The following is a 55916-nucleotide window of genomic DNA, read 5'->3' as shown; positions in this document are numbered from 1 at the left end:
GGTATGAGCGGATTGCTTTACTTCTATTCCAATCCTTTAGCATAATAAAACATGGAGGCGATCAGAATGGATAATTTTACTTTTTATAACCCGACTAAGCTAATTTTCGGTAAAGACCAATTAGATAAATTGAAAGAGGAAATTCCTGCTTATGGCAAGAAAGTATTGCTTGTATATGGCGGCGGCAGCATAAAACGCAGCGGCTTGTATGAGAAAGTATTGCAAGAGCTGAAAGAAATCGATGCAGAAGTATTCGAGCTGTCCGGAGTGGAACCGAATCCGCGTGTTTCCACTGCCCGCAAAGGTGTGGAAATCTGTAAAACAGAAGCTATCGATGTTTTGCTTGCTGTAGGCGGCGGCAGTGTAATCGACTGTACAAAAGCCATCGCGGCAGGTGCCAAGTATGATGGGGATGTATGGGATATCGTAACGAAGAAAGCATTCGCAGAGGATGCACTTCCATTCGGTACTGTGCTTACGCTTGCAGCGACAGGTTCCGAGATGAACTCTGGTTCTGTTATCACGAACTGGGAAACAAATGAGAAATACGGCTGGGGAAGTCCGCATACATTCCCGAAATTCTCTATCCTGGATCCGCAGAACACATTCACCGTTCCACGTGATCAAACCATTTATGGCATCGTGGACATGATGTCCCACACATTGGAGCATTATTTCCATGCAACTACCAACACGGAATTGCAGGATCGTTTCTGTGAATCCCTGCTGCGTACCGTGATGGAAATTGGTCCGAAGCTGCTGGAAGACCTGGAAGACTACGATAATCGTGCTGCCATTCTATACAGCGGAACAATGGCATTGAACGGCGTCTTGAACATGGGTTACCGCGGCGACTGGGCGACACATAACTTGGAGCATGCTGTGTCTGCTGTCCATGACATTCCACATGGCGGCGGTCTAGCGATCATCTTCCCGAACTGGATGAAGCATGTGCTCGATGAAGAGACTGCACCACGATTCAAACAATTGGCTGTCCGTGTGTTCGGTATCGATCCGACAGGCAAAACGGATAAAGAAGCCGCGCTTGAAGGAATCGATGCATTGCGTGCATTCTGGAACAGCATCGATGCTCCAGCTACACTTCGTGATTACGATATCTCGGAAGACAGCTTGGAATTGATGGCTGAAAAAGCTTATGCAAATGGTGAATTCGGCGGTTATCGCAAATTGAATAAAGAAGATTCGCTCGAGATTTACAAAGCTTCTTTCTAATATCGTGAAAAGGCCCAGCGCAATGCATTTGCGCCGGGCCTTTTTGTTTAGGAACTGACCATCGTCCCACCGTTTACGTGAATGATCTGGCCGGTGACGTAAGAGGAGTCTTCACTGGCAAGATAGACATAGGCCGGAGCAAGCTCATAAGGCTGACCGGCACGTTTCATTGGTACATCCTGACCGAAAGTGGCAACATCCTCGGCTGCGAAGCTGGATGGAATGAGCGGTGTCCAAATCGGGCCAGGAGCCACTCCGTTCACCCGGATTCCTTGTGTTGCAAGATTTTGGGACAATGCTCTCGTAAAACCGACAATCGCACCTTTTGTGCATACATAGTCAATCAAATCAGGTCTTCCTTCGTAAGCCGTGACTGATGTTGTATTCACAATCGTGCTCCCTCTCTTCATGTGGGGAAGGGCTGCTTTGGTCAAATAAAAGAAAGCAAAGATATTTGTATGGAAGGTTGCATCCCATTGTGCGGTGGATATGTCCGTCAAGGAGTCCTGCGGGAATTGAACGCCGTGGTTATTAACCAGGATATCCAGTTTTCCATGCGTATCGATTGTATGTTCGACAACTGCACGGCAATGCGCTTCACTGCGTAAATCCCCTACAAGCAATGTGCAGCGCCGACCAAGCTGTTCTACCCTGTTTTTGGTCCGATTTGCATCTTTGTTTTCATAGTCATAATAGTAAGGAATCACAACATCAGCGCCTTCCTTGGCAAAAGCGATGGCTGCAGCTGCACCAATGCCGCTGTCTCCCCCAGTGATGATAGCTACTTTTCCTTCCAGTTTTCCCGAACCTTTGTAAGCATCAGACTCGATTAACGGTCTCGGTCGCATCGGACCTTCGATACCAGGCTGCTGATTTTGGTGCTGCGGCGGAAAATAAAAGTTTGTGCCGGGTTGGACCGGTCGGTGTTTATCCTCAAATTGCTGCGTCAATTCGTGTCCTCCTCCTCATTCATGGCTCCAGATGAAATATATGCGGAAAACAAGATCAATTTGACAAGAAAGAGGAATTTTATGTTAAGAAACAGAACCAAAAGGGAAAAGGATTTAGAATGTGATATTCAAAAGTTGGAGAGGGGTCTTATTCATGGAAAAAGTATTTATCAGTCCAAGTCGTTATGTACAAGGGAAGGATGTACTCCTGAAAGCTGGCGAGTATGTGAAAAAGATCGGAGATAACGCGCTAGTACTTGCGGATGACTTCGTATGGGATTTAGCAGGCAATACGGTGCTTGAGAATTTGGAGCAGAGCGGTGTCCAGACGAAGAAAATCGTCTTCGGCGGGGAGGCTTCAACAGAAGAAATCAAGCGTATTGCGGATGAAGGTAAAGAAAGCAATGTCGTCATCGGTATCGGAGGCGGAAAGACACTTGATACTGCCAAAGCAGTAGCGGATGAGCTGCAGGCAGGCGTCGTGATCATGCCGACAACAGCTTCGACTGATGCACCGACGAGCGCATTGAGTGTCATCTACTCAGCAGAAGGCACATTTGAGAGCTACAAGTTTTATGACAAAAACCCAGACCTTGTTTTAGTGGATACAAAAATCATCTCACAAGCGCCTCCGCGCTTCCTTGCCTCCGGAATTGCCGATGCAATGGCTACTTGGGTGGAAGCACGTGCTTCCATTGAAGGAAGAGGACAGAATATGGCAGGCGGCCTGGCGACGATTGCTGGTCAAGCGATTGCCGAGAAAGCGGAAGAAGTGCTGTTTGAATATGGTTTGCTTGCTTATGAAGCCAACAAGCGCCAGATTGTCACTCCGGCACTGGAAGCAGTTGTCGAAGCGAATACATTGCTGAGCGGACTTGGATTCGAAAGTGGCGGACTAGGAGCGGCACACGCCATCCACAATGGTTTCACAGCCCTGCATGGTGAGATTCACAGTCTGACCCACGGTGAAAAAGTAGCGTTCGGTACGCTGACGCAGCTTGCCCTCGAGGACCGCACACTGGATGAAATCAACACATACGTTGATTTCTATCTTGCGCTGGGTCTTCCGGTCACGCTGGAAGATATCAAATTGAAAGACGTATCGGATGAAGACTTGCTGAAAGTTGCCGAACTGGCAGTGCAAGAAGGAGAAACAATCCACAGTCTGCCTGGTACAATCACAGCAGACCAAGTCGTGGATGCCATCAAAGCAGCCGATCAATACGCAAAAGCTTACAAAGAATCAATCGGATACGAAGCTTAAAAAAGAAGCAAAAGCTGGAACAGGAAAAAATGTTCCAGCTTTTTTCTTTTGCCCATTGACGTGTACTTCTGTACTAGTGTACTATCTAATTAATACGGTAATACATCAGGAGGGTTTATTTCATGAAAGCTTGGCTAGCATTAGTGAAGAAGGAATTCCGTGTTGGTATGCCGATCTTCCTTCTTACGATGATTTTATTCATTATCGGAACGGCAGCTATGGCAGCACTTGGCTATAAGGTCAATCATATCGGGCAGCCAATCGGAATCTTCGGTTTGGTCTGGGGAGCTGGACTTTCTTTCTTTTTAGCAATCTATATGCTTTTTAGTTTAAGCATCGAAAGGAAGAGAATGCATTTATGGCTTCATAATCCGATGCATGCTTCAGGATTGTTATTGGCTAAGCTGCTGACTGGGACTGTTTATCTGCTCGTTTCTTTATTGGCGGCTAGTTTTGCTGCATATTTCGGTGGCTTGGAATTCATCGGATTTACTATATCTGAAGCATCTTGGCTGAAAATAGGAATCATCTTATTCATCCATGTAGTACTCTTTTCACTGGATTTTGTGGTATATGTCATTCTTGCTTATGTTTTGTTCCTATTGATGGAGAGATATATGCATGCGTTTCTTAGTGGAATAATTGTTTTCTTCGGATTTTGGATATTTAATGGACTGTACTTCGGGTTGTTTCAAATGTCGAAGTTTTACGAAACGATCAGTTATTGGGGAAAAATAGATTTGGAATCTGTGGCATCGGGCCTTAATTTCGAAGCAAGTATTACAGAAATGGCGATATACTTCCAGCAGGATGTACCAATTTACGCTGGCATGTACGTCCTAGAAACAGTCGTAGTCATTTTACTCTTTTTCATTGCATCTTGGTTATTAGACAAAAAAGTAGAGGTGTAGAGCATGGCCGATACATTTCAATCATCCCAGCCGATTTATCTGCAGCTGGCAGACCGGCTGAATAGACAAATTGTCAGCGGCGAACTGAAGCCTGGCGACAAACTGCCTTCCGTCCGGGAAACGGCAGTCTCATCGAAAGTAAATCCGAATACGGTACAGCGGACGTACCGCGAACTGGAGGCATCGGGAATCGTGGAATCACGCAGAGGGCAAGGAACATTCGTGACAGAGAATCAAGAAATCCTTCATTCCATCAGGGAAAAACTGAAGCAAGAACAAATAGAGCATTTCATCCAAGTCATGCACGACATGGGTTACCAAAATGAAGAGATAAAAAGTGGCCTGCAAACCTATTTGGAAGGAGAATCCCATCATGATTGAATTCAAAGGTGTAACCAAGCGTTATATGACGAAAACAGCATTGAGGGATGTGAACCTGAAGCTTGATAAAGGCAAGATCATCGGCCTGGTCGGATTGAATGGTGCAGGTAAATCAACGACGATGAAGCTGATCGCAGGGCTGATCAATCCAACCAAAGGGTCTGTGGAACTGGATGGAGAGAAAGTATCCCGGCGCATTGCGTCCAAAGTGAGCTATCTGTCTGAGCTGGATGAGTATTACTCCTTCTACACAGTCCAGCAGACCATCGATTTCTTTGCAACGCAATTTCCCGACTTCAATAAAGAAAAAGCGGAGGAAATACGGGTGTATATGAACCTTGATGCCAACACAAAAGTGAAGCATCTTTCCAAAGGGAATCGCGGCAGGTTGAAAATCATCCTCACGCTTTCGAGGGAAGTGCCTGTCCTGCTGATGGATGAGCCGCTTTCCGGTTTGGATCCGCTTGTGCGGGACTCCATTGTCAAAGGACTGATCACATTCGTGGACACGGAAAAGCAGCTTGTTCTTCTATCCACGCATCAAATCATGGAAGTGGAAATGATCCTCGATGAAGTGATTGCCATCAAGGATGGTGCATTGGTCGACCACCGGAATGTGGAAGAACTCCGCTATGACGAGCAGAAGGGCATATTGGAATGGATGAGCTCGATTTATGAGTAAAGAAGCATTGCAACTCTTATTACAGGCAAAGGAAAAGGAGCGGAAAAGCATGCAAAAGCAGCCAGCAGTTGAAATCAAGCAGGTCACCAAAGTGATACGCGGTCGAAAAATCATCGATCGCATCAATTTTTCCATCTACCCCGGTGAAGTATTCGGCTTTTTAGGGCCGAATGGTGCCGGGAAAACGACAACAATCCGGATGATTGTCGGGCTGATGGGCATGACAGACGGAGATATCTTGATCAAAGGCAATAGTATCAAAACCTCCCACGGGGCAGCGATGAAACATATCGGAGCAATCGTCGAGAACCCGGAGATGTATAAGTATCTCTCCGGATATCTGAATCTTGTGCATTTTTCGAGAATGAGTGATGGTGTCGATAAAAAACGAATTGATGAAGTCATCGAGCTGGTTGGCCTAAAAAAACGGATTCATGACAAGGTTAAAACATATTCGCTTGGAATGAGGCAGCGTCTTGGTATAGCACAAGCATTGCTTCACCGGCCTGACGTTCTGATCCTGGATGAGCCGACAAATGGGCTGGATCCAGCAGGTATCCGTGAGATGCGTGAATATATCCGTGATCTTGCTGAAAAAGAAGGGATGGCTGTCATCGTTTCCAGCCACTTACTGAGTGAAATGGAATTGATGTGTGATCGTATCGGCGTCCTGCAGCAAGGAAAGATGCTTGGCGTGCAGCAGGTCCATGAAATGTCAGATGAACAGACACAGCTGGTCAGTTTCCAAGTCGAACCGCTTGAACAGGCTGCAATCGTGCTCCGTGACATGGGTAGCAAGAAGCCGGAAATCAAAGGTAAACAAGTCATCATCGAGCTTACACGTGAGGAAATACCAGTCGCAGCTGCCAAGCTGACGAAAGAAGCTATCAGCATCTACGCTATCCAAGCAGAAACGAAAACATTGGAAGAAACATTCCTGGAATTGACTGGAGGGAAGGAAATTGTTTAAATTCATCGGTTTGGTACGTAATGAACATATGAAAACATTCCGCCGTCTGTCGACGTGGATCATGCTTGGGATTGCGGCAGTGATACTCATCACGATCGCTGCATTTACAGCCTATAATGCTGGGGACGATAGCAGTGACTGGCGTGCATCGAATGAGCAGCAAATACAGACTTATTTGGACGATGTGGAAGAAGGGTATTTTACAATGGATGAAGTCGCACAAGACATCGAGTTGCTTCAATACCAGCTGGATCATGATATCCAACCTGTCCAAACTGACTCTCTGCCAGGTTATATGAACACGATTGTGTATTATTGTGCACCTTTTCTCATCATGTTCCTGGCAATCATTGCAGGTGGAATAGTGTCCAATGAATTCGGGACAGGAACGATTAAGTTACTGCTCACAAAGACACCTTCCCGTTTCAGTGTTTTGACATCCAAGTATGTCAGTGTACTATGTACGATGGTCATCTTCTTCCTGTTCTTTATGGTATTCTCCTTCTTGGTAGGAGGAATCTTCTTTGGATTCAATGGATTTGGTGCTGAAAAAATAGTCCTTGAAAATGGTGATGCAACATCAAGCAGCATGCTTATTTCCATAGTAAGGGATTATGGACTGAACTTCATCCAAGTGCTATTTTACGCAACCATTGCATTTGCATTATCGACGATTTTCCGCAATACATCATTGGCGATAGGATTTTCCATCTTTATATCACTGTTCTTCCCATCAATCAGTCTGGTTCTGGCAAGATATGATTGGTCAAAATACATTTTATTCAACAATATCGATCTAACGATGTACACAGCTGGGAATACACCATTCGTGGAAGGCATGACTGTAGGATTCTCTGTAGTTGTCATGGCGATTTATTTCATCATCATAACTGCTCTCACATGGTTCAGCTTCATCAAACGAGACGTTACAGCTTAAGCAATTCATTTGCTTTATGTTTAAAATAACGGTAAAAAGGAATTAGTAATAAGGAATGCAGTTTTTTCAAACTAACAAACGAAATAGGAGTGAATTAACATGAGTGACGTATTATTCACATCTCACGCAAAAGCAACTGGCGGCCGTGAAGGTCATGTAAAATCCGATGATGGTTTGATCGATCTTGATCTTGTCCAACCGGGCAGCAAAAAAGATCGTGAAGGTTCCAACCCGGAACAATTATTCGCAGCAGGCTACTCTGCATGCTTCGATGGAGCATTCAACCATGTCGCAAGAGCTGAGCGCAAGCGCGTTGAGACAGAAACTTCTGTTGATGTCAGCCTATTGAAAGATGGCGATGGTTTCAAAATCGCTGCTGCAATCACAGTGGACGTAAAAGGCGTTTCCCAGGAAGAAGCGGAAGACCTAATGGAAAAAACACATCAGTTCTGCCCTTACTCCAAAGCGACTCGCGGAAACATCGATGTAGATTTGAAAGTGAATGTCGTAGAATAATAAACAAAAAACCACTTCCTGTTCGGGAAGTGGTTTTTCTCTGCTTATTTTTTGCGCTGGAATAAAAACTTGGCCAGCAATGTCTGGCAGATGACGAATAGTCCTCCGACTGCCCAGTATAGTGGCAATACAGCTGGTGAGCTGAAGGAAATAAAGCCGATCATGAGCGGTGAGATGATACCGATCATGCGGGCTTGCTGCCTTCTGGCAGGATCAACCCCGATTTGGGAAACGCGGTATTGCAGCCAATAAACCGCCATCGCTATCACCATCAAAGCAATATCTGGAGTTCCTAGATTGAACCAGAGAAAATCATGTGTTGCAATCTCTGGGGTATTACGGATGGCTGAATAGAAGCCGAATAAAAATGGCATCTGGATAAGCAATGGCAGACAGCCCATCGCGGAAAATGGATTCATATTGTGCTTCCGATATAGTTCCATCATTTCCTGCTGCTGCTTTTGTTTGGACTCGGCATCCGTTTTGTTTTTGTATTTCGCCTGCAGAGCATCTAATTCCGGTTTGAATAGCTTCATCTTTTCTTGTGTTTCGTACCCTTTTTTCTGCTGCATCAGCATGAAAGGCATCAAGATGAGACGTACTGCCAAGGTGATCAGGATGACACTGATTCCGTAGTCATCATTGAAACTGCCGGCAATCCATTTGATCAAATAAGAGAATGGACTGATGAAGTAATGGTTGAACCATCCTTCGCCAGATGCGCCCCCGCTGCTGCTTTGGCAGCCTGCAAGCAAGACGATCAGGGCTATGGAACTTAAGATGATACCGTACTTTTTAAAGAAAGTGGATACAGATGTGCGTTGCAAATTATATTTCCTCCTTGTTGTATCGAATGGTTCATAACTGGATACAAACAAGAAGCTGCTTCGCCATCATCATCCGGACCGTCTTTTCGCATGGTGGTGCGAGCGAGCCAATGGACGATCGGCTTGCTGTAGGAAATCGTAATGGGAGTCTGCGATTGCCAGCTATCCAATGAGCAGACATACTGCCATTGCATGCTGTGGCTTGCACGAAAACGGCTCGCAACTGTCGTTGTTGTCCGGTGAGCCAGGATGAAGGTCATCGTAAGACCGATATAGAAGGCCATCGACGAAAAATCATCAGCAAACATATTCCAAAAAGCATACAGCATCTGTATACACCTCCTTTCATTCCTTTTATTTTCCTATATATTTGGAAACTTGTCAAAGCAGCGCAGGATTTTCGTTTTGAATAGAGAAATGGCTTATAGGAGCGTTTTGTCTGTTGACAGTGGTTTATTACAACAGTTTTATGACGGAGGGGGACGAACATGATAAACTGGTTAACAAGACTACAAGCTGCAGAGGTGAAGCCGATGTTCAAATTACGCGAAGCCAAGGTCTCGGACTATGACCAGGTCGCTGTTCTGTACAAGGAATTATACAATACGCATTACGAAAATCAGCCGGAATATTTCGCCAAAAAAGCGGAACCGCTTGATCAGCATGTGTTTGAAAGTAATATATATCTGGATAACAAAAAAGTATTCTTGGTTGAAAAATCAAAGGAAGTCATGGCTTTTGCTACGATTCGGGTGACCAGTGAATCCATTTCGCATCATGCACATATTTTCATCGAAGAATTCTGCGTTCGCTCGGATATGCGCGGCAAAGGTATAGGCGGACATTTATTCGAAAAAGTAAAACGGTATGGCAAGAAAATCGGAGCCACCGAAATAGAGCTCAATGTCTGGAATTTCAATTCCAGAGCAGAAGATTTCTATGTCAAAATGGGTATGGAAACCCGGTCCAAACGAATGGGAATTGCATTGAAATAAGTCGAATGTTGCCGAAAAAACCCCTTGGACAAGGGGTTTTTATATGTCAAGATTAAAAGTTTTAATTTTGTAAAAAATTATGTAGCGTAGTCTAGCGGAGGCGTTTATAATATTCTGGAATTATATTAATTTATTTCCAGGAGGATACATAAGTGACAAAGAAGCTATTGGTTGGAATGATCATGGTTATGCTTTGCCTGCAAGCGATGGCACCACAAACTGCACTTGCTGCCATCAAACAGAAAGACCTTGACGCATACGCTGCTGAACTTGGGACGGATATAGAAGGATTGAATCGCTATCTAGTTGATTTTGAGTGGGGTACGATAGAGGAACAGGAAATAAGTTCATTAGACGAATTGCGTGAGTGGCTGGGTGAGCCTGTAACAGAAGAAAACCTGCAAGTTTACCTGGATGAAGCGAACGCCACGAGCGATGATATAAATGAAAAGTTGAAAGAAATGGGCTTGGCGGATAAAGGATATGAAGCCGAAGATATATTATTGTATACAGATCTTACTTGGCTGATGGGAGAGCCTGCTACTTCTGGGAATCTGCAAGGTTTGGCAGAAGAACTAGGTCTGACTGAAAAAGAGCTTGCTGACTTATTTGCTGCAAATGGATATGACCTTTACGGCTTTAAATATATGGATGATTTATACGAAGTGATTTACAACGATATCAATGGCGTGTCTTTATACTTCCTCTTACAGGAAGTGGAATTCACACAAGCTGAGTTTGAGCAGCTGCTTGCAGAAAACGGTGCGACTCTGGAAGACTTCTCAAGCTATGAAGAACTGTCTGAGTTCATCTATGAACAAACAGGCTATTATGAGTTTTCCCGTGATGATTATTGGGAAATGGTCGGCCCATTCTTCGACCTTATCGGAGTGAGTCAGGAAGAATTCTTCCGTGTATATGATTATTTGGAAAATGTCGTTGCAAATGATCCAGAAGCAATCTTGCTTGGCTTGGATGACTTTTTAATTCGAACGGAAGCACTCGGGGACTTTGAAACTTCCACCGAATTGACGGAGGCGCAAGGTAAGGAACTTATCTCGATTTGGAACGACCTTATGAATCTGCTCCAAATGAAAGCTGAATTCCATCTCGTGGATGGCAGTACGAAGACGCCTGTAACATTGCAAGAATTACTGAAAGTCACAGATCTTGAGGATCGCGTATTGCTGGTGGAGCTATTTGACTTGCAAGGTAATCATCTATTGAACTTCACGATTACTGGCGAAACATTCGGTTCCGATTTACTGACAAGTGTCCCTCCAGTGGAAGCGCCCGTACATGAAAAGCCTGCAGCAGAACATAAACATGAAGCACCAGTAAAAGAGAAGGGTGTCGTAGCACCAACGAAAACAGCAAGTGCAACAACTGAAACGACACAACAAGAAGGCAAGCGTCTGCCGGATACAGCGTCGCCGACTGGTAATATTCTCTTGATTGGGGCAGCAGTGCTGGCAGTTGGAGTAGTGTTATACACATGGAATCGTCGTAAGAAACATAGTAATTGATAAATGACCGCACCGTGAATCTTAAGATTCATGGTGTTTTTTTAGTTAAACTGAAACAATCTGACAACCTGCTTCGTACATATTATGGAAAGTGACAAAATTGTTACAAAGGAAGTGATGAACCAAATGACAGAACCGGCAATGCAGCTGATCGGGCTGAAGAAGCAGATTGGCTCAAAATTGATTGTGAAAGGTTTGGACTTTGACATCAAACCAGGTGAAGTATTCGGATTCCTCGGACCAAACGGAGCAGGTAAGACAACGACGATCCGGATGATGGTTGGCTTGATCCGGATTTCAGAAGGTGACGTACGGATAAAAGGAAAAAGCATCAAAACAAACTATAAAGATGCGATCCGTCATGTCGGGGCGATTGTCGAAAACCCGGAGTTGTACGGATTCATGTCCGGCTATAAAAATCTGCTTGTCTTTTCCAGGATGATCCCTGGTATAACAAAAGAGCGCATCGATGAAGTAGTGAAGCTAGTGGGATTGGAAAAACGCATCAATCAGAAAGTGAAACGATATTCCCTTGGCATGCGGCAGCGGCTCGGCATCGCGCAGGCACTATTACATAACCCTTCTATCTTGATATTGGATGAACCTACAAATGGATTGGATCCATCCGGTATCCGCGAAATCCGCCACTATATCCGCCGATTGGCAGAACAAGAAAACGTCGCAGTCATTGTTTCCAGTCATTTGCTTTCGGAGATGGAACTGATGTGCGATCGGATTGGAATTTTAAAGAATGGTGAACTTATCTCCATCCAGCAAATCCAAACTGCCGAAGAAGATACGCCGGCCGAAGTTGTGCATATCAATTGTCCATCCGCGGATCATGAGAAAGCGCAGCGCCTCCTGCATGAGCAGTTCAATATAACGGCAATGGGGAGCGGTGAAAAACTGGCATTCCAAGTGACCCGGGAACAGATTCCAGCAATCATTAAATCATTGGCAATGGCAGATGTTTCGATGTATGGCTTTACTGTGGAACGCAAGACATTAGAAGATAAATTCTTACATGTGATTGGAGAGAATATCATTGAGTAACTTTTTCCAGCTCGTCCGGAACGAGCAGACAAAGCTGTACAGCCAGCTTTCGACCTGGATATTGCTTGGTATTCTTGTTGTGATTGTACTTGGCTTCGCTGGGATCATGCGGACAACTGACAGTGTCATGTCGTATGATGATGACACTTGGCAGCAGGAATTACAAGCAGATAATCAAATGTATGCAGAGATAGATCCGACTGATCCGGAAATCGCAATCAACAATTATCGGATCGAGAATGATTTAAAACCAGAAGGGATGTCTGCATGGGAGTTCCTTTATGAGAGCCACTACCTGACGATGGTGCTCAGTCTGCTTACCATCATCGTTGCTGGAGGTATACTTGCCAATGAGTTTCGTTGGGGAACGATTAAATTACTGCTCACACGTCCTGTGACTAGAACCAAAATATTCTTTGCTAAGTATGCGAGTGTCATTTTGTTTGCTTTGACGTCACTTGTCGTACTATTCATCTCTTCTTGGCTGTTTGGCTTGATTTTCTTCGGACTTGGAGGAGACGGTTCTGTCTTGCAAGTGAGGGATGGGGAAGTCGTCGAAGTCTCGGTTTGGGCACGAATTGCGCAGGATTATGGGCTGCAGTTAATCAAACTCATCGTATGGTCGACGTTTGCCTTCATGATTTCGGCAGCATTCCGTAACAGTGCATTGGCGATCGGAACTGCAATTTTCCTGATGTTTGCCGGTACCTCGGTAGTTGGTTTCCTGGCAGATAAACCTTTTGCAAAATATATTTTATTTGCAAATATGGATTTAACGCAATTTACAACAGGGTATAAAATGATTGAAGATTTAACGCTTACATTCTCGATTGTGACCATCATTGTCTATTATCTCATCTTCCTGATCATTGGTTGGGTATTGTTCACAAAACGCGATGTAGCGGGTCATTAAAATAAGAGAGGGGAATTATGATGGTAAAAAGAACGGCAGAGAAGGTATTGGCGATTATAGGAGCGGCTTTATTTCTTATTTTTGCAGTTTTGTTTGCTTTTGGCCTTGGGGGGACGGATGAGGCGACAACAAATGAACTCGCAAATCAAGGCTTTACCCAACAAGATATTTCCACGTTCACTGATGCTGCGGCTGGAATGTCAATCTGGCTGGTTATATTGTACGTGATTTGTGCAATTCTTGGTTTTGTTTCCCTTGCTATGCTGAAGCCGAATAAAAAAGCGACAGGAGCAGGCATCCTGCTTATCGTGACAGCCGTGCTTGGTACGCTTCTATCCGTGTTTTTGGCGATTGTCGGAGGCATCCTTTATTTGATAGCTGGCATCATGGCGATTGTGCGCAAGCCTGTTGAGCAATATAATGATAGAGGAGAGGTTTATTAAGCAGTAACGCAGGAAGGAGGTTTGACATGTTGAAACGAACAGCGGAGAAGGTACTTGCCATCATTGGTGCAATCGTCTTCCTCATCACTGCGGTCTTGACGACAGTTCGATTAGTCTCATATGATCCAGAAGCAGCTCGTGAAAGGGTTCTGGAAAATGGGGCGGACCAAACGGTTGGCGCGAATACAATCGACAATTTGGCAAATACCCTTGGGATAGTCATCATTGTGATAAGTGTTATTTGTGCCATCTTGGGCATCGTGGCAGCTGTGAAGCTGAAAGCAGATCGTAAGCAGGTCGGCTTGGGGGCCATGTTGATCATTTTGGCTTTGGTCGGCTCGATTGGCACTTTCTTATCAGGGTTTATCGGCGGTATTCTTTACACGATTTCTGGTATTTTGGTACTGGCCAGAAGACCTTCAGATGTAAATGGGGATTGAGTGGTAAGAGAGGGGATACGGATTGATTAAACGCACTGCAGAATTGGTTTTAGGGATTATCGGAGTGGTTTTCAACATCTTGATGGCGATTGGAGTAGGAGGATTTTTCCATGCAATCAATGCTTTGATAATGGCGAATAGATACAATGATCCCGAATTCACAGCACAAGAAGCAGATTTTATCACGAATCTCTTTGGAGGGTTTGGTTGGTATTACATCATTATAAGTGCTATTGCGGGTATCATGGGAATAGTGGCGCTTATCTTATTACGACGCAACAGTCAATCCACTGCTTCAGGGATAATCTTTATCAGCACTGCTTTACTGTTGGCAATTTTGACTTTCTTCTTTTCCATCATTCCCGCGATATTGTATGCATCAGCTGGAATAATTGCCATCATGCGTAAACCAATCGATACAAAGCAAGATATAGTGGATAGTTATTGAGAATTCCACTCCATTTAAGTATCAAGGAAAACGGCCAACTAAGCTGTATGGATTAGTTGGCCGTTTTCCTTTTTTTATTGTACCTTGTTGTTCTTTCTATGCAATGCCCATTACATATGCAGTCCAGCGAAAGCCAGTGTGATACCAGCCAAATAGCTGATCAGCAAGTAACCGACGGCAATTGCGATCCTCTTTTTGCTGCTTAATTGGACAATCTCCAAATGAAATGTCGAAAAAGTCGTGAATGAGCCAAGGAACCCAATGGCGAGGAAGTTATACCAGCCTGTTCCCCAATTCGCCTGGAATACCAATCCAATCAGAAATGAACCGATTATATTGATAAGGAAAGTAGCGAGCGGGAAGCGGTACTGCCAGAATGTCTCTACTCTCTTGCTGATTTCATAACGAAATACTGCACCGAGCCACCCGCCTATCAAAACAAAAACAATGCTCATACAGCTTGTTCCTCCTGGATTGGATCTGGCGCAAGTCGCAGACCTAGCAGGAGAGCAGCGATTCCGCCGATGGTGCTGCAAGCAAGATAAAGCAATCCGATTTGTAATCGATCATCTTGGAATAGCAGAGCCGTTTCCAGGCTGACAGTCGAAAAAGTCGTGAAAGCTCCGACCATACCAGTCGTCAGTGCTTTCGCTTTAGCTGGTTTGTCCGTAAAGTAGCGTCTTTTCACAAAGTTAGTCAGATATCCCATTGCAAAGCAGCCAATTACATTGATGCAAAGCGTACCAGAGGGGAATGAACCTGTGAGCGGAATGAACATCCCGACAAGATAACGAAGCAGGGCTCCGGTACTGCCTCCGCACCCGATTGCGATATACATTTTCATACACTAACCTTCTTCTTATGCATATACTGCTGTATGCCTGTATTATACCCCATTATCTGTGTTAGGCTAAATAGATGGATTCAATAGGAAGGGTAGTATGTTCATGATGAAAAATGCGGCGATTCTGAGCGAGGAATATTTTATCTCTTATATTCGACTGCTGCTGAATACAAGAGGCTGTACGGTGGAGCAAGCTTATCAGCTGACGGTAGAGCAAATCTTTGAGGGAGACCTCAACCTCTTTGGGGAAGAAACGAAAAGGAATTTCAAACTTGCTTATCAGGCAATCAAAGGAAAGTGATGCTTCCTGGCTGCATCATTTGACATTGAGAATTGTTATCAATTAAAATGAGAGCAGATGAAGGGAAGTGAATGAAGTGGCAAGCGTACTGATAGCATTCACCAGTATGTCGGGCAACACAGAAGAAATGGCAGACATCATGGAAGAAACATTGGAAGAAAAAGGAGTCGAGGTAACAAAACTCCAGATTGACATAGATCAGATTGATGTTTTTACCATGCCCGATTATGATGGTATCTTAATGGGCACCTATACTTGGGGCGATGGTGACATACCCTATGAGATAGAGGAGTTCTATGATGAACTCGATGATATTGAATTGAACGGCAAGCCAGTGGCACTATTTGGATCTTGTGATTCCATTTATGCAAGCTATGGTGCAGCCATCGATACATTTGCAGATAAGTTCAAAGAACGCGGAGCGGAAATTGTGCTTGAAAACCTTAAAGTCGATTTGTCTCCTGAAGATGAGGATATCCGCAACTGTCAGGAATTCGCGGCTTCTTTTGTTTCGATTGTCAATAAACAGCATATTTAAGAAGCAGTCTGCTTAGCGGACTGCTTTTTTTCATGGTCGATATTTTTTATTGATATACTTTTCTTATTATGAAAGGATTATGTAGAAAAATGTCGAATATCGGGTATAGAGCAGGATAGGAGGTTGAATTATGAACTTATTCTCTTTGGATACAAATCGACATGATGACATGATCGAGATAACCGATACCATTAAGCAATACATACAATCGTCCAATGTTACGGAGGGGATAGCTGTTATTTCTTCCCTGCACACAACTGCAGGCATCACGGTGAATGAAAATGCCGATCCAGACGTAAAGCATGATTTTCTGCAGCGGCTTCAAGAAGTATTTCCGTGGGAGCATACCAAAGATCGGCATGCAGAAGGGAACACTGCTGCCCATTTGAAAACTAGTGCAGTCGGTCATGCACAAACGGTGATCATTTCCGGAGGCAGGCTTGTGCTTGGAACATGGCAGGGCATCTATTTTTGTGAATTCGATGGCCCGAGATCAAGAAAATACACAGTTCAAATCCTATCTTCCGAGAAGGGAGAATCATGATGAAACAGCTATCTGGATGTGCGATGTGCGGTACTGTCCTTCATATACCAGAGCAGGGCGAGCTGTTGCTGCGGCTGCCGGAATCCACTCAAAACGTAACGCTCGGTAAACCGCTAAGGCAGGATGATACATATACGATCTACCAATATTTCAGTAAGCATCAGCTGGAGCAGATGCTGCTCTCGGTGCGTAATCGGACAGCAGCTGATGCCATGTGCTCTGTTGCCCAAAAGGTAACCCATCGTTATCCCATGGTATCTGTTGATGCGTTGCTTCATCGGGTGCAATATCCACAATTCACCGATATCATACATAAAAGGGCATTCCAATCTTTTTTACAGCCCATCATATCCATGAACGATGAGACGATTTTCGGATTCGAACATTTGCTGCGAACCGACAAAATGGAAGTTTCCCCGGCTGCTCTTTTTGACTTTGCTGCTGAAGCGGGACTTACCTCCATGCTCGATCAGCGAGCAAGGCAGACAGCAGTAAGAAAAAGAGCGCAAGCAGGCATAACGTCAGGAGTGAAAAGTTTCATCAACTTCCTGCCTTCCACTATATATAATCCGGATTTTTGTTTGCGGCAGACATTCCATGCAGTCAATGAATATGGAGTGGACCCGGGAGACCTTGTATTTGAAGTTGTGGAAACGGAGAAATTGGATGATGTAGCGCGATTGAAGCGCATTTTCAAACGTTATAAACAGGAGGGGATGCTGGTGGCCCTCGATGATGTTGGAGCTGGATATTCCACACTGGAGTTAGTCAAAGAATTGGAACCTGATTTTGTCAAAATAGACAGAGCATACATATCATACTGCGATCGTGAATCGCAGAAACAGGAATTTTTACATAAAGTGATCGATGTAGCAAGTTCTCTCGGTACGAAGGTGCTGGCCGAAGGGATTGAAAGAGAAGAGGAGCTTATTTTCTGCAAGGAAATTGGAATCGACTTAGCGCAGGGCTATTTTGTTGGTAAGCCAGGACCTGAAGCTGTTAGTGAGGGTTTGTTGTTTCCTTCAAGATGATTGACTTTGTGAATAGGGGCCTGTAACTTATTGGATACATTTCGATAGGTGACAGGCTTTTTCAGATTCCAAACAAAATATTTTACATTAACTTAGGAATGACTTCAAATTCCGGTAACTTCGCCGATATATCCTACGACATCATGCGGCATTTTTTTTGCAGATTAGTGCTGTGCGATAGCTATCATAGAAGGGGATACCAGAATGAAATTGTTAAGAAATGTAAAAATCGGGACAAAGCTGCTGCTATTAGTATTAGTAGGAGCCATTGCGCTCGGATTAGTCGGAACAGCAGGGGTGCTGTATACACGGGAAATGGCGCATGATGCAGAAGCGATGTACAAGGAAAACCTGCTTCCTAATGCTTATATCAGCCAAATGCGGTTGAATAATCAGGCAAATGATTCCTATATACTGGAAATGATGATTAACGAAGATGAAGCAAGAAACGAGGAATTGAATGATATGCTGACTGCATCCATTTCGGAAATAGATGATGAGATGGATAAACTGACGAACAGTAATATGTCAGCTGATGCAAAAGAAATTTTTCAAACTTATATAGATGAACGGGATAAGCTTCACGAAGTCAGGAATCGGGTGCTGCAGTTAGCTTTGTCAAACCAAAATGATGAGGCGTATTCACTTTATGTCAATGAACAGATTCCACAGCGAACTCTAGTGAATGATAGTTTGCAAAAGCTTCAGGAGCAAAATACCAAAGAAGCAGATCAGGCATACGATAATGCGAACAATAATGTAAGACAAGCAACGATCATATTGACGGTTGTCATCGGTCTTGCCTTGATTCTTCTCATTGCGATAGGAACGCTCATCACGAAGCTTATCGTGGCTCCTGTAAAAGACTTGCAAGGTTTGTTGGGCAAAGCGGCTGAGGGCGATTTCAGCACGGATGGTTCCTATCAATCCAAGGATGAAATGGGTGCATTGACGGCTTCTTACAATAGCATGGCGGATGGCATGCGATCTATCATCCGTGTGGTGAACGATACTTCCCAGCAAGTGGCGGCTTCTGCAGAAGAACTGAGTGCAAGTGCAGAACAAAGCAGCTCATCATCCGAGCATGTGGCAAAAACGATTCAAGAACTGGCAGAAGGATCCGTTCAGCAGCTTGAACTTGTAACAACTGCGGCAGGGACAATGGATGACATGGGGCAGCATACGAATAGATTGACTTCAAACACGCAAAATGTGGAAGAAACAGTGAGGAAAACGTCTGAACTATCCGTCCAGGGGAGAGATGCAATCAAAGATGTGAATGAACAAATGAGCACAATCACATCCAATGTGCAGGAGCTGTCTGTTTCCATTGACGGCTTGAACAAGCGTTCAAAAGAAATCGGCGAAATTGCAGGGGTCATCACCGATATCTCCGCACAGACAAATCTCCTGGCCTTGAATGCTACCATTGAGGCAGCTCAAGCAGGTGAACATGGTAAAGGATTTGCTGTGGTGGCGGATGAGGTACGGAAATTGGCTGAAGAAACAAAAGGTGCAGCAGCGCAAATAACGGCGTTGATCAGCTATATCCAAAAGGATACCAGCAGCACACTCGAACTTATGCAGCATGCGGCGAATGAAGTGCAAGCCGGTGCACAAGTTGCAGACCGGGCTGGCGGTTCTTTCCAGCAAATCGAAACGGCTGTAACAGGTTTGGTGGAAGAGTTCAAAGATGTAAGGGCCGCACTGGAAGGTTTGCTTGATGGAACGAAATCCGTCAATCAATCACTTGGCGATGTGAACGAGGTAGCAGAAGAAGGAGCAGCTTCGACAGAAAGTGTATCAGCTGCGACAGAACAGCAGCTGGCAGCTATGCAAGAGATCGCTGCCTCATCCAGTTCGCTTGCATACATGGCAGAAGAACTCCAAACTGCTATCGCTCGTTTCCGTGTATAATCAACCAGCCAGCAAATAGTAAGCAATGAAAGATAAAATGAATAGCAAGAAGACAAAGATCAATATTTTCACATCGGAACCCTCCTCTAGGAAGTAGACGTATACTTCCTGGAAAAGGGTTCATTTTTTTACATGGATTGTCTTCAACATGCGCATACTAGATTCAGTATGTAACAAAGGAGGCAATTGGAATGGATGCATTTCAAGCAGGAGAGGTCGTTTACGTGATCATTCGCAATCCCCATGCGCAGGGGGTAGCCAATATACAGGAAGCAGCAGTTGTCCATAATCCGGAAAAACCTGGAGAACTGGCTTTGTTTGTGTATGAAACGTATTATCCTCTGAATGATGAAGTAGCTGTATACCAAGATCTTGGTGAAGCGGAAGAAGCTTACGTGTCTGCTTTCGGTTTGACCGACGGTGGTTATTATGGTTAAGCCTTTCGTGCCGCAGCTTGTCTATATTGAACCTAGGGCTCTGGAATATCCGCTTGGCGTGAAGCTGCGGAATAAATTCCGCGATATGGGCGTTGAAATCCGGGAGACCACTTCCCATAACCAAGTTCGTAACTTGCCAGGGGACAACGATTTCCAGAAGTATCGGACTGCTAAATCGACACTGGTCGTCGGTGTACGGAAGACATTGAAATTCGATACGTCAAAACCATCTGCGGAATATGCGATTCCTTTTGCAACGGGTTGCATGGGGCATTGCCATTATTGTTATCTGCAGACAACAATGGGATCGAAACCATATATCCGGACGTACGTGAATACAGATGAGATATTCGATGCAGCTGAGCAGTATATGCAGGAGAGGGCTCCTGAAGAGACACGATTCGAGGCATCTTGTACTTCCGATATCGTCGGAATCGATCATCTGACGCACACGCTGAAACATGCCATCGAATATTTCGGCCGCTCCAAGCATGGTCAATTGCGATTCGTGACGAAATTTGCCCATGTCGATCACCTACTGGATGCTGATCATCAAGGAAGGACACGTTTTCGGTTCAGCATCAATGATGATTATGTGATCAAGTATTTCGAACCCGGAACCTCCCGCTTGAAGGAGCGGATCGAAGCAGCGGTGAAAGTAGCCGAAGCTGGGTATCCACTCGGCTTCATCGTCGCGCCGATCTATTTGCATGAAGGCTGGCAGAAAGGGTATCCGGAAATGCTTGAGCATTTAGAAGCAGCATTGCCTGCACACGCCAAGAAGAACGTGACCTTCGAGCTGATTCAGCACCGTTTCACGAAGCCAGCTAAGCGCGTCATTCAGAAAAACTATCCGATGACGAAACTTGAACTCGATGAAAACAAACGGAAATACAAATGGGGACGCTATGGCATCGGTAAGTATGTGTATCAAAATGAAGAACAAGAAGAAATCAAAGATGTGCTAGGCAGTACCATCTATAAGATGTTCCCGCAATCCAGAATCGAATATTTCACATAATTGATTGGTTGACATTTTTTTCGCTGAATGTGATAGTAAAAGGGACAATTGAATTTCGAGGAAGTCCACTAGGGGTGCCGTTTTGGCTGAGATAAGAGTGATCTTGATCCCTTTGAACCTGATCTGGCTAACACCAGCGTAGGGAAGTGGAGCCGGATTCGTGTAACTTTTAAGACTATAACTATGTATACGAGTCGCTCCATATTTCTGGAGCGGCTTTTTTATATAGCCGGCGCCAATCACCTTTCTTCAGGGCTTTCTCCAATAGGGGAGGAAATGATGTGTTTTCTGCGCAATTGAGAGAAGAAGCAAATCCGATTTTCGAGGCAATTTACAGACATCCATTCGTAGAGGGTGTGGCGAATGGCAATGTGCCGCGCGCAGCATTGATTCATTACGTGAAAGCAGATTATGAGTACCTGACTGCTTTTGCCCGTATCTATGGTCTGGCGGTCAGTAAATGCGAGACGAGGGAAGAGATGGATTTCTACCAGTCCCAAATCAATTTTGTCCTGCATAGTGAAATTCACCCGCATAACGTATTCTGCCAGGCAGCAGGTGTGAGGTATGAGGATCTGCAGCGGATGACACCGCCGCCGGCTGCGGATCACTATATTTCCCATATGATGAACAGCGCTGTGCATGGAGATATAGGGGAACTGATGGCAGCACTTTTGCCCTGCCCATGGACGTATCAAGCGCTGGCTACTCATATCATGGAGACAAAGGTACCGGACGAGTCCAATCCTTATCTGGAATGGATCTTGTTCTATGCCAGCAGGGAGGACGGTATGCCGGATGTGACAGCGGAACTACGCAAACGACTGGATGAATGGGCTGAAACAGCAGGATCAGCTGCCAAGGAGCGGGCTCGGAAAGCCTTTTTGAAAAGCTGTATGCTGGAGCATGCTTTCTGGGAGATGGCAGCAACCGAGCAAGACTGGATGGTAGACCTGAAAGGAGGGACGCTTCATGCCTGATGTGAGAAGTGCTTTGACCATCGCCGGTACAGATCCTTCAGGAGGTGCAGGGATCCAGGCGGATCTGAAGACATTCCAAGAGCGGGAAGTATATGGTATGAGTGTCATCACGTCCCTCGTTGCTCAGAACACGACTGGCGTCCAGGCGATTCATCATATCCCTGTTGCTTTCCTGGAGCAGCAGCTGACTTCCATTTTTTCAGATATCGTCCCGGCTGCCGTGAAGACCGGAATGATTGCCTCGGAAGAAATGATGCGCTGTATCGCAGCTTTCCTGGCTGAATCAAAAATCACATATGTCATGGATCCGGTCATGTATGCCAAGAGCGGACATGCACTAATGGGAGAGGATTCGAGAGAGGCATTAAAAACATATCTCGTCCCGCTTGCATCCCTGGTCACTCCGAATATACCGGAAGCAGAAGAACTGACTGGTATCCAAATATATGATGAAGCAAGCATCAAAACAGCTGCCAAAATGATCGTCCGGGAATATGGAGCAAAAGCAGTCCTGATGAAAGGCGGCCACATGGAAGGTACATCTGCGGCAGATTGGCTTTATGATGGAGAAAACTTTGCTTCTTATACAGCTGATCGTTTTCAAACAAGGCACACACATGGGACAGGTTGTACCTATTCGGCAGCAATAACAGCAGAATTGGCAAAAGGGAAGTCCTTACAAGAAGCTGTCAAAATCGGCAAAGCGTTCGTGACAGATAGCATTCGCTATTCATTGCAGCTGGGCAAAGGAAATGGGCCGACGAACCATTGGGGGCATCGATTGAAAAGCATACCCGTACAGGAGGAACAGCATAATGGCATATACTGATGTGATAAAGAAAGTTCGCCAAAAGAACCCACTGATACACTGTATAACAAACAATGTTGTCATCAATTTCACTGCTAATGGATTGATTGCCCTCGGTGCTTCTCCAGTGATGGCATCCGATAAGGAAGAAGCAGCACAAATGGTGCAGCATGCACAAGCATTGCTGATCAATATCGGAACGCTGGCTGCAGCGGATGTGGAGGCGATGATCCATGCCGGGAAGGAAGCAAACCGGCTTGGCATACCAGTCATCTTCGATCCTGTGGGAGTAGGGGCGACAGCTTACCGAACAGAAACAGCACATCGTATCTTGTCGGAGGTGGGTGTTGCTGTCATCCGCGGAAATGCTGGTGAGATAGCTGTCCTTGGAGGAACGTCTACCAAGATAAAAGGCGTGGACGGTTCAGGGGAAGGTATCTCGCCAAGCCTCGTGCAGCAGATTGCCAGGGAACAAGATGCGATTATAATTGCAACAGGTAAAATAGATATCCTCTCGGATGGGAAGGATATCTATAGCATAGCAAATGGCCATGACATGCTCACGACCATAACAGGATCCGGATGCTTGCTCGGTGCAGTGATTGCGGCGTTTGCAGGATCGGCTGAAGATATGGTGGAAGCGTGCATCGGTGCACTTGCATTCTACGGCATCGCAGCGGAAAAAGCGGCTGAGAATGCCAAAGCTCCCGGGAGTTTTCAAGTTGCTTTTTTGGATCAACTTTATCTATCCGAGAGTGCGACGGATGGCGAAAAGGTTGATAAAATGAATGTTGAAGTGAAATAAAACAATCAGCTGGATATGATCCGGCTGATTGCAAGGTCATTTATCGAAATGTTGCGGGTGGCTGTGTTTGGGAGACTTTGGAATAAAGCCGTCCCTCTCCAGCTGTTCGAAGCGCTGCTCCAAATGATTCACGATCTGATCAGCTTTTTCTTCCGAGAAAACGCCAAATTCAACGTACTTTTCGATGACTTGCTTTTCCTGCTCCAATGCTTGTTTCTGAAGCACTGCTATTTCCTGCTTCTGCTCGTCAGTGAGTACATCCGCAACTGCCTGTTCAGCAGCGAAAGAAGCAGCAGGATTGGAAACGACCAACCCGATGCACAGGGCAGCTATGATAGCTGCGGCTTTTATCCATTTCAACTTTATCATCTCCTTGTTCAAAGCATGGACTTACTTTACGCACTTTTGGGATTACTATCCATCTTCTGCAGTTATAATTGAATCAGGAGCAAGGAATTTATCTATTTGAGGTTTGGGAACATATTCAATACAGAATCGGGATGTGGAAGTAACAAAGAAAAGGAGTAATAACATGAAAGAAGAATTGGAGCTTTATTTCATCATGGGCAGTCAAAACTGCCAGGGTAAGGATCCAGAGGATATATTGGAACAAGCCCTCACTGCCGGCATCACAATGTTCCAGCTTCGTGAAAAAGGAGAAGGGGCAAAAGTCGGAGAAGAAAAAAGGCAGCTTGCTGAACGGCTTCAGGCTAAATGCCGGGCCCATAGCATTCCATTCATCGTTAACGATGATGTTGATCTTGCCATTGAGATTGGGGCGGACGGCGTGCATATCGGGCAGACGGATGAGGCGATGCAGCAAGTGAAAGCACGCTGTCCAGAGCATTTCATCATTGGCGTTAGCGCTCAAAATGCAGAAGAAGCCAAAAAGGCAATCCTCGACGGAGCGCATTATGTCGGTGTCGGACCGATTGCTGCCACACGTACAAAAATCGATGCAAAATTTCCGATCGGACTGACAGGACTGCGGGAGATCCGCAAGCAAGTCGGTGACTTTCCTATTGTTGCCATAGGCGGGATCAATCAGAAAAACGCCGAAGCTGTCCGTGACGCTGGTGCAGATGGCATTTCATTCATATCGGTGATCACAAGAGCAGAGAATATCCAAGAGGCGGTAAATAAACTGAAGACAGGAAAGGTGCACAGATAAGAAGGGTATGCACCTACTCAGCTAAGAAAAAACGATTCTAATGTAATAGATTTGCGGTCTTATAACAAAGTCTGCCGCAATCAGCCTTATCCTTGCGGAAGCGGAAAAAAGCATAAACATTGCTGTGGTAAATAAGCAGAAGACATGTCCAATGAGGGCATGTCTTTTATTTTGTGTGATGCAAGTGTACCCAATTAGTCACAATTTCTTCTATACGCCAGCCGGTTTCTTTTATACGATGGAAGAGATATCTAGGAAGATGGAGTTGTAGATATATGAAAGAAACGGTGTTGGTTATGCTGGCATTTTATAAATACAAAAGGACATGTCGTCTGTGATTCTCATTCCGTTATTGGAGTTGCTGTCGTATATAGCCTTTTCTTTTGTCGCAGGGCACCTTGTATTCCGATTCGTGCGCAAGGAAGAAGCGGCAATCCGGACACCGCGAAGTGATCTTTTGGCTGCTGCGGCATCTGCTGCACTCGTCACAAGCGGGCCGGTCATAAATCTCTTTTCTGTGCTGGGAGCACAGAATGGATATGGACAAGCATTGGAGCAAGTTTTATTGCAATCCGGAGCGGGAAGAATTTGGATTGGCATCTTTGTCTTGGGCGTCTGTGTTTGGCTGCTGCTTTTTTATGATAAGTTCCCAGTTCTGACATTCATCTTGTTTCTCGGAATGGTGTTTCTCTATGCATTTGGCAGCCAAGCAGGAGAGGCTGGATTTGTTGATTTTATTTCCCGATTCATACATTTGGGTGCTTCCGTATTCTGGGTTGGTGTGCTGATTCATGTTTGTTTTTATACTCCGGAGCACTTCAGTTGGGAAAGTTTCCTGAAATGGTTCAAGCCGTTTGTGATCCTGCTGGTCCTTACAGTAATAATCAGCAGTGTAACAGTCACGCTGTCAGCAATGGATATCCAGGATTATGGTAATGTGTTGATGCTGACTTATGGGCAGGTACTGTTGATAAAATATATCCTGTTCATACCTGTGCTTGTATTCACTATTATCACTTTTTCAACAAAAAAATCCCGTCTTGTTCCGATATTCCGTCCCATTGATTGGATACGTTCCGTAACCATCCTGCTAGGAATCATCTTCATCTGCAACGCGATTCTAAGCTCGTCTGCAACACCGGCAAATATAACCGAAGTGCTGCGTAACGAAGGTTCTGCGCCGATATTCGGCAGCATATTTCCCAGTGTGACAGCTGGAAGTGTCGCAACCTGGCATGTTGGGGCAATTGGGGTTTTTTGCTTCTTCGGATTTTGTTTGATTATGGCCAGTTTAATCTTTATTTTAAAGAAAAAAGCAGCTGCAGGTCTTGCGCTGGCTGCTGCTTTTGCTGCTTCAGGACTTTTATACGCAGCCATAATGACTAGTGTGCAATTCTAAGAGATTGTCAGAAAGACATCATTCCGCCTTTTTTCACAGAAAGTTCCTTCTGGGAAACTATTCTGCTGGACAGAGGAAACAGAAATCGGAATGATGTCTTTTTTTGTATGCTGCTGTCATCCATTTTCCCAATACATTTCATGGAAAGCCTGTGCTAGATTAACTGTAATAGTTTCTGAGAGTCTCGAAAACCAAAGAAGCAGGACTTCACCTCAGTGACTATAAAAATTGACGAGGTGATGAAATGAAAAGAAAATTGGCAAGTGCTGCTGCTATCGCAATGATCGGATTATCCGTATTCCAGCCGCTGCAAGCTGGAGCTGCTCCGGAAGAAACGGCAAAAAATGACGAAGTTCGTATTCTCGTCAAACAGAAAGATGGTGTGTTTTCCACACAGGCAACTGACGAAGTCAAAGAAGAACATGGTGTCCGCAACAGCTTCGGTACGGAAGGTTTCACTACAGAAGTATCCAAAAAGGAGCTGAAGGAACTAAAAGCTGATGAAGCCTTGGAAGTGACAGAAGTCAGCGTCTATTCAAAGCAAGAAATGACAGAGAAACGAGATGTGTCGGCGCAAGCAGTATCCGACCGTACACCTTGGGGCATACAGGCCATCTATAATGATCCATCTGTAACCAGGACAAGCGGTGGAAATAATATCAATATAGCAGTCCTGGATACAGGTACATCCGTCAATCACCCCGACCTTGCTGCCAACGTGGAGCAATGTGTCGACTTCACCCAGACATACAGCGGGCAAGTGAATGGCAGCTGTGTCGACCGTGATGGACATGGCACGCATGTGTCTGGCTCCGCACTTGCCAATGGCGGAAACGGTTCTGGTATTTATGGCGTGGCACCGGAAGCAGATCTTTGGGCTTACAAAGTCCTTGGAGATGATGGTCGCGGTTATTCCGATGACATCGCAAACGGCATTCGGAAAGCAGCAGATGATGGAGCGAACCGCGGTGAGAAAGTCGTCATCAGCATGTCACTTGGCGGCGGCCAGGATACTCTCATCTCAAGCGCGGTCCGATATGCAAACTCTAGAGGTGCGTTAGTCATCGCGGCTACAGGAAACTCTGGTCCGTATGAAGGCTCCATCGGCTATCCTGCGGCCTTACCGGAAGCCGTGGCAGTAGCAAACTTGGAAAACCGCCAGCAAAACGGTACCTACCGTGTTGCTGATTCTTCTTCCAGAGGATATAGCCGTACAGATGGTGATTATGTGATTCAGACAGGCGATGTGGAAGTTTCAGCTCCCGGATCAGCTATCCTTTCCACCTACCCAGGAAATACGTACGCCACACTTACCGGCACATCCATGGCCACACCGCACATCTCAGGTCTGGCAGCTAAACTTTGGTCGGAAAACACTAATCTAAGCAGTTCCCAAGTGCGACAAACGCTGCAGTCACGAGCACAATCAAATGACATCCTTGGCGGCTATGGTGCTGCACGCGGTGATGATTACGCCTCCGGGTTCGGATTCCCACGGGTTCGATAATGGGTTAGTAATGAGAAGGCTCCTTTTAGGGGCCTTTTTTTATGCCTGCGATCATTTGTATCCCATCTTATCTCCAAAATAGATCAGTAATGGCTATCTGACGCTGCATTACCGCTTCATACAGTCATCTATCCTGAATGGGAAATCAAAATGGAAAAGTTTCCTGGATAGAGATAAGGGTATTAGATAAGGAAAAAAGAGGGTGCTGCTTACGTGAAGAAGATTGGGTTGTATGTATTTAGTTTGATGTTCATCGGGGCTGGGATTTTGCATTTTGTATTGGATGATGGTTTTGCTGCCATGCTGCCAGTGTGGGTGCCGCTTCGTTATACATTGATTTATTTGACCGGAATTGCAGAGATTGTATTGGCGATTGGATTGTTAGTACCTGCTACTCGGAAATTGACTGCGATAGTCACTGTCATTTACTTGATTGCAATTTTTCCGGCGAATATTTACAGCGCTGTTTATGATATCCCGGCTCCTGGATTTGAAGAAACGGATCAAGCCCTGCTTTATGCCAGACTCCTTGCACAGCCAGCGCTTATTTGGTGGGTTTGGAAGGTTACAAGATGACATGGCAATAAGGATATAGCACATATTCGTTATTCCTTCGCATAGGTTGGAAACAACAATGTATGTTGAGGTGACCTATGCGAACCATCAGTCTATGTATGATCGTTAAGAATGAGGAAGAGGTACTGGCGGGCTGTCTGGAAAGTGTTCGGGATCTGGTTGATGAAATTGTGATTGTGGATACTGGCTCGACTGATCGAACGAAGGAAATAGCTGCGAAGTATACATCAAACGTCTATGACTTTGAATGGATCGATGATTTTTCAGCTGCACGGAATTATAGTTTCAGTAAGGCATCAAGTGATTATATCTTGTGGCTTGATGCTGATGATGTGCTGCTGCCAAATGATCGCGAAGCATTTCGGGATCTATGGAATGATATGAGTGACGATGTGGATGTAGTGTCCATGTATTATCATATTGCACTGGATGATAAAGGGGAGCCGTTGTTTCTTTACAGGAGGAACCGAATCGTTCGGAGCAGCAAGCAATTCCGCTGGCGTGGTGCAGTACACGAATACTTGGAGTTTGGCGGCAATATCCTGATGTCGGAAATAGCCGTCACACATCGGAAAAGCGCCAAGACACATACGATATCAGATCGAAATCTGCGTATATATGAGTCGAATATCGCTTCTGGCAGGGAGCTGACAGCACGTGATATGTTTTATTATGCCAATGAGTTAAAAGATCACGGGCGTTTTGGTCTTGCTAAAGCTTATTACAATAAGTTCTTGGAAACAAAACAAGGCTGGGTGGAGGATAGTATCCGTGCATGTCAGTATCTGGCGGAATGCTGCAAAGCGGAAGGGGATATGGAGGGTTATCGTACGTATTTATTCCAGTCTTTCCGATATGACCGACCGCGGCCTGAGTTTTGCTGTCTTATCGGTGATTTCCTCACAGAGGAAGGGAGTTATGATGCGGCAGCTTATTGGTATCGGCAGGCACTGGACTACGAAGGAAAGGAGCTGCCGGGCTTCAGCGTGCCAGCATATACAACGTGGTATCCTTATTTGCAGCTGACATTGTGTTATTCCCGGCTTGGCCGATTGAATCAGGCAAAGTCTGCCCATGAAAAAGCTGCAGAGTATCATCCGGATCACCCGAGTGTCCGCCATAACGCAGCATTTTTTGAGCAGCTTTCGCTTTGATTTCCTTTTGCTGTTTCCTATGTAATAATACGTACTAATAAAGAAAGATATGGAGGATTAGCTGTGGCATTGGATATTATTGCTTGGATCATTATCGTAGCGGCGTTCGTCGCTAGTTTTGCAGGAATCGTGTATCCTGTCATTCCATCTCCGCTCATGCTGTGGATAGGATTTTTAGTTTTCCAATTCATGCTTAGTGATGGAGACTTATCTGTATGGTTTTGGATTGCGATGGTCATCTTGACGGTGATTCTGGTCATCTCGGATATTATTGCAAATAGTTATTTTGTTAAAAAATTCGGCGGCAGCAAATGGGGAGAGCGAATTGCTGCAGTTGGTGTCATCGTAGGCTCGTTCGTCATTCCGCCTTTTGGTATCATCATTGTGCCATTTGTTGCTGTGCTCGTGACCGAACTCGTCCAAAGAAGGACACCAAAGGAAGCAATCTATTCGTCCATCGGTTCACTCCTTGGATTCCTGGGCGGATCGATTGCGAAGATTGTGATTCAGCTGGTTATGATCATATGGTTCTTCATTGCAGCCTTTGTATAAAAAAAGCGAGCATCTCTGCTCGCCTTTTTTTATGCGTATGTGGTTTTTTGTAATCTCATATCGAAAATGTAATAGCCGAATGGAATGACAGATGCAATCAAAGCAAAAAATGCCCATTTCAATCCCCAGCCGACTTTCAATGTTGTATAGCCAGTCCAAATGACGTACAAGACGAAAAGACCGCCATGAATGGCGCCGATATAGGTGACGAAAATTGGTATATCCATCATGTATTTCATTGGCATTGCAAAGAACAGCAGCAGAAGCAGAGAAGTCCCCTCGAGAAATCCGATCATCCGGAACCATTTCAGTGTCGCTTGCATGAAAGCCCTCCCAAAAACTATTTATAAATAGTATAAGCAAGCAAGCTTCTATTTACCACTCTTGGGGAAAACTTGTCATAACTTTGTCAAATATCACTGCACATCATATATTTCCGGGCGTCTGTCCTGGAAGACTGGAATACGGCTCCGCACATCATCCACTTGGTCAAGATCTGCTTCCCCATACAAGATACCTGCTGCCTCACCAGCTTCGGCGATGATTTCTCCCCATGGTCCGATGATCAGGCTGTGTCCGGCAAATTCATTGGCAGGATCACTTCCCGCGCGGTTGCAAGCCACTACAAAGCACTGATTCTCAATGGCACGGCTAAGCAACAGTGCGCGCCAATGATCCAGTCTAGCTTTCGGCCATTCGGCGACGACGAACAATACTTGCTGGTCATGAACCATATGCGTACGGATGAATTCAGGGAAACGGATATCGTAACAAATGACACCAGCGGCACGCTTATTTCCAATGGAAAATGAAGCCGACCTGCTGCCTTGTGTCAGGAACTTCTCTTCATCCATGAGACGGAATAGATGAGCTTTATCATATTCGTGGAGCAGTTCACCTGCAGGTCCAAAGACGAGCATGGTATTGAAAATGCCAGCTTCCGTCTGTTTGGCAATGGATCCTGCAACAATATATTTTTGATATTTCTTAGAAAGAGTGCTTATGAAGTGTTTTGTAGTTTCCCCGTCCGCATCGCTGATTGCATCAAGGCGTGTCAGGTCATAGCCTGTGGTCCATAACTCAGGGAGTACGATGACCTCGGCATTTTCCTGGGCTTCACTAATCAAAGCTTCCACTTTGCGATAATTCGCTTCCGGATCTCCAAACACGACATCATGCTGAATCAATGCAAGTTTCATTGTTTCACCCCTTGCTTTGTCGAAGCAAATGCTTCTATCTTATGCATCGCTTCCATGACTGCATCCGATGAAGATACATGCATGAAATGAATGGATTCACCAGGGGCAACCGCAGCTTCAGCGGCAATCTTCATTGCTTGCTCAGCGTTTTCTGTTACACCGAGTTCCTGAAGCCCTGTAGGCAAACCAAGCTTCCGGTAGATAGGCAGAAGCGTCTGGATCTCTTCGAATTTCTCCTCCAGTGCCAGCTGGACAAGAATGCCGTACGCTACTTTATTCCCGTGCAATTGATCATGTGTTGCTGCAACCCTGGTCAAGCCATTATGAATGGAATGAGCACCAGCAATACGGCCGTACGAATCACCGAAACCGCCAACCATTCCACCGGCCATGATGACAGTTTCTGCGACACGGAGAAAAGCACTGTCTGCCCGCTTGTGCTGCAGGGAAAGGATGGCAGCATCACCCTCGGCAATGAGAACGTCACGGCATAGTTTGGCAGCATTGCGTGCTATTTGAACAGCAAGTGGTCGATCAGTCATTTTTTCGGTAAGTGCATCGGCTTCATACCATTTCGCTAATGTATCACCTATGCCGGCAATCAAATAAGGAACCGGCGTGGTAAGCAGCAGCCTCGGTTCGACCAATACCATAAAAGTACTGCGCGGAAAGATGGTATATTCGGCAAAATTGCCTGCTTCATCATAGAAAACGCTCAGTGAAGCCCATGGAGAACAGTTGGAAACAATGGTGGGGATCAAGATGACTGGCAGTCCTGCTTCATTGGCAGCAGCTTTAGCGGTATCCAACACTTTTCCTCCGCCGGTACCGATTATGAATTGAGCGGATTGTTCTGTGGCGATGTTTGCCAAACGAGCTGCTTCCGCATGTGTACAGTGACCATTGTAGGCAACACGCTTAACCGGCAAATCGATCTGGTCAAGAAAGGGGGAAGCTGCTTTCCAGGATGCATCACCGTGGATGAGCAAGCCATTTGTCCAATTTAATTCTGCAAGTTTTGCTGGCAGGGTTTCCAATATATTTTCTTCACAGGCATAATAATTCGGTGCACCTTTGATATGGATGGTCATATGCTCACCTCTGTTTTTTTATATGAAAAAGCCTCTTCCAAGTGACTAGGAAGAGGGATGGACTGTTATCTGCATTCCCTTATCCCTCAGCGACTGCTGTTGGAATTAGCACCGTGTGCGGCTTGCATCGGTTGCCGGGCATCATCGGGCCAAATCCCTCCGCCGTCTCTTGATAAGAGTGTTTGATTACTGTATGATTTGTTCATTATTGCACTCTATTTCCAACAATGTCAAGATTGCTAATAGTCAGACACTATAAAAGTTATAACACAGGAGCGTGAGTAAGATGGATTTCCCGGTTTCAGATGCATTACGGCGGCTGCCAGAACAATTTTTTGCAGGATTGGTGAAAAAAATCGAAAAGCTAGAGAAAGAGGGGCATGACATCATCAAGCTGGGACAGGGAAACCCTGATCAGCCGACGCCGCAACATATCGTGGAAAAATTGAAGCAGGCTTCAGATAATCCTGCTTATCATAAATATTCGCCTTTCAGGGGCTTTGATTTTCTTAAACAAGCAATTTGTGATTTTTATGCGCGTGAATATGATGTGGAATTGGATCCCGAGACGGAAGTGGCCATTTTATCCGGAGCGAAAACCGGGTTGGTGGAAATCAGTCAGTGTTTATTGAATCCTGGTGATTTGGCCCTGCTGCCGGATCCGGGATATCCTGACTATATGTCTGGTATCGAGCTCGCTCAAGCGCGGACGTCACTCCTGCCGCTGACAGCCGAAAATGACTTTCTTCCCGATTACGAAATCATTTCAGAGAAAGAACGGCAGGAAGCAAAACTGTTGTTTTTGAACTATCCGAACAACCCGACAGCTGCCACGGCAGACCAGGATTTTTTTGACAAAACAGTGGCGTTGGCGAAGGATCATAACATATGTGTGCTACATGATTTCGCTTATGGGGCACTTGGATTCGATGGTGAAAAACCGCGAAGCTTCCTGCAATCAGAAGGGAGCAAGGAAGTGGGCATCGAAATGTATACCTTGTCCAAGACGTATAACATGGCAGGCTGGCGCATCGCGTTTGCGGTTGGCAACGCATCAGTCATCGAGAGCATCAACTTGCTTCAAGACCATATGTATGTGAGTTTGCCTGGAGTCTTGCAGGAGGCTGGGGCTTATGCTCTGACGGCGGACCAGACTTGTGTGGAAGAACTTGTACATACATATGAAGCGAGGCGAGACGTGTTTATAGACAACCTGCGCTCTATCGGCTGGGATGTACCAAAGCCCAAAGGCACTTTCTTTGTCTGGCTGCCGGTCCCGGGAGGATATACTTCAGAGGAATTCGCAAATCTGCTGCTTGAAAAAGCGCATGTGGCGGTGGCTCCTGGCAATGGCTTCGGTGAATATGGCGAAGGATATGTACGAGCTGGTCTATTGGACACAGAAGCAAGGCTGCTGGAGGCTGTGAAGCGAGTGGAGAAGTTGGGTATCTTCTCAAAGGCATGAAAAGAGCCAGTCACGGGGACTGGCTCCTATATCAGCTTGTAACCGCACAGCGATTGGGGCCGGATTCCATATCGGCTTCTTCGGACTCAGCTATCGTCATTTTTCCTTGATTGACTTCGCGTATCAGCTGGTAACTATTCGGCTGTTGAGTCGGGATGCTTTTCAAAACGGAAGAAGTGAACTGACTTGGGTCTTCCATTTGCAGTCGTCTATTTCTCCTATATAAATCTTCCATCCGTGCTTGAACGGTGCCATCCGGGCCGATTTCCGATAGCTCGGAGAAATGGGCAGGCAGGACGATCAAGTCTAAAGATAATAAAGGGAATTTCTCAAATAGCGTATCATGAAGGTCAAGAACCCATTGTTCTGCGTGCCCTGCCAAATCGGGGCGTCCGATCGACTCGGTGAAAAGGATGTCTCCGGAAAGCAGGTAAGTGTCGTCAACGACGAAGCTGACGCTTCCTTCCGTATGTCCCGGAGAGGCAATGCTGCGCATTCCTTCCTCAATCTGGCCGAAAGGAATCTTGATGCCATCCTGCAATGGAGAGAATTCGAATGTTGCCTCTTTGCCGTCTTCAGCCGGGAACCAATAGGTTGCTCCAGTTTCCTCGGCAAGCTTCCGTCCGCCGGATAGATGATCTGCATGGAGGTGGGTATCCAGTACATGCTTGATTGTCCAGCCATTTTCGTTAGCGAAGGATACATAGTCTTCTGTGAATCTAGCCGGATCCACCACGGCGGCTTCCCCATTGGAGACGATCATATAAGAAAGGCATCCTTTTCCGATGCGCATGAACTGGTAGATGGATCCCCCATAAGTGAGATCGCCAATTTTGCGCGGGCTGATCGTTTCTCCCCATGCCGACATGCCGCCGACTACATGAACGATATTATCCATGCCAGCGGCTTCTAAAAGGGATACAGCTGTCTGAGCGGATTTGCCGCGGTAGCACATGACATAAACAGGATCATGTGCCGGCAGCTGCTGGCGGGCTGCGGCAGGATCTGCTTTGATGCTCGCAAATGGAATATCATATCTCTTGACGCTGCTGGAATCGATTGCCCAGTCTTGCACATCTGCTTCCTGTCGGATATCAAGCAAATGGACAGTTTCTTTCTTCTTGATTTTCTCTGCCAGTTCTGATGAGTGCAATGGATTCATGCAATCGTCTCCTTTAGAAATCTTTTTTTATTATAGGAAGGAGCAGTTTGACTCCTTTCTTATTAACAGGGAATATTCTGCTGTCGGCAAGCAAATGGCTGGCGTAGCCGGCTGTGCCAGCAAGTTGGGTGCCGAACAGGGCTGTCTCTTGTTCGAAGAATGTCATCAGTATGTAGAAATAGATCAGCCCGATCAGCGAATGCGTGTAACTTCTGTGGCTGAGCAAGGATGCAATCCCGATATAGCACCCGCTCATGACGATCCATGTGTGTCCGGCATATAATCCTGTCAGCAAAACTGCGATGCCGGTGATCAGCAGCATGAACTTTTTATTGATTACGCGGGAGAGTACCATGATTCCTGCTCCGATTGCCAAGCCGATGTAACGATCTTGACCATATAAATTCCACATACTATATAGTATGAGCAATAGACCGATAAAAATTGTAATATTACGGATAGCTTTATGTGAAAAAGTGATGCGATTGGAAAGAAGACCGCCTGTATCCAAATCAGGCACCAAAGCTGCGACTGCAGCTGTGCAGGTCATTGTGACAGTGACTGCGCCCTCTGCATCCAAGGCAGTTGCGCTGGCGAATCCAGCGCCTGCTCCAATCAATAGATGGGTAATTCCTTTCATTCCAGTTGTGCCTCCAAAAGTTAGTCTTTAAAAGCATACTAGAATCTTTATGTCCTGGCTATCCGTATTGTTTCTGATGTGCTTTCTTCCGGGAAAGATAATCTTCATCTTCACGGATTTCATCCCACTTCTTTTTGAATATCTGGGCGGAAGCTGCCTTCTCATCATCGATTTGCCGCTCGTGCCTTTCTGTCTTGTCTGCATCTTTATACTTTTTGCCGCCTTTGTAATTGGCATAGCGGCGTGCGCGGGTATAGCCCATCTGGATATATTTCCTGGCCATATCCATGCCGACGAAATCATCCTGCTTGCGGTAATCCTCGAACATTTCGGAAATCTTCCGGCAGGATTCTTCGGCGATTTCCGGAGTTTTGAAGCGCCAATGGGGAAGGATTTCACTTTTATAAGGCTCCACCATCAGCACACCTTGTTCACCGCGGCCGACACGATACTTGTCCGGATGTTTGCGAAAATCGGTCGAGGCATCAAAATGATCGTAATAGCCCATTTCCTTTCCCCCTGTCTTGTTGTTAATGTATATAGTTACCGAATGTGCAGCACGTGAAACGCGATTTTTCTAATGGACATAGAAGGCAGCCGCATTCGTTTGTGATAAAATGAAACTAATGGTCTCATGTCAGAAAGGAATGGTCACAGTTGAGTAAAACAAAAGTAGGTATCGTCTTCGGCGGAAAATCCGCTGAACATGAAGTTTCCTTACAATCAGCAAAAAATATTGCCGATGCAATCGATAAAAATAAATATGATGTTGTCCTTATCGGAATCGATAAAAATGGAAAATGGCAGCTGAACGATAAAGCGGATTATTTGCTGAACGCAAATGATCCAAAGCATATCGAACTGAAACCTTCCGAGCAAGGCATTGCTGTCGTGCCGGGTGTGACGGAACAGCAGCTTGTCAGTCCGAGTCAAGGTGCAGTCCTCGATCAAGTGGATGTCATCTTCAGCATCCTCCACGGTACACTCGGTGAAGATGGCAGCATGCAAGGCATGCTTCGAATCGCCAATCTTCCATATGTAGGTCCGAATGTACTCAGTTCGGCCGTCTGCATGGATAAGGATATCGCCAAGCGTCTATTGAAGGAAGCGGGAATTCGTGTTGCGAATGGTTTCACCTTCAAAAAGCGTCAGCTTGGATCCATCAAATATGAAGAAGTGGCAAAAGTGCTGGGCAGCACAGTCTTCATCAAACCTGCCAACCAAGGTTCCTCTGTCGGCGTAAGCAAAGCCAAGACAGAAGAAGAGTTCTACAAAGGTTTGGAAGAAGCATTCCGTTATGACACGAAAGTGCTTGTCGAAGAAGCAATCGTAGGCCGTGAAATCGAAGTTGCTGTACTCGGAAATGAAGAGCCGATCGCGTCCTTGCCTGGCGAAATCCTGCCGAAGACAGAATTTTATTCTTATGAATCCAAGTATATCGATGAATCCGGTGCGGATCTTGCTATTCCTGCCCAGCTTTCCGAGTCTGTTACAGAACAAGCAAGAAAGCTTGCGGTTGAAGTATTCCAAACGCTTGACGTCGAAGGTCTTGCACGTGTTGATTTCTTCTTGACCGAAGCAGGCGAATTCGTTGTGAATGAAGTGAACACACTGCCAGGCTTCACCAAAATCAGTATGTATCCGAAACTTTGGGACATCACAGGCATCTCCTATCCAGACTTGATCGACCGTCTGATCCAGCTGGCTATCGAGCGTCATAAACGTGATAATGAATTGAGTAACGCGGCTTTTGAACAATTTTGATTGAGAAATAGCCTTATCATGTATCAAAAGGAAAACCTTACCTAGCAGGAGAATCACCAAAAAGATTCTCCGCAGTGTAAGGTTTTCTTTTTTTTTTTTGCTGGTATTCGGAACGGAAGAACCGAACCGCGAATCTCACTGGTTATCTTATAGGTTGATATAAATATTAACCGATTTGGTTTTAAATGGTATATTAGGTGTTGATTGTAATGTAATACGAGGTGAATCATGATGATAGAAGTAAAACGCCAAAAAAGCTTGGCGGATCAATTAAGAAATTATGATGTGATAGTGGATGGTAAAAAGTTAGGGACTGTTAATCAAAAAGAAAGCCGTAGTTTCCGTGTAGAGCCTGGCAAACATACAATCCACTTAGAAATTGATTGGTGCAGAAGTAAAAAAATAGAGTTTGAATCTCGTGAAAACGAAGTAGTCAGCTTTAAGTGCGGAGGGTTGAGGGGAATAAGATTTCTTTTAGTAGTATGGTACATAACCTTTGGTCGCAGCAGCTACATCTGGCTGAAACGAGATTGAAAAGATGTGAGTAACACACTGACAAAGGTGCTGTTATTGACAGCATCCCAGTCACTTGGGTCATTTTTTCATATGCAAAAGCGTCCAGCTATGATACAATGGACTGCAGAATAGAATAAAAAATCCAGGCCATCCTGGGAGAGGTTCTAGCACAACCCTCTATAAAAAACTAAGGAACTATATCCTTGGGTATAGTCTTTTTTATTTTTTTATGGATAATTGGCAGCCTCTTCCTCTTGGAAGAGGCTTTTTTATTGGAGTGTCTGGAAAAAAGGAGAAACGCAATGAAGAAGGGTAAAGCCATCGTCGTATTCAGCGGCGGTCAAGATAGTACAACTTGTTTGTTTTGGGCAATGGAGCAGTTCGAGGAAGTGGAGGCTGTCACATTCAATTATAATCAGCGCCATAGCCTGGAGATCGAGGTTGCTGAACAAATAGCGAAAGAACAAGGAATCAGACATCATGTATTGGATATGTCCCTACTGAATCAGCTGGCTCCAAATGCGCTGACCAGGGATGATATCGAAATCGAACAAGAGGAAGGAGAGCTTCCGTCCACATTCGTGCCTGGGCGTAATCTAGTATTCCTTTCCTTTGCTGCGATTTTGGCTCACCAAGTAGGTGCTAAGCATCTTGTCACAGGTGTCTGTGAAACGGACTTCAGTGGCTATCCGGATTGCCGTGATATTTTCGTGAAATCGTTGAATGTATCTCTTAATCTATCAATGGATAAAGATTTCGTCATTCATACGCCATTGATGTGGCTGGATAAAGCAGAAACTTGGGAAATGGCGGACCAGCTCGGTCAGCTTGAGTTTGTGAAGGAAAAAACACTTACTTGCTATAACGGCATCATAGCCCAGGGCTGCGGCGAGTGCCCAGCTTGTAAGCTTCGTCAGAACGGGCTTGATCAATACGAAGCGAAAAAGGCGGCAGGTGTATGATCCAGCAAATCTATCCGCAAGTGCAGCATGATTATTGCTACGAATTGAATAAGGATCTGCATTTTGCAGCAGCGCACAGCATCCAGCATCCGGATGCCGGCAAGTGTCAGCAAGTGCATGGCCACACGTATTTCGCCAATGTGACGATTGCTGGGGATGAATTGGATGATGGTGGATTTTTATTCAATTTCTCCACGATCAAAGCATTGATTCATAAAAAATTCGATCATACGCTTTTGAATGACCACACCGATGTATTTGAGGAAGACGATTTTCCGACAACGGAAGTGATGGCGCGAAAAATCCATGAATTGATTCAACAAGAACTGGATCAGCTGCCTCACAAGCCGAAATGCCTGCAAGTATTTTTGCGTGAGACACCGACCAGCTATTGTGTATATCGACCAAAGCGAGGAACAGAAAATGGCAAGTAAATTTCCGGTTTTAGAAGTATTCGGTCCTACCGTGCAAGGAGAAGGAATGGTTGTCGGACAGAAGACGATGTTCGTCCGTACAGCAGGCTGCGATTATAGCTGCAGCTGGTGCGATTCTGCTTTTACTTGGGATGGATCAGCCAAGGATGACATCCGGCAGCTGACTGCTGAGGAAATATGGGACCGACTGGAGGAAGTGGGCGGAGATCGTTTCCGTCACGTGACCATTTCCGGTGGGAACCCTGCATTATTGAAAAACTTAGGGGAGTTCACAGAGCTCCTTAGAAAAAAAGACATTCGCATTGCTTTGGAAACCCAAGGCAGCCGATTCCAGCCGTGGTTCTTGGAAATCGACGATCTGACGATTTCACCGAAACCGCCCAGCTCCTTGATGAAGACCGATTTTCACCGTTTGGATGAAATAATCAACAATCTGAGAGAAGCTGGACGCCTGATGCATGTCAGTCTGAAAGTTGTCATCTTCGACGAAGAGGATTTGCGTTATGCAACAGATGTTCATAAACGCTATCCAGATGTCAGTTTTTATGTGCAAGTCGGTAATCACGATACCGCTACTTTGGATGATGCGGCATTGAAGGATGCACTGCTGTCCAAATATGAATGGCTGATCGATCAAGTATCTGCATCCAATGAATTGAATCATGTGCGTGTGTTGCCGCAGCTTCATACACTTGTATGGGGAAACAAACGCGGTGTATAAATGGGAAGACGAGTCGACCGACTCGTCTTTTTTTTATGCCTGCAAGTAGGCAGGCACCTTCTTATCGAAAGATTAATAGGATACCAAGTCGTTAATTTAATAAAAAATGCTTGAATTTATATTAGTTATAATGCATAATAATTCACATGAATAAATCGAGCATTCAGCATGGAGAGGGAGATTCATAATGGCAAAAGATAAAATCGTACTCGCATACTCTGGTGGTTTAGATACTTCTGTAGCAATCAAATGGCTGCAGGATAAATATAATTATGATGTTATTGCAGTTGGCTTGGATGTAGGCGAAGGCAAGGACCTGGATTTCGTCCAGGAGAAAGCATTACAAGTAGGAGCGATTAAATCTTATACAGTGGACGCCAAAGCTGCATATGCAGAGGAATATGTACTTCCGGCTTTGAAAGCGAACTTGCTTTATGAAGGAAAATATCCGTTGGTTTCTGCATTAAGCCGTCCGTTGATCGCAAAGGTGCTGGTCGATATAGCGAAAGAAGAGGGAGCTGTTGCAGTAGCGCATGGCTGTACTGGTAAAGGAAATGACCAAGTGCGTTTTGATGTTAGTTTCACAGCGCTGAACCCTGACTTGAAAATCGTTGCCCCTGTCCGTGAATGGGCAATGAGCCGTGATGAAGAAATTGAATATGCAGAACAGCATGGTATCCCGGTTCCTGTTGGAAAAGAGAGCCCGTACAGTGTCGATCAAAATCTATGGGGACGTTCCAATGAGTGCGGTATCTTGGAAGATCCATGGGAGCAGCCGCCGAGTGACGCTTTCGGTTTGACTGTCGACCCGGAAGATGCACCAAATGAAGCACAAATCGTAACGATTTCTTTTGAAAAAGGGAAGCCAGTCGCGATAGATGGAGAGGCTTATCCTTTGGATGAACTTATCCTTAAACTGAATGAAGTAGCAGGCAAGCATGGTGTCGGACGTATCGACCATGTCGAAAATAGATTGGTAGGTATCAAGTCTCGTGAAATCTATGAATGTCCGGCAGCTGTGACACTTATTGCTGCACATCAGGAATTGGAAGCTTTGACGATGACACGTGAAATCTCCCAATTCAAACCAATCGTCGAGCAGAAGCTGGCACAGACGATTTATGATGGCTTGTGGTATTCTCCGCTGACAAAAGCATTGCAGGCATTCATCGAAGAAACACAGCAGACAGTTTCCGGTAATGTGAAGGTGAAGCTGTACAAAGGACATGCACTTGTAGTCGGCCGTGAATCTGCGGAATCGCTATACAGCTTTGATTTGGCAACATACAAACCAGAAGATAAATTCGACCATGACGCAGCGCTCGGCTTCATCCAGCTTTGGGGTCTGCCGACGAAGGTGCAAGCAGAGGTCGCACGTAAGCAGATAGTACAAACGGAAGCATCTTCCCTACTCAAAATCGATAAAAAAGAAGCTGTGAAACAATGAAGCTATGGGGAGGAAGATTCACGAAGCCGACAAATGAATTAGTAGACGCCTACACTTCCTCCATCGGCTTTGATCAAAAACTGGCTAAATACGATATCCAAGGCAGTCTGGCGCATGTTGCGATGCTGGGCAAATGCGGCATCATCGAACAAGATGAAGCGGAAACGATTGCGGATGGATTGAAGCATGTACTGAACAAAATCCAGGCAGGCGAAGCAACACTTACGCAAGAAGATGAAGATATCCATATGAATGTGGAGCGGTTATTGATCGAGCAGATCGGGCCGGTAGGCGGTAAGCTGCATACCGGTAGAAGCCGTAATGACCAGGTGGCACTGGATATGCGTCTGTATTTACGGGAAGCGATCGTGGAAATCATCGGGCTGCTTGGTGCTGTACAGACAGCATTGACAGAACAAGCGAAACGGCATTTGGATACGATCCTTCCCGGTTATACGCATTTACAGCGTGCACAGCCGGTACTATTCGGTCATCATCTGATGGCATATGCTTATATGCTGCAGCGGGATGTCGAGCGGCTGCAGGATAGCTGGAAGCGCGTGAACAAGATGCCGCTGGGAGCAGGTGCTCTAGCCGGGACGACATTCCCGATAGATCGGCATTTTGTAGCAGAGCAGCTGCAGTTTGATAGCATCACCGAAAATAGCCTGGACAGTGTGAGCGACCGTGATTTCGTGGTGGAATTCCTGTCGGCAGCGAGTCTGATCAGCATGCACCTATCGCGGCTATCGGAGGAATTGGTGCAATGGTCCAGCGCGGAATTCAATTTCATCGAATTGGATGATGCATTTTCGACCGGCAGCAGCATGATGCCACAGAAGAAAAACCCTGATGTAGCAGAGCTCGTCCGCGGCAAGTCGGGGCGAGTATTCGGTCACTTGATGGGAATGCTGACAACCTTGAAAGGACTGCCTCTTGCTTACAATAAAGATATGCAAGAAGACAAAGAAGGCATGTTCGATACTGTGGAGACATTGAAGGGTGCGCTCGGACTGTTTGCACCGATGATCGAGACGATGTCTGTGAAGCAGGATAATATGTACAAAGCAGTGCGTAACGATTTTTCGAATGCGACGGATCTAGCGGATTATCTGGTGGCAAAAGGCATGCCATTCCGCGAATCGCATGCTGTTGTCGGGCAGACGGTATTATACAGTATCGAACAAGGGAAATATTTGCTGGATCTTGAAGTCGAGGAGCTGCAGCAGTTTTCCGATTTGATTGAGGAAGATATTTACGATGCGCTTGCGCCGGAGACGGTCGTAGCGGCCAGGGATATTCCCGGTGGTACGGCTAAGAAAAGAGTCGAGGAACAAGTGGCTGATATAGAAGCCTTGCTGGAAACGAATAGAAACTGGACAGAAGAGCAGGCTGCCAAACTGGAAGGGTGAGCAGCTGCTCACCTTTCTTTATTCAATTATGTATATTTATGAAATGAAAGGAATAAAGATAATCTCCGGTACGGAAAGGAGCAGCATGAATGGAAGAGACAAAAGGCTATTTGATGCTCAGCACAGGTGATATTTTGGAAGGTGTCTGGCTCGGAACGACTACGGAATCCGATGGTGAAATGGTTTTCAACACAGCGATGACTGGCTATCAGGAAGTGATGACAGATCCATCCTACGCAGGCCAGATCGTCACCATGACATATCCATTGATCGGGAACTATGGTTTCAATGCGCAGGACAAGGAAAGTCATCGTCCAGCTATCCATGGCCTGATAGTCTCGACACCATGTGAAACGCCTGCGCACTATCAAGCAACGCAGACGTTGCAGGAGATTGCGAATGAATATGATTTCCCTATCTTAGCGCAAGTGGATACACGAAAGCTTACTAAAATCATCCGTCGGCACGGTGATGTTTATGGGAAACTGACCAAAACGCCTGGTTCCATTCCCGAGAAATCCAAGGTATCCGATAAAATCGTCGAAAAAGTGTCAGTGGAAAAAGCGCAGTTTCACCAAACAGAAGGTACATCAGCAGCACATGTAGCCATCATGGACTACGGCTATAAACATTCGATCCGGGATATGCTTCTCGGAAGTGGCTGTGATGTGACCGTGTTTCCTTTTGATGCGACTTTGGAGGATTTGAAGGAAGCAAAAGTGGATGGTGTTTTGCTTTCCAATGGACCGGGCGATCCGAAATCGCTTGAATATTTAGCGGGAGAAATCAAACGTATTGCAGAGTTCTACCCGACTTTAGGGATCTGTCTTGGACACCAGCTGCTGGCGCTTGCATTCGGCGGGAATACGATGCGGCTACCTTATGGACACCGCGGAAGCAATCATCCGGTGCAGCATCTGCCAAGCGGGAAAGTTTCGATCACTTCCCAGAATCATGGCTATGTCGTCGATGAAAAGTCTATTTCCGATTCACTTTGGAATATCCTTTACAGCAATGTGAATGATGGTTCGGTGGAAGGGCTGCAGCATTGCTCCAAACCGATCATGAGTGTCCAATTCCATCCGGAAGCGCATCCTGGACCGAGTGATACGTATGATGTATTCGAACAATTCCTGAATTCGGTACGCAACAGAGGAGTGACAACATATGCCTAAACAAGACCACATCAAGAAAGTCCTTGTCATCGGTTCAGGTCCGATTGTCATCGGGCAGGCAGCAGAATTCGATTATGCAGGCACGCAAGCTTGCCTGGCTTTGAAGGAGGAAGGCGTGAAAGTCATCCTCGTCAATAATAATCCTGCCACCATCATGACCGATCAAGCATTCGCCGATCAGGTATATTTGGAGCCGCTCACCATTGAATCGCTGACGAACATCATCAAAAAAGAAAGACCGGATGGCCTCCTGCCTACTTTGGGCGGGCAGACCGGCCTTAACCTTGCTGTAAGTTTGGATCAAGCAGGTGTATTGGACAAATACGATGTCACCCTTTTGGGCACACCGCTCGATGCGATACAGCGCGGGGAGGATCGGGAGCTGTTCAAGCAGATGATGCAGGATATCCAGGAGCCTGTACCGGAAAGTCTTCCGGTCACTTCCATCGAAGAAGCGAAAGTCTTTGCCGAAAATACAGGCTTTCCGATCATCATCCGTCCGGCATATACACTTGGCGGAGCGGGTGGAGGAATCGCCAATGATCTACCGGAATTGCTTCGTTATGTGAAAAGCGGAATCCAGGCAAGTCCGATCAATCAAGTGCTGATTGAGCAAAGCGTAAAAGGCTGGAAGGAAATCGAGTATGAAGTGATGCGCGATGCCAATGACACATGCATCATCGTTTGTAATATGGAAAACATCGACCCCGTCGGCATACATACAGGAGACAGTATCGTTGTCGCTCCATCCCAAACATTGACAGACAGACAATACCAAATGCTGCGGACGGTGTCTTGTAAGGTCATCCGTGAACTTGGTGTTGTCGGGGGCTGTAATATCCAGTTTGCGCTGAATCCGCATAGCGATGAGTATGTGATCATCGAAGTGAACCCCCGAGTGAGCCGTTCCAGTGCGCTCGCGTCCAAAGCGACAGGCTATCCGATTGCCCGGATTGCTGCAAAGCTCGCACTTGGCTATCACCTGCATGAGGTGCCAAACCCGATCACAGGAGATACATTTGCAAGCTTCGAGCCGGCCATCGACTATGTTGCGGTGAAGATTCCGCGCTGGCCATTCGATAAGTTCACGCAAGCTGATCGCTTGCTCGGCACGCAAATGAAGGCGACTGGCGAAGTGATGGCACTTTCCCGGAATTTGCCTGCCGGCTTGCATAAGGCAATCCGTTCCTTGGAAATCGGTTTGGAGGAATTCCGTTTACCTGCAGCTGAGGCACTGACTGATGCGGAGCTGGAACAAGGTCTCATAGCCGCAGATGACCGCAGGCTATTTTTGCTTGCGGAAGCATTGCGCCGCGGGATCAGTATTGAAACACTCCATGAGTGGACAGAAATCACGACATTCTTCCTGCATGAAATGAAGCGGATCATCGACATGGAGCAAGCATTGGAAGATGGTGGCTGGCAGCCGGACGAAGCACTCCTGCGAAAGGCCAAGACACTAGGGTTCAGCAATGTCGCCTTGGCCCGGATATTCCATCAGCCACTAGCTGCAGTCGAAGGAATCATCAAAGAACTTGGAGCAAAACCGTCTTATAAAATGGTTGATACATGTGCGGCGGAATTTTCTGCCCAAACGCCATATTTCTATTCCAGCTGGCAGGAAGAAGACGAAGTACAGCCATTGCCAGCGTCAGACAAAAAAGTAGTCGTACTCGGTTCGGGACCAATCAGGATCGGGCAAGGAGTGGAATTTGACTTTTGCTCCGTTCAATCTGCTTTGTCTTTGCGTGAGCAAGGAATCCAATCTATTGTCATCAATAATAATCCAGAAACCGTCAGCACCGATTTCAACACTGCAGATCATTTATACTTTGAACCGCTCACAAAAGAAGATGTGCTTCATATCATCGAAAAGGAGCAGGCGGATGAAGTACTCGTCCAATTCGGGGGGCAGACGGCAATCAATTTAGCTGCCGACTTGGAAGAAGCAGGCGTCACCATTGCCGGAACCAGCACAGCTTCGATAGATCGCGTAGAGAATAGGGAAGCTTTTTATGACTTGCTGCATGAGTTGAACATCCCGCATATTCCAGGCACGACGGTGATGGATACTGCTTCTTTGAAAGAGGAAGCTCGCCGGATTGGGTACCCGATTTTGATTCGTCCTTCTTATGTGATTGGCGGGCAAGGTATGGTCATCCTGCATTCGGAAGACAAACTGGCGTCCTACTTGGAAGGGTTGCATCAGCAAATCCATACTGACCGGCTTTTCCCGCTGCTTTTGGATAAATATGTCCCAGGCTTGGAAGTGGAAGTCGATGTGGTCGGTGATGGTGCTGACATCCTCATCCCTGGTATCTATGAGCATATCGAACCCGCTGGCATCCATAGCGGTGACAGTACAGCAATTTTTCCTGCTCCCGGTTTGACCCAGGCAGAGAAGGACACAATCGTTTCTTATGCAAGCAAAATATCGGATGCGCTCCAGTTGAAAGGCATCATGAACATCCAATTCGTCTTCAGTGAAGATAGAAATATTCTGTATGTTTTAGAGGTCAATCCTCGTGCATCCCGTACGGTCCCTATTTCCAGTAAGGTGACGGGCATTCCTTTGGTGGATTTGGCGACCAGAGTCCAAATGGGCGAAGCGCTGCACACGCTAGGTCACCCGCTCGGTCTGCAGCAGGATATTCCTTACTATGCTGTGAAACTGCCGGTTTTCTCAACGACGAAATTAGCTGGCGTCGATCCGCTGCTAGGACCCGATATGCAATCGACAGGTGAAGCAATCGGCTTGGGGCATACATTGCCTGAAGCTTTGAATAAGGCATTTGGCTGGAAGGAAAAGACGCTTAGATCTTTAACGGATGATGCAAAAATTCTCATGGATATCGAAGCATCCGATTTGATCCAGATAAAAGCGTTGCTTGAGCAGCTGCAAACTCGTGCTGTCTTGACCGAGGAAACAGCAGCACTTCTGCCAAATGCAGGGGCATATCAAGTTGTTTCTTATGAAGAAGCAATCGATTTGGTTGAGGATCAAAAGGTAACAGCTGTGTGCAGTACGAAAAAAGGCCGTCAGGGTATCCGGGAGTCAGCTTGGAAAACAGAGACGCCGTGCATGACCAGTGTGCCAACCATGCAAAGCTACATGCTGGCAGGTAGGGAGCAGCTGGCAGACAGCTTGTCTATCTCGGATTATTTGAAACAAGCAAGAAAGGAGCATGTGTAATGAAGCAGCTATCGCAAGTACAAACTCTTGCAGGTAAGAGTCTTTTATCATTGCAGGATCTGACAAAGGAAGAAATTCTATATGTATTGGATTTGGCTGCTGAACTTAAAAGGCAGCATCATAAGGGAGAACTGGTGCAGCCGCTGGCTGGAAAAACATTAGGGATGATTTTTGAGAAATCTTCCACGCGGACACGTGTTTCTTTTGAAACCGGCATCTACCAGCTTGGCGGTATGGGACTATATTTAAATGCAAATGACCTCCAGTTGGGTCGTGGGGAACCGGTAGCTGATACAGCGAAGGTTCTGTCCGGCTATTTGGATGCCATCATGATTCGCGCCAATTCCCATACAATGGTCGAGGAGCTGACAGCACATGCCAGCATTCCGGTGATCAATGGGTTGACTGACTTGTTCCATCCATGCCAGGCATTGGCAGATCTGCAGACAATCATCGAATATAAAGGAACGCTGGAAGGCGTGAAGCTCGCGTATATCGGAGATGCGAATAATGTGTCCAACAGCTTGATGATTGCTGCAGCGAAAACGGGAATGAAAATCCGCATTGCAGCACCTGCTGGCTATCAGCCGCTGTCAGCTATTGTGGAGAAAGCGAAAGAAATAAATAATGATCCAGAATTTCTGCTTATCACCGAAAGTCCGGAAGAAGCCGCAGCAGGAGCGGATGTACTGTATACAGATGTCTGGACGAGTATGGGGCAAGAAGAGGAGACCGCGGCTAGACTTACAGCTTTCCAAGGATTCCAAGTGAATGAAAGGCTGATGGAATCTGCGGCATCGGATGCCATCTTCCTGCATTGCCTGCCCGCCCACCGAGGCGAGGAAGTGGCAGCCGCTGTCATAGATGGCCCGCAATCTGCCGTATTCCAGGAAGCCGAAAACAGGCTGCATGCCCAAAAAGCACTTATGCTTGCCGTCATGGGAAAATAAAAGGAAAAGAAAAGGAATCGCCATAAGCGGTTCCTTTTCTGCATCTATGCGTTCACAATATAGGAAAAATCATGTAGACTAAAAGGTATATGTCCACTTACTCTACGTAAGGGACTTCTAGGATACAGGAGAGACTAATTACTATGTTAACTTACGTAGCGCCAGCTATCTTCTTGGCGTTTGTCTATTTATTGTCGATTATTCCGTTTCATCAGACGGTCGGTATTACCAAAAAGCAACATTTATTGATGGCATCTTTCGCTATTTACGTGATTGCTGTCATATGCCTTACATTCTTCCCGTTACCTGTGGATCAGAATTTGATCGAGGAAAACCAGCAGCTGGAAACAAGCTACCGCTGGAACACATCGCCGCTCACTTCCATCAAGCAGATTTGGCATACAACACAAATCGATGGATTTGGATACGGACTGGCCCTGAAAAATCTAGGAGGAAATATCCTCTTATTTGTGCCGCTTGGTTTTTATTTGCCTTTGCTCATACGCCGGACCAGATCGTTTTTTGTTGTCTTTCTTTGCGGTTTATTATTCAGTACAGCAATCGAATCGACCCAAGGTCTGCTCAATGCCTTTGTCGGCTATAATTATCGCTCTGTCGATGTTGATGATATTATCCTGAATGTGCTGGGGGCAATGCTTGGCTACGCATTTTACTGGATTGCCTTGCGACCTTTGCTGAAAAGAAACAAGCTGTGATCAGCTTGTTTCCTGCTGGGAATAATCCTTGAATCCGAGCAGTTCGGGCGAAAGGGAAGCAAGCGGTCCCAATGATCGCAATTTCGGGTGCAACAGCCAGGTGAAGGAAAGCAGGGCAACACCGGTACCTGCGGCAAAAAACACCCAATTCACAGGTATAAGCGTGGCTGCATAGCCTCCTGCCAAAGAACCAATGGGCATGGCGATGGTGCTGAAGCTGGCACTTGCGCTCGAGACCCTCCCCATTAATGAGACGGGAAGTAAGGTTTGCACCAATGTAGCAAAAGTGACATTGATACAGCCGATGGGCACCCATGCCAGGCCAAATAACACGATACTGAGCCACGTCCATGGAACGAAGGCAGCAGCTGCCCAACTGGCAGAGGCCAACAGCATGGTAAGAATCGTTGCTTTCCCGATAGGAAGTTTACTGAAGGAAGTGGCCAATAGTGCCCCCATTAACGCTCCGCATGACATTGCTGCCAAATACAGGCCATAAACAGCAGCTCCTTGCCGCTGGTCGGCAAAAGCCGGCATGACAGCCATTGCTGCGCCAATGGCGAAATTACACAGGACCGCCCCCATCAGTGTCGCGGCCATGATGGTAGAGAATAGGATGGATAAGCCTTCTTTCAACTCATTTACATAATTTTTCAGGACAGAACGCGCGTTATCGGTTTCGACTGTTTGCGCTTTTTGGTGTGGTATTTTCAGGAAGCTGAACAATAAGAAAGCAATACAGAAGGTGAAAGAATCGATGATGAATAACAGAGTTGCTCCGAAAAAGGCGATCAACAGGCCAGCAATGGCATTAAAGATCAAATCGACACCTTGATAAGCAAAAGAGAATAATGCATTTCCGGCAGGCAGTTCTTCTTTTTTAAGAACAAGGGGCAGCGCTTTTGTTTCTGTGGGATAAGCGAATGCATCAATACAAGCCAATATCGGCATCAGTATGAGAACAAGGGTAACAGATAGAAAGTCCTGCCAAGCTGCAAGCGGAATCAACAGGATGAGCAAGGCTTGGAGTGCTTGGGTCCATAAAAGGGTGCGCCGTATCGGCCAGCGGTCGATCAGCGGACCAATCAGGAACTGAAAGATACTCGGAATTTGGGTCAGGAATCCAGCAAGACCCGAATAAAATGCGCTGCCGCTCAGGTCATAAACGAGCCACATAGCGGCAATGAAATAAATGCTGTCGCCGATATTGGTGACGATGCGTCCCGAGAAAAGCAAACCATAATTTCGCTGTTTCAAAACGGAAAACATCTTTATTCCTCCTCTTCCAGCTCAATTTGATCAAATGAGGGTGTATCGATTTCAAAACCAAATGCAGAAAAGTGATATAGTTTTCGGTCAAGGTCATTCTCCGCTTGCTCACTTTTATCATGCAGTTTCTGCATCAAGCTATAGAGGCCTTGGATGAACTCCTTGAAATCGGCTTCTGTTGCACTGATTTCCCACATGCTGCCAATCGCATCCCAATCTTTTGGATCAGTGGAACCGGCTGCTTTGGAGAAGGATGATTCTGGCGCAGTTAGTATGACTGATTTTGTCTTATTGGCCATTTGTACGAATAGCTGTCTTGTCGATTCACTGAGTTCTTCGGCATAAGGAAGCAAGTTCTCGGAAGGGAAGAATCCCCTTGCTTTTGCACGATAAAATTTCTGTACGATGCCATTCTTTTCTTCGGTACGAATCACTTCGATCAGTCCGTTTTTCTCCAACTCTTTCAAATGATAATGGATTTTTGGCCTGCTTATTTCCAGCAGGACAGCCAGCTGCTGGCCGGTATAAGATGTTTCGACCAGTTTCATGATCATCTCGGCTCGGAGTGGATCGCTTATTGCTTTGAGCTGCTCAAAGGTCGTTAATTCCATTGCCTGTTTCATCAAATTCTCCTCTCTGTAAACTATTTTTAAACGGTCAGCTTTATTTTACGGCTTCAGTTTAACGGTTGTTCCACATATTGTCAATTGAATTTTCAGTCTTTTTTCCTGCTGTACAACAAGCAAAAGAATATGTTAAAGTAAAAGCAATCGAATAGGTTTTCTCTTGGGGCAGGGTGAAATTCCCGACCGGCGGTGATAGGCAGCACAGCTGTCTTCAGTCCGTGACCCGTTTTTAAAACGGTGGATTTGGTGAGATTCCAAAGCCGACAGTATAGTCTGGATGGGAAAGAGAAAACGGCGTGCTATCCACACGCCAGCATTAGCTATTACGTTTGATGACAATAGCTTGTTTCGCTATACTTTTTAAAGCCAAAGCCCCAGAATCCAATATTCTGGGGCTTTTTATGTGAAGGATAGTGAGTAAAAGGGACAGGCAGCCGGCTATAGCCATACCTGGATCTCTTATTTGGTCATACTTAAGAAATTTAGTATGGTGAAAACAATTTAATTTCCCCGTTTAACCGTCGCATTGCCCCGAGACGGTAATATTCCCATTCGTAAGGCATGATATCACTTCCACTCCAGCTGAAGCAGTCTGGAAGAAAAGGAGGAACAAAGTGTTTACTGGAATCATTCAGGAAGTAGGCAGCATGATTGCTATCAATCGACAGGAAACCGCGATGCAGCTCACGATTGCCAGTGAGAAACTGACAAAAGATATGCATGTCGGAGACAGTATTTCCGTTAATGGCGTTTGTCTTACAGTCACCAGCTTCACGCCGCATGCATTCCAAGTCGACGTGATGCCGGAGACATTCCGTTACAGTTCCCTATCTGCTTTGCGCAGTTCAGAAGCTGTGAATCTGGAACCGGCACTACAACCAAGCGGTCGGCTTGGCGGTCATTTCGTCAGCGGTCATGTGGATACATCAGGCACTATTCTATCGATCCGGGATGAGTATAATGCGCGTTATATTGACATTGGTGTTACAGAAGGTCTGCAGTATTTGATGAAAAAAGGATCGATTGCTGTTGATGGTGTATCACTGACTGTGTTTGAAGTGGAAGATGACCTGTTTACCATTTCACTTATACCTGAAACAAGGAAAGCAACGATTTTAGGGGACAAAAAAGCTGGCGATCCAGTGAATCTTGAATTTGATCAGCTAGCTAAATACATGGAAAGGCTGCTGGACTATCGAAAAAACCCAGAGCCTGCTGGTATCACTACGGAAACATTGGCACAGCATGGATTTTTGGATTAGGAGGGAAACGGAATGAAAGCGACAATAGCTGCAGCACTAGAGTACTTGAAAAGCGGCAAACCTATCATTGTCACGGATGATGAAGATAGAGAAAATGAAGGGGATTTACTTGCTTTAGCGGCTTTCGCAACTCCAGAAACAGTCAATTTCATGGCTTCTGTCGGAAAAGGTCTGATTTGTGCTCCTATTTCCCGGGAAATTGCCGAACGATTGGCTTTGCCCCCGATGGTAGAGACAAATACCGACCCGCACGGAACGGCCTTTACTGTCAGTGTCGACCACATTGACTCCACTACTGGCATCAGTGCCTTCGAGCGCGCCCATACGATCAGCAAGCTAGCCGATGCTGCTAGTGTAGCAACTGATTTTCAGCGACCAGGACATATTTTCCCACTGATTGCCAAGCGAAATGGCGTGCTGGAACGACCTGGACACACGGAAGCAGCAGTTGATTTAGCCAGATTGGCCGGTGTGGAAGAGGCCGGGTATATTTGCGAGATTATGAAAGATGATGGCACTATGGCACGTATGCCGGAGCTTGTTGAATTGGCTGAAGTGCATAAGCTTCCTATCATCACGATAGCAGATTTGATTGAGTATCGGGAAATACAGACAAATAATGCAGTCAAACAACAAAATTAATTAATAGGACATGTCTTTGTTTGGAAATAGGCCATTGTCCATATAAAAAGGAGTATTCATATGGTGAATGTAATCGAAGGAAATATAGTAGGATCAGATTTGAAAATTGGGATTGTAGTTGGAAGATTCAATGAGTTCATTACAAGCAAGCTATTGAGTGGTGCTGTTGATACATTGAAGCGTCATGGTGTGAAGGAAGCGGAGGTTGATGTGGCGTGGGTGCCTGGCGCATTCGAAATACCTCTTGTTGCTGAGAAACTTGCCGGAGCAGGGAAATATGATGCTATCATCACTTTAGGGACCGTTATCAAAGGCTCTACTCCGCATTTCGACTATGTCAGCAATGAAGTAGCCAAAGGCGTGGCGAGTGCGGCAAGTAAGGCGGGAATACCAATCATCTTCGGAGTGCTGACTACGAATACGATCGAGCAAGCAATCGAGCGCGCAGGTACGAAGGCAGGCAATAAAGGCGCAGAAGCAGCTGTTTCTGCTATTGAAATGGCTAATTTATTAAAACAAATATAAGCGAGTAAAAGAAGCAGGGGGAAAGCCCTGCTTCTTTTTTGTATGCTCGAATTGATGGTAAGTGGTATATCGTTGTACGCTAAGCTTTGCAATGAGAAGAATATTTAAGCAAACACAATGGATCAAGTGACGATTCGGCTGCTGCAATTCTAAAACAGGTTAACAGCCTGTTTTTTCACTTTTGGTAAAAAGTTGTAAAAATTACTTTGACACGCAGAGTAATTTAGAATATGATTACTTTATCAGATAGAGTAATTTTAGAAAGAAGGGATGCCACATTCGGAGTGATACGATTCGGGGGCATCTGGATTCCATCATCCTTCGTCTGCTGATGGACGGGGATAAGTATGGCTACCAGATTTCGAAGGACATAGCAGCTTGGACGCACGACGCATTCCAAATCAAAGAGGCAACTTTATATGCTGTTTTCCAGCGGCTCGAGCGCCGGGAATTGATTGAGTCTTATCAAGGTGAGAAGTCACATGGTGGCAAGCGCAAGTATTATACGATCACGACGCTTGGAAAGGCTTATTTGCATGAAGCAGCAAAAGAATGGAAAGAAGCGAAACAATTAATCGACATATTCATGGAGGGTGTTTGATGCAAAAGATCGATACGTATGTAGAGGAACAATTTGCTGATTTGCCGGAGACTGAAGAAGTAGTGACATTGAAGGAAGAAATAAAGGATTCGATGGAGGAGAAGGCTGCAGACTTTATGTTGGATGGAAAGACGGAAGAAGATGCAGTCAATAAGGCGATTGTCGATTTCGGTAATTTAGCCGAGATCAAAAAGGAATTCCTGTTTCAGCATAAACCGCAAGAAGCTGCAACGAAGAACAAAAAGCCAAGAGAAGATATGAGCACGCTGAACTTGGGTTTTTCCATTTGCGGCAGTGCACTGATCATCGGGTTGCTTGTATTTGTGAATATGTATTATACGCCAAACGAGATTTGGTTTGTTTTCCCGACTTTTGCAATCCTTTGGTGGCCGGTGAGTATGGCTTTTGTCTGGCTCAAAGCTAGAAAGCGGAAGGTGATGCAGCGATGAAGCCATGGAGATTGTTTGTTGCGTTCATGCTGGTCAGTTTAGGTGCATTTTCCGTCTATATCAACCTGATGACGACGCCGCAAGAAATATGGTATACGTACAGTTTAGGGGCAGCTGTCATAGCTGCTTTACAGATACTCCTGCCAAAACACCTAACATTGGTAACATGGGTGTCGGCACTTATTGTCGGTGCGGTGCTTATAGAGGAGAATCTATCGGATTCACCATCGACTCCTTGGTATCTGTACACAATCGGTGGCTTGGTTTTATGGCCTGTCTTAGTCATGTTTCGGAAGCATATGGCGAACTTAAGTACTGCGCTCATCATCAGTTTCGCCATCTGCATCTATTATTTCGGTTTGTATCTTTACTTTGGACACGATAATCCTTGGTACGGTTTCATCATCTTTGCCATGAGCTGGTGGCCGCTTTCGGTCGTAGGCTCCCGCACTTCCAGTCTGTTCTTCGCTGTATTGGGTTTTGGGGTACTTAGTATTTTCTTCTTGTTTGTGAATATAGCTTATTCTCCATCAGTCATCTGGGCGATTTACCCGATCTTTGGAGTGGCATGGTGGCCTTTAGCTGCTTATTTTTACAGCTATCGCCGCCATCTGAGCAGATAGAAAAAGACACCCGCCGCGGGTGTCTTTACGCTTATCTTGCATACATTTTCTTTGTCATTTTACTAAGCAGGATGCTTGGCATGAACTTCATGAGCACTACTGCTGTGTGGATGTTCGCAGATGGGAATACAACACGCTTGCCTTTGATGAATCCGAGGAAACCTTGTTTTGCCACATCTTCCGGGGCATCACGGAACGATGACATGATCTTATCATTGCCGGCACGTTTAAAGAATTCGGTCTGCGTAGGACCAGGGCAAAGTGCTGTAACGGTCACATCATTTTCCGCCAATTCCTCCGAAAGTGCTTCGGAATACCGCTGAACGAATGCTTTTGATGCATGATATGCCGCCATATACGGACCAGGCAGGAAGGCTGCCATACTGGATATATTCAAAATCCCATTCGGTACATTCTTGAACGGGGAATGAATGATGTCATCAATGAACAGACGAGTCAGGTTTGCCAATGAGACCATATTCAGATGCAGCAGCTTTTGCTGGGTCTCAAAGCTTGTGTCCTCCACCTTGCCGCTAAGTCCGAAGCCGGCGTTGTTGACGAGCACTTCGACTGTTTTACCTTCATCACGGATTTTCTGATACAATTCATATGCGCTGTTAGGTACGGACAAATCATGAGGAATGACAGTCACATTCGAGTCTTGCAGTTCTGTTTGCAACGATAGGAGTTTATCCTTTGAGCGCGCTACGATGATAAGATCATAGCCTGCTTTAGCGAACCATTTGGCCAAATGGTAACCGATTCCGCTGGAAGCCCCTGTAATTAGAGCGGTTGGTTTCATTGTGCTTCACCTCATTTTGACAATCTTTATAATTATGTACCCTGATGCCGGGCAGAAGAAACGCTATCTGCTTTTAGTATACCCTTTGCTTGGAGCTGTTACAAAGCTGTGAGGATGTTTTTCTGTCTAGAAGAAAGGGAAAGGGCTTACATAAGGAAAAGGAGGAGAAAAAATGGTACAAAAAAATGGCGCCAAA

General features: G+C 45.8%; 65 protein-coding genes, 1 pseudogene and 4 riboswitches (1 of these 70 cut by a window edge). Of the genes and pseudogenes, 51 read left to right on the top strand and 15 right to left on the bottom strand.

What is annotated here, in order from left to right:
• The first annotated feature begins 66 nt into the window (after positions 1-66).
• On the top strand, positions 67-1233 hold the full coding sequence (locus SFC66_RS15120) for an iron-containing alcohol dehydrogenase (RefSeq protein WP_411219561.1): 1167 nt from the start codon (positions 67-69) through the stop codon (positions 1231-1233).
• 47 nt (positions 1234-1280) lie between these two features.
• On the opposite strand, the gene SFC66_RS15115 is transcribed toward SFC66_RS15120, so the two are convergent.
• The gene (locus SFC66_RS15115; protein ID WP_411219560.1) at positions 1281-2183 is read right to left on the bottom strand and encodes an SDR family oxidoreductase; all 903 of its coding nucleotides are present in this window, start codon (positions 2181-2183) and stop codon (positions 1281-1283) included.
• A gap of 154 nt (positions 2184-2337) precedes the next feature.
• Here SFC66_RS15115 and SFC66_RS15110 point away from each other — a divergent pair, with 154 nt between their 5' ends.
• The 7 genes from SFC66_RS15110 to SFC66_RS15080 all read left to right on the top strand — a co-directional run bounded on the left by SFC66_RS15110 (position 2338) and on the right by SFC66_RS15080 (position 7844).
• Positions 2338-3447, top strand: coding sequence for a glycerol dehydrogenase (locus SFC66_RS15110; protein WP_411219559.1), 1110 nt, complete (start codon positions 2338-2340; stop codon positions 3445-3447).
• Between the two features lie 122 nt (positions 3448-3569).
• A complete protein-coding gene (locus tag SFC66_RS15105) occupies positions 3570-4358 on the top strand; it encodes a hypothetical protein (protein WP_411219558.1) in 789 nt (262 codons plus the stop codon).
• 3 nt (positions 4359-4361) lie between these two features.
• The gene (locus SFC66_RS15100; protein ID WP_411219557.1) at positions 4362-4739 is read left to right on the top strand and encodes a GntR family transcriptional regulator; all 378 of its coding nucleotides are present in this window, start codon (positions 4362-4364) and stop codon (positions 4737-4739) included.
• Positions 4732-5421, top strand: a complete 690-nt coding sequence (locus SFC66_RS15095) for an ABC transporter ATP-binding protein (protein ID WP_411219556.1) — start codon at positions 4732-4734, stop codon at positions 5419-5421. Before SFC66_RS15100 ends, SFC66_RS15095 begins: the two co-directional genes overlap by 8 nt.
• 49 nt (positions 5422-5470) lie before the next feature.
• Positions 5471-6391 (top strand): ABC transporter ATP-binding protein, encoded by a 921-nt coding sequence (locus SFC66_RS15090; protein ID WP_411219555.1) that lies wholly within the window; start codon positions 5471-5473, stop codon positions 6389-6391.
• On the top strand, positions 6384-7328 hold the full coding sequence (locus SFC66_RS15085; RefSeq protein WP_411219554.1) for an ABC transporter permease: 945 nt from the start codon (positions 6384-6386) through the stop codon (positions 7326-7328). The genes SFC66_RS15090 and SFC66_RS15085 overlap by 8 nt, the downstream gene beginning before the upstream one ends.
• A gap of 99 nt (positions 7329-7427) precedes the next feature.
• On the top strand, positions 7428-7844 hold the full coding sequence (locus SFC66_RS15080; RefSeq protein WP_411219553.1) for an organic hydroperoxide resistance protein: 417 nt from the start codon (positions 7428-7430) through the stop codon (positions 7842-7844).
• A 44-nt stretch (positions 7845-7888) separates the two neighbouring features.
• On the opposite strand, the gene yidC is transcribed toward SFC66_RS15080, so the two are convergent.
• Positions 7889-8671, bottom strand: coding sequence for a membrane protein insertase YidC (yidC, locus tag SFC66_RS15075; protein WP_411219552.1), 783 nt, complete (start codon positions 8669-8671; stop codon positions 7889-7891).
• Positions 8620-9000, bottom strand: a complete 381-nt coding sequence (locus SFC66_RS15070; protein WP_411219551.1) for a hypothetical protein — start codon at positions 8998-9000, stop codon at positions 8620-8622. Before SFC66_RS15070 ends, yidC begins: the two co-directional genes overlap by 52 nt.
• A gap of 159 nt (positions 9001-9159) precedes the next feature.
• Here SFC66_RS15070 and SFC66_RS15065 point away from each other — a divergent pair, with 159 nt between their 5' ends.
• The 7 genes from SFC66_RS15065 (at position 9160) to SFC66_RS15035 (ending at position 14489) form a co-directional block, all read left to right on the top strand.
• Entirely contained in the window at positions 9160-9666 is a 507-nt protein-coding gene (locus SFC66_RS15065; protein ID WP_411219550.1) for a GNAT family N-acetyltransferase, read from the top strand.
• 152 nt (positions 9667-9818) lie between these two features.
• Positions 9819-11192, top strand: coding sequence for a processed acidic surface protein (locus SFC66_RS15060; RefSeq protein WP_411219549.1), 1374 nt, complete (start codon positions 9819-9821; stop codon positions 11190-11192).
• A 126-nt stretch (positions 11193-11318) separates the two neighbouring features.
• Positions 11319-12245: an ABC transporter ATP-binding protein gene (locus tag SFC66_RS15055; protein ID WP_411219548.1), complete on the top strand. Its 927-nt coding sequence runs from the start codon at positions 11319-11321 to the stop codon at positions 12243-12245.
• Complete coding sequence (locus SFC66_RS15050) at positions 12238-13158, top strand: ABC transporter permease (protein ID WP_411219547.1); 921 nt, start codon at positions 12238-12240, stop codon at positions 13156-13158. Before SFC66_RS15055 ends, SFC66_RS15050 begins: the two co-directional genes overlap by 8 nt.
• A gap of 17 nt (positions 13159-13175) precedes the next feature.
• Complete coding sequence (locus SFC66_RS15045) at positions 13176-13601, top strand: DUF4064 domain-containing protein (protein WP_411219546.1); 426 nt, start codon at positions 13176-13178, stop codon at positions 13599-13601.
• A gap of 26 nt (positions 13602-13627) precedes the next feature.
• Entirely contained in the window at positions 13628-14041 is a 414-nt protein-coding gene (locus SFC66_RS15040) for a DUF4064 domain-containing protein (RefSeq protein WP_411219545.1), read from the top strand.
• Between the two features lie 22 nt (positions 14042-14063).
• Positions 14064-14489 carry a DUF4064 domain-containing protein gene (locus SFC66_RS15035; RefSeq protein WP_411219544.1) on the top strand — a complete coding sequence of 142 codons (426 nt, stop codon included), beginning with the start codon at positions 14064-14066 and terminating at the stop codon, positions 14487-14489.
• A gap of 110 nt (positions 14490-14599) precedes the next feature.
• Here SFC66_RS15035 and crcB (SFC66_RS15030) read toward each other — a convergent pair whose 3' ends face one another.
• Positions 14600-14944: a fluoride efflux transporter CrcB gene (crcB, locus tag SFC66_RS15030; RefSeq protein WP_411219543.1), complete on the bottom strand. Its 345-nt coding sequence runs from the start codon at positions 14942-14944 to the stop codon at positions 14600-14602.
• Positions 14941-15333 (bottom strand): fluoride efflux transporter CrcB, encoded by a 393-nt coding sequence (gene crcB, locus SFC66_RS15025; protein WP_411219542.1) that lies wholly within the window; start codon positions 15331-15333, stop codon positions 14941-14943. The genes crcB (SFC66_RS15030) and crcB (SFC66_RS15025) overlap by 4 nt, the downstream gene beginning before the upstream one ends.
• Before the next feature lie 97 nt (positions 15334-15430).
• Between crcB (SFC66_RS15025) and SFC66_RS15020 the strand changes: the two genes are divergently transcribed.
• The 10 genes from SFC66_RS15020 (at position 15431) to thiM (ending at position 23715) form a co-directional block, all read left to right on the top strand.
• Positions 15431-15634 carry a hypothetical protein gene (locus SFC66_RS15020; protein ID WP_411219541.1) on the top strand — a complete coding sequence of 68 codons (204 nt, stop codon included), beginning with the start codon at positions 15431-15433 and terminating at the stop codon, positions 15632-15634.
• A gap of 76 nt (positions 15635-15710) precedes the next feature.
• The gene (locus SFC66_RS15015) at positions 15711-16172 is read left to right on the top strand and encodes a flavodoxin (protein ID WP_411219540.1); all 462 of its coding nucleotides are present in this window, start codon (positions 15711-15713) and stop codon (positions 16170-16172) included.
• Positions 16173-16299: 127 nt separating this feature from the next.
• Entirely contained in the window at positions 16300-16716 is a 417-nt protein-coding gene (locus SFC66_RS15010; RefSeq protein WP_411219782.1) for a secondary thiamine-phosphate synthase enzyme YjbQ, read from the top strand.
• Positions 16713-17747, top strand: coding sequence for an EAL domain-containing protein (locus tag SFC66_RS15005; RefSeq protein ID WP_411219539.1), 1035 nt, complete (start codon positions 16713-16715; stop codon positions 17745-17747). Before SFC66_RS15010 ends, SFC66_RS15005 begins: the two co-directional genes overlap by 4 nt.
• A gap of 204 nt (positions 17748-17951) precedes the next feature.
• Positions 17952-19664 carry a methyl-accepting chemotaxis protein gene (locus tag SFC66_RS15000; RefSeq protein WP_411219538.1) on the top strand — a complete coding sequence of 571 codons (1713 nt, stop codon included), beginning with the start codon at positions 17952-17954 and terminating at the stop codon, positions 19662-19664.
• A gap of 191 nt (positions 19665-19855) precedes the next feature.
• A complete protein-coding gene (locus SFC66_RS14995) occupies positions 19856-20101 on the top strand; it encodes a transcriptional regulator SplA domain-containing protein (RefSeq protein ID WP_411219537.1) in 246 nt (81 codons plus the stop codon).
• On the top strand, positions 20094-21122 hold the full coding sequence (splB, locus tag SFC66_RS14990) for a spore photoproduct lyase (protein WP_411219536.1): 1029 nt from the start codon (positions 20094-20096) through the stop codon (positions 21120-21122). Before SFC66_RS14995 ends, splB begins: the two co-directional genes overlap by 8 nt.
• Before the next feature lie 60 nt (positions 21123-21182).
• Positions 21183-21284, top strand: a riboswitch (TPP riboswitch).
• A gap of 119 nt (positions 21285-21403) precedes the next feature.
• Positions 21404-22102 carry a thiaminase II gene (gene tenA, locus SFC66_RS14985; RefSeq protein ID WP_411219535.1) on the top strand — a complete coding sequence of 233 codons (699 nt, stop codon included), beginning with the start codon at positions 21404-21406 and terminating at the stop codon, positions 22100-22102.
• Positions 22095-22931 carry a bifunctional hydroxymethylpyrimidine kinase/phosphomethylpyrimidine kinase gene (gene thiD, locus SFC66_RS14980; RefSeq protein WP_411219534.1) on the top strand — a complete coding sequence of 279 codons (837 nt, stop codon included), beginning with the start codon at positions 22095-22097 and terminating at the stop codon, positions 22929-22931. Before tenA ends, thiD begins: the two co-directional genes overlap by 8 nt.
• A complete protein-coding gene (gene thiM / locus SFC66_RS14975) occupies positions 22918-23715 on the top strand; it encodes a hydroxyethylthiazole kinase (RefSeq protein WP_411219533.1) in 798 nt (265 codons plus the stop codon). The genes thiD and thiM overlap by 14 nt, the downstream gene beginning before the upstream one ends.
• A 36-nt stretch (positions 23716-23751) precedes the next feature.
• Here the strand turns inward: thiM and SFC66_RS14970 are convergent, their stop codons facing one another.
• On the bottom strand, positions 23752-24075 hold the full coding sequence (locus SFC66_RS14970) for a YckD family protein (protein ID WP_411219532.1): 324 nt from the start codon (positions 24073-24075) through the stop codon (positions 23752-23754).
• A 172-nt stretch (positions 24076-24247) separates the two neighbouring features.
• Between SFC66_RS14970 and thiE the strand changes: the two genes are divergently transcribed.
• The 7 genes from thiE (at position 24248) to SFC66_RS14935 (ending at position 30074) form a co-directional block, all read left to right on the top strand.
• Positions 24248-24886: a thiamine phosphate synthase gene (gene thiE, locus SFC66_RS14965; protein ID WP_411219531.1), complete on the top strand. Its 639-nt coding sequence runs from the start codon at positions 24248-24250 to the stop codon at positions 24884-24886.
• A gap of 51 nt (positions 24887-24937) precedes the next feature.
• Positions 24938-25021, top strand: coding sequence for an SEC-C metal-binding domain-containing protein (locus tag SFC66_RS14960; RefSeq protein WP_411219781.1), 84 nt, complete (start codon positions 24938-24940; stop codon positions 25019-25021).
• Between the two features lie 199 nt (positions 25022-25220).
• Positions 25221-26285 (top strand): copper resistance D family protein, encoded by a 1065-nt coding sequence (locus SFC66_RS14955; RefSeq protein ID WP_411219530.1) that lies wholly within the window; start codon positions 25221-25223, stop codon positions 26283-26285.
• A gap of 244 nt (positions 26286-26529) precedes the next feature.
• Complete coding sequence (locus SFC66_RS14950) at positions 26530-27792, top strand: S8 family peptidase (protein ID WP_411219529.1); 1263 nt, start codon at positions 26530-26532, stop codon at positions 27790-27792.
• Positions 27793-28005: 213 nt separating this feature from the next.
• Positions 28006-28368: a DoxX family protein gene (locus SFC66_RS14945; RefSeq protein ID WP_411219528.1), complete on the top strand. Its 363-nt coding sequence runs from the start codon at positions 28006-28008 to the stop codon at positions 28366-28368.
• Between the two features lie 77 nt (positions 28369-28445).
• Positions 28446-29522, top strand: coding sequence for a glycosyltransferase (locus tag SFC66_RS14940; protein ID WP_411219527.1), 1077 nt, complete (start codon positions 28446-28448; stop codon positions 29520-29522).
• A 69-nt stretch (positions 29523-29591) separates the two neighbouring features.
• Entirely contained in the window at positions 29592-30074 is a 483-nt protein-coding gene (locus tag SFC66_RS14935) for a DUF456 domain-containing protein (RefSeq protein ID WP_411219780.1), read from the top strand.
• A 29-nt stretch (positions 30075-30103) separates the two neighbouring features.
• Here SFC66_RS14935 and SFC66_RS14930 read toward each other — a convergent pair whose 3' ends face one another.
• From SFC66_RS14930 to SFC66_RS14920, 3 genes are all read right to left on the bottom strand, one after another.
• Complete coding sequence (locus SFC66_RS14930; protein ID WP_411219526.1) at positions 30104-30397, bottom strand: DUF3817 domain-containing protein; 294 nt, start codon at positions 30395-30397, stop codon at positions 30104-30106.
• A gap of 93 nt (positions 30398-30490) precedes the next feature.
• Positions 30491-31273 carry a carbon-nitrogen family hydrolase gene (locus tag SFC66_RS14925; RefSeq protein WP_411219525.1) on the bottom strand — a complete coding sequence of 261 codons (783 nt, stop codon included), beginning with the start codon at positions 31271-31273 and terminating at the stop codon, positions 30491-30493.
• On the bottom strand, positions 31270-32364 hold the full coding sequence (locus SFC66_RS14920) for an iron-containing alcohol dehydrogenase family protein (protein ID WP_411219524.1): 1095 nt from the start codon (positions 32362-32364) through the stop codon (positions 31270-31272). The genes SFC66_RS14925 and SFC66_RS14920 overlap by 4 nt, the downstream gene beginning before the upstream one ends.
• A gap of 76 nt (positions 32365-32440) precedes the next feature.
• A riboswitch (SAM riboswitch) is annotated at positions 32441-32543 on the bottom strand.
• Between the two features lie 107 nt (positions 32544-32650).
• Here SFC66_RS14920 and SFC66_RS14915 point away from each other — a divergent pair.
• A complete protein-coding gene (locus SFC66_RS14915) occupies positions 32651-33829 on the top strand; it encodes a pyridoxal phosphate-dependent aminotransferase (protein WP_411219779.1) in 1179 nt (392 codons plus the stop codon).
• 31 nt (positions 33830-33860) lie between these two features.
• Here SFC66_RS14915 and SFC66_RS14910 read toward each other — a convergent pair whose 3' ends face one another.
• Genes SFC66_RS14910 through SFC66_RS14900 form a run of 3 tightly spaced genes read right to left on the bottom strand, consistent with a single transcriptional unit; the run spans position 33861 to position 36139 of the window.
• Positions 33861-34991: an MBL fold metallo-hydrolase gene (locus tag SFC66_RS14910; protein WP_411219523.1), complete on the bottom strand. Its 1131-nt coding sequence runs from the start codon at positions 34989-34991 to the stop codon at positions 33861-33863.
• A 13-nt stretch (positions 34992-35004) separates the two neighbouring features.
• Positions 35005-35631: a metal-dependent hydrolase gene (locus SFC66_RS14905; protein ID WP_411219522.1), complete on the bottom strand. Its 627-nt coding sequence runs from the start codon at positions 35629-35631 to the stop codon at positions 35005-35007.
• A gap of 58 nt (positions 35632-35689) precedes the next feature.
• A complete protein-coding gene (locus SFC66_RS14900) occupies positions 35690-36139 on the bottom strand; it encodes a DUF4385 domain-containing protein (protein WP_411219521.1) in 450 nt (149 codons plus the stop codon).
• A 149-nt stretch (positions 36140-36288) separates the two neighbouring features.
• On the opposite strand from SFC66_RS14900, the gene ddlA reads away from it, so the two are divergent.
• The 11 genes from ddlA (at position 36289) to SFC66_RS14845 (ending at position 48921) form a co-directional block, all read left to right on the top strand.
• On the top strand, positions 36289-37395 hold the full coding sequence (gene ddlA, locus SFC66_RS14895; RefSeq protein WP_411219520.1) for a D-alanine--D-alanine ligase: 1107 nt from the start codon (positions 36289-36291) through the stop codon (positions 37393-37395).
• Positions 37396-37623: 228 nt separating this feature from the next.
• A complete protein-coding gene (locus SFC66_RS14890) occupies positions 37624-37929 on the top strand; it encodes a hypothetical protein (RefSeq protein WP_411219519.1) in 306 nt (101 codons plus the stop codon).
• A gap of 134 nt (positions 37930-38063) precedes the next feature.
• A riboswitch (PreQ1 riboswitch) is annotated at positions 38064-38108 on the top strand.
• A 105-nt stretch (positions 38109-38213) separates the two neighbouring features.
• Positions 38214-38873 (top strand): 7-cyano-7-deazaguanine synthase QueC, encoded by a 660-nt coding sequence (queC, locus tag SFC66_RS14885; protein ID WP_411219518.1) that lies wholly within the window; start codon positions 38214-38216, stop codon positions 38871-38873.
• Complete coding sequence (locus SFC66_RS14880) at positions 38870-39307, top strand: 6-pyruvoyl trahydropterin synthase family protein (RefSeq protein WP_411219517.1); 438 nt, start codon at positions 38870-38872, stop codon at positions 39305-39307. The genes queC and SFC66_RS14880 overlap by 4 nt, the downstream gene beginning before the upstream one ends.
• Positions 39297-40028 (top strand): 7-carboxy-7-deazaguanine synthase QueE, encoded by a 732-nt coding sequence (gene queE, locus SFC66_RS14875; protein WP_411219516.1) that lies wholly within the window; start codon positions 39297-39299, stop codon positions 40026-40028. Before SFC66_RS14880 ends, queE begins: the two co-directional genes overlap by 11 nt.
• A gap of 187 nt (positions 40029-40215) precedes the next feature.
• Positions 40216-41475: an argininosuccinate synthase gene (locus tag SFC66_RS14870; protein ID WP_411219515.1), complete on the top strand. Its 1260-nt coding sequence runs from the start codon at positions 40216-40218 to the stop codon at positions 41473-41475.
• The gene (gene argH / locus SFC66_RS14865) at positions 41472-42887 is read left to right on the top strand and encodes an argininosuccinate lyase (protein ID WP_411219514.1); all 1416 of its coding nucleotides are present in this window, start codon (positions 41472-41474) and stop codon (positions 42885-42887) included. Before SFC66_RS14870 ends, argH begins: the two co-directional genes overlap by 4 nt.
• An 89-nt stretch (positions 42888-42976) precedes the next feature.
• Positions 42977-44062 carry a carbamoyl phosphate synthase small subunit gene (locus SFC66_RS14860; RefSeq protein WP_411219513.1) on the top strand — a complete coding sequence of 362 codons (1086 nt, stop codon included), beginning with the start codon at positions 42977-42979 and terminating at the stop codon, positions 44060-44062.
• Entirely contained in the window at positions 44055-47255 is a 3201-nt protein-coding gene (gene carB / locus SFC66_RS14855; protein ID WP_411219512.1) for a carbamoyl-phosphate synthase (glutamine-hydrolyzing) large subunit, read from the top strand. Before SFC66_RS14860 ends, carB begins: the two co-directional genes overlap by 8 nt.
• Positions 47255-48205, top strand: coding sequence for an ornithine carbamoyltransferase (argF, locus tag SFC66_RS14850; protein WP_411219511.1), 951 nt, complete (start codon positions 47255-47257; stop codon positions 48203-48205). The genes carB and argF overlap by 1 nt, the downstream gene beginning before the upstream one ends.
• Positions 48206-48348: 143 nt before the next feature.
• Entirely contained in the window at positions 48349-48921 is a 573-nt protein-coding gene (locus tag SFC66_RS14845) for a VanZ family protein (protein WP_411219510.1), read from the top strand.
• Here the strand turns inward: SFC66_RS14845 and SFC66_RS14840 are convergent, their stop codons facing one another.
• Positions 48922-50190: an MFS transporter gene (locus tag SFC66_RS14840; RefSeq protein WP_411219509.1), complete on the bottom strand. Its 1269-nt coding sequence runs from the start codon at positions 50188-50190 to the stop codon at positions 48922-48924. It abuts the gene before it with no gap.
• Between the two features lie 2 nt (positions 50191-50192).
• Positions 50193-50813: an ArsR/SmtB family transcription factor gene (locus SFC66_RS14835; RefSeq protein ID WP_411219508.1), complete on the bottom strand. Its 621-nt coding sequence runs from the start codon at positions 50811-50813 to the stop codon at positions 50193-50195.
• A gap of 155 nt (positions 50814-50968) precedes the next feature.
• Positions 50969-51109, top strand: a riboswitch (FMN riboswitch).
• Between the two features lie 321 nt (positions 51110-51430).
• On the opposite strand from SFC66_RS14835, the gene ribE reads away from it, so the two are divergent.
• From ribE to SFC66_RS14805, 6 genes and pseudogenes are all read left to right on the top strand, one after another.
• Entirely contained in the window at positions 51431-52078 is a 648-nt protein-coding gene (gene ribE / locus SFC66_RS14830; protein ID WP_411219507.1) for a riboflavin synthase, read from the top strand.
• A gap of 12 nt (positions 52079-52090) precedes the next feature.
• A pseudogene (gene ribB / locus SFC66_RS14825) lies at positions 52091-52681 on the top strand (3,4-dihydroxy-2-butanone-4-phosphate synthase); the annotation flags it as partial.
• Positions 52682-52780: 99 nt separating this feature from the next.
• Positions 52781-53245, top strand: a complete 465-nt coding sequence (gene ribH / locus SFC66_RS14820; RefSeq protein ID WP_411219506.1) for a 6,7-dimethyl-8-ribityllumazine synthase — start codon at positions 52781-52783, stop codon at positions 53243-53245.
• A gap of 277 nt (positions 53246-53522) precedes the next feature.
• Positions 53523-53846 (top strand): PadR family transcriptional regulator, encoded by a 324-nt coding sequence (locus SFC66_RS14815; protein ID WP_255374718.1) that lies wholly within the window; start codon positions 53523-53525, stop codon positions 53844-53846.
• Positions 53846-54295, top strand: coding sequence for a permease prefix domain 1-containing protein (locus SFC66_RS14810; RefSeq protein WP_411219505.1), 450 nt, complete (start codon positions 53846-53848; stop codon positions 54293-54295). The genes SFC66_RS14815 and SFC66_RS14810 overlap by 1 nt, the downstream gene beginning before the upstream one ends.
• Positions 54292-54918: a hypothetical protein gene (locus tag SFC66_RS14805; protein WP_411219504.1), complete on the top strand. Its 627-nt coding sequence runs from the start codon at positions 54292-54294 to the stop codon at positions 54916-54918. The genes SFC66_RS14810 and SFC66_RS14805 overlap by 4 nt, the downstream gene beginning before the upstream one ends.
• A gap of 31 nt (positions 54919-54949) precedes the next feature.
• Here SFC66_RS14805 and SFC66_RS14800 read toward each other — a convergent pair whose 3' ends face one another.
• Complete coding sequence (locus SFC66_RS14800) at positions 54950-55720, bottom strand: SDR family NAD(P)-dependent oxidoreductase (protein WP_411219503.1); 771 nt, start codon at positions 55718-55720, stop codon at positions 54950-54952.
• A gap of 172 nt (positions 55721-55892) precedes the next feature.
• On the opposite strand from SFC66_RS14800, the gene SFC66_RS14795 reads away from it, so the two are divergent.
• Positions 55893-55916: the 5' end (the start) of a hypothetical protein gene (locus SFC66_RS14795; protein ID WP_411219502.1), read on the top strand. 180 nt of this gene lie beyond the right edge of the window; 24 of the gene's 204 nt are visible here — the first part of the coding sequence; it begins with the start codon at positions 55893-55895; its stop codon lies beyond the right edge, outside the window.

Source organism: Terribacillus saccharophilus (assembly GCF_046592895.1).
GTDB classification, from domain to species: domain Bacteria; phylum Bacillota; class Bacilli; order Bacillales; family Amphibacillaceae; genus Terribacillus; species Terribacillus saccharophilus_D.
Note: the sequence above shows the minus strand (reverse complement) of the source record. Positions and strands in the feature narration are given on the sequence as shown.

What these genes read in the sequence shown, in the direction of transcription:
- SFC66_RS14905 (WP_411219522.1), bottom strand. Translation starts at nt 35,631, where the DNA reads ATGAAAGGAATTACCCATCTATTGATTGGAGCAGGCGCTGGATTCGCC.
- SFC66_RS14835 (WP_411219508.1), bottom strand. Translation starts at nt 50,813, where the DNA reads ATGAAACAGGCAATGGAATTAACGACCTTTGAGCAGCTCAAAGCAATA.
- SFC66_RS15045 (WP_411219546.1), top strand. Translation starts at nt 13,176, where the DNA reads ATGATGGTAAAAAGAACGGCAGAGAAGGTATTGGCGATTATAGGAGCG.
- ribH (WP_411219506.1), top strand. Translation starts at nt 52,781, where the DNA reads ATGGTGAATGTAATCGAAGGAAATATAGTAGGATCAGATTTGAAAATT.
- SFC66_RS14840 (WP_411219509.1), bottom strand. Translation starts at nt 50,190, where the DNA reads ATGTTTTCCGTTTTGAAACAGCGAAATTATGGTTTGCTTTTCTCGGGA.
- crcB (WP_411219543.1), bottom strand. Translation starts at nt 14,944, where the DNA reads ATGAGCATTGTTTTTGTTTTGATAGGCGGGTGGCTCGGTGCAGTATTT.
- SFC66_RS15080 (WP_411219553.1), top strand. Translation starts at nt 7,428, where the DNA reads ATGAGTGACGTATTATTCACATCTCACGCAAAAGCAACTGGCGGCCGT.
- SFC66_RS14845 (WP_411219510.1), top strand. Translation starts at nt 48,349, where the DNA reads ATGTTAACTTACGTAGCGCCAGCTATCTTCTTGGCGTTTGTCTATTTA.
- SFC66_RS14950 (WP_411219529.1), top strand. Translation starts at nt 26,530, where the DNA reads ATGAAAAGAAAATTGGCAAGTGCTGCTGCTATCGCAATGATCGGATTA.
- SFC66_RS15000 (WP_411219538.1), top strand. Translation starts at nt 17,952, where the DNA reads ATGAAATTGTTAAGAAATGTAAAAATCGGGACAAAGCTGCTGCTATTA.
- SFC66_RS15090 (WP_411219555.1), top strand. Translation starts at nt 5,471, where the DNA reads ATGCAAAAGCAGCCAGCAGTTGAAATCAAGCAGGTCACCAAAGTGATA.
- SFC66_RS14870 (WP_411219515.1), top strand. Translation starts at nt 40,216, where the DNA reads ATGGCAAAAGATAAAATCGTACTCGCATACTCTGGTGGTTTAGATACT.
- SFC66_RS15065 (WP_411219550.1), top strand. Translation starts at nt 9,160, where the DNA reads ATGATAAACTGGTTAACAAGACTACAAGCTGCAGAGGTGAAGCCGATG.
- SFC66_RS14810 (WP_411219505.1), top strand. Translation starts at nt 53,846, where the DNA reads ATGCAAAAGATCGATACGTATGTAGAGGAACAATTTGCTGATTTGCCG.
- SFC66_RS15100 (WP_411219557.1), top strand. Translation starts at nt 4,362, where the DNA reads ATGGCCGATACATTTCAATCATCCCAGCCGATTTATCTGCAGCTGGCA.
- argF (WP_411219511.1), top strand. Translation starts at nt 47,255, where the DNA reads ATGAAGCAGCTATCGCAAGTACAAACTCTTGCAGGTAAGAGTCTTTTA.
- SFC66_RS15095 (WP_411219556.1), top strand. Translation starts at nt 4,732, where the DNA reads ATGATTGAATTCAAAGGTGTAACCAAGCGTTATATGACGAAAACAGCA.
- carB (WP_411219512.1), top strand. Translation starts at nt 44,055, where the DNA reads ATGCCTAAACAAGACCACATCAAGAAAGTCCTTGTCATCGGTTCAGGT.
- SFC66_RS15105 (WP_411219558.1), top strand. Translation starts at nt 3,570, where the DNA reads ATGAAAGCTTGGCTAGCATTAGTGAAGAAGGAATTCCGTGTTGGTATG.
- SFC66_RS15005 (WP_411219539.1), top strand. Translation starts at nt 16,713, where the DNA reads ATGATGAAACAGCTATCTGGATGTGCGATGTGCGGTACTGTCCTTCAT.
- SFC66_RS15120 (WP_411219561.1), top strand. Translation starts at nt 67, where the DNA reads ATGGATAATTTTACTTTTTATAACCCGACTAAGCTAATTTTCGGTAAA.
- SFC66_RS14925 (WP_411219525.1), bottom strand. Translation starts at nt 31,273, where the DNA reads ATGAAACTTGCATTGATTCAGCATGATGTCGTGTTTGGAGATCCGGAA.
- SFC66_RS14930 (WP_411219526.1), bottom strand. Translation starts at nt 30,397, where the DNA reads ATGCAAGCGACACTGAAATGGTTCCGGATGATCGGATTTCTCGAGGGG.
- thiM (WP_411219533.1), top strand. Translation starts at nt 22,918, where the DNA reads ATGGCATATACTGATGTGATAAAGAAAGTTCGCCAAAAGAACCCACTG.
- SFC66_RS14880 (WP_411219517.1), top strand. Translation starts at nt 38,870, where the DNA reads ATGATCCAGCAAATCTATCCGCAAGTGCAGCATGATTATTGCTACGAA.
- SFC66_RS14860 (WP_411219513.1), top strand. Translation starts at nt 42,977, where the DNA reads ATGGAAGAGACAAAAGGCTATTTGATGCTCAGCACAGGTGATATTTTG.
- SFC66_RS14940 (WP_411219527.1), top strand. Translation starts at nt 28,446, where the DNA reads ATGCGAACCATCAGTCTATGTATGATCGTTAAGAATGAGGAAGAGGTA.
- argH (WP_411219514.1), top strand. Translation starts at nt 41,472, where the DNA reads ATGAAGCTATGGGGAGGAAGATTCACGAAGCCGACAAATGAATTAGTA.
- thiE (WP_411219531.1), top strand. Translation starts at nt 24,248, where the DNA reads ATGAAAGAAGAATTGGAGCTTTATTTCATCATGGGCAGTCAAAACTGC.
- SFC66_RS15055 (WP_411219548.1), top strand. Translation starts at nt 11,319, where the DNA reads ATGACAGAACCGGCAATGCAGCTGATCGGGCTGAAGAAGCAGATTGGC.
- splB (WP_411219536.1), top strand. Translation starts at nt 20,094, where the DNA reads ATGGTTAAGCCTTTCGTGCCGCAGCTTGTCTATATTGAACCTAGGGCT.
- thiD (WP_411219534.1), top strand. Translation starts at nt 22,095, where the DNA reads ATGCCTGATGTGAGAAGTGCTTTGACCATCGCCGGTACAGATCCTTCA.
- SFC66_RS14800 (WP_411219503.1), bottom strand. Translation starts at nt 55,720, where the DNA reads ATGAAACCAACCGCTCTAATTACAGGGGCTTCCAGCGGAATCGGTTAC.
- SFC66_RS14805 (WP_411219504.1), top strand. Translation starts at nt 54,292, where the DNA reads ATGAAGCCATGGAGATTGTTTGTTGCGTTCATGCTGGTCAGTTTAGGT.
- SFC66_RS15040 (WP_411219545.1), top strand. Translation starts at nt 13,628, where the DNA reads ATGTTGAAACGAACAGCGGAGAAGGTACTTGCCATCATTGGTGCAATC.
- SFC66_RS15110 (WP_411219559.1), top strand. Translation starts at nt 2,338, where the DNA reads ATGGAAAAAGTATTTATCAGTCCAAGTCGTTATGTACAAGGGAAGGAT.
- queC (WP_411219518.1), top strand. Translation starts at nt 38,214, where the DNA reads ATGAAGAAGGGTAAAGCCATCGTCGTATTCAGCGGCGGTCAAGATAGT.
- SFC66_RS15070 (WP_411219551.1), bottom strand. Translation starts at nt 9,000, where the DNA reads ATGCTGTATGCTTTTTGGAATATGTTTGCTGATGATTTTTCGTCGATG.
- SFC66_RS14910 (WP_411219523.1), bottom strand. Translation starts at nt 34,991, where the DNA reads ATGAATCCATTGCACTCATCAGAACTGGCAGAGAAAATCAAGAAGAAA.
- queE (WP_411219516.1), top strand. Translation starts at nt 39,297, where the DNA reads ATGGCAAGTAAATTTCCGGTTTTAGAAGTATTCGGTCCTACCGTGCAA.
- SFC66_RS14995 (WP_411219537.1), top strand. Translation starts at nt 19,856, where the DNA reads ATGGATGCATTTCAAGCAGGAGAGGTCGTTTACGTGATCATTCGCAAT.
- SFC66_RS14900 (WP_411219521.1), bottom strand. Translation starts at nt 36,139, where the DNA reads ATGGGCTATTACGATCATTTTGATGCCTCGACCGATTTTCGCAAACAT.
- SFC66_RS14890 (WP_411219519.1), top strand. Translation starts at nt 37,624, where the DNA reads ATGATGATAGAAGTAAAACGCCAAAAAAGCTTGGCGGATCAATTAAGA.
- SFC66_RS15020 (WP_411219541.1), top strand. Translation starts at nt 15,431, where the DNA reads ATGTTCATGATGAAAAATGCGGCGATTCTGAGCGAGGAATATTTTATC.
- SFC66_RS14920 (WP_411219524.1), bottom strand. Translation starts at nt 32,364, where the DNA reads ATGACCATCCATATCAAAGGTGCACCGAATTATTATGCCTGTGAAGAA.
- crcB (WP_411219542.1), bottom strand. Translation starts at nt 15,333, where the DNA reads ATGAAAATGTATATCGCAATCGGGTGCGGAGGCAGTACCGGAGCCCTG.
- SFC66_RS14915 (WP_411219779.1), top strand. Translation starts at nt 32,651, where the DNA reads ATGGATTTCCCGGTTTCAGATGCATTACGGCGGCTGCCAGAACAATTT.